Consider the following 57671-nt stretch of genomic DNA (forward strand, 5'->3'; position numbering starts at 1 on the left):
CAAACGGACGACCTTCGACAGCTACCGCAAGGAAGCCGAACGGCTGCTGCTGTGGTCGCTCGTGCAGCTGGGCAAGCCGCTCTCGTCCCTCACCCACGAGGACTGCCTGCGCTACCAGCGCTTCGTCGCCGATCCGCAGCCGGCCGCCACCTGGATCGCCAACGCCGGTGCGGGCGGCGGCCGCAAGCATCCGCGTGGCGACGCCCGCTGGCGGCCGTTTCACGGCCCGCTGTCGCCCGCCAGCGTCCGTCAGGCGATGGTGATCCTGAATGTGCTGTTTTCGTGGCTGGTGCAGGCCGGCTATCTGGCCGGCAACCCGCTCGCGCTCTCGCGCCAGCGCACCCCGAGGGCGGCCCCGCGCATCACCCGCTATCTGGAGCCGGGCCTGTGGCAGGAGGTCAAGGACTTCATTGCGTCGATGCCGCAAGAGACCACCCGGGACCGCGCGCACTATCACCGCGTGCGGTGGCTCTTCACGCTGCTGTATCTGGGCGGCCTGCGCATTGCCGAGGCCGGCGGCAACACGATGGGCCAGTTCTTCGTGCGGCGCGACGCCGACGGGGCGATGCGCTGGTGGCTCACCGTGCATGGCAAGGGGGATAAGGAACGGCTCGTCCCGGCGACGCGCGAGCTGATGACGGAACTGTCGCGCTACCGGCAGCACCTGGGGATGACGGCCCTGCCCTCACCGAACGAGACGACGCCGCTCGTCCTCCACATAGGCGGCTCGGCGGGACGAACCGCAGGCAGCACAACGGAACCGGGCCGGACGAAAACTGAAGGCCCGTCACACCGGCCGCTGACGCGGGCCGCCCTGCACACGATCGTCAAGGGCGTGTTTGCCGGCGCCGCCAGGCGGCTGCGCGAACGTGACGAGGCATTTGTGGCACGCGCCGACCTGCTCGAAAAGGCCTCGGCGCACTGGCTGCGGCATACCGCTGGTTCTCACATGGCCGACCAGCAGGTGGATCTGCGGCTCGTGCGCGACAATCTCGGTCATGCGTCACTGACGACGACGAGCCTGTATCTTCATGTCGATAATGATCGCCGGCATCATGAAACCGACGAGAAACACCGCATCGACTGGTGAACTGACCCGGAACCGGCGTAGCCCACGGGCCCGTAACACGTTGCTCCAGAAACAGTCCAATACCCAGATCGCATGACGTATGCAAGAATTCTCGTGACACGTGCAGGCGTTTTCTCTTCAACTATGGAAAACTGTTGATCTTGAACCTCAGGTACTCGCGAATCGCCGCGGTGTGGGATTCATCCTCGTGAGCCAGAACAGCACGGTCGAATGCGTGATCACGCTCGCGACACTGGAAGCGCATTTCTGGCTCGAACCCCGAGCCAGTGACACCCGGATCCTGAAAACCTTCCGGGGTGGCTACGGCCGCATCCGCGCGATCGCCGAACGCAGGCTGCTCGCCCAACCGGCCACGCGGCTCGAATTGACGCCGGATGATTTCGCGCGTCCCTGAGGCGTTGCCTCATTGATGCAGGTCCTGACTGCGTGATACGCCACAGTGTTGGCCCCAAAAAAAGCCCGCCCTCTCATCGAGACCAAGGGTATCGTCACCCGTCGCGCGAATGCATGTGAGTGGAACGGGGCGAACACGCAATCCGATGCAGTCGCCCCAGGTAGCAGCGGCATGGACGTTAACGGCCCCGCGCATCTCTGTGGCGACGACGACCGATCGCCTCCCAGAGCTTTTTCGCCTGCGCCTGTGCAAACCGCGTGTGCTCATCCCGATGAACCTGGGATTCCCCGTGGGCCGTGTCATCCGGGGCGCCCGTCACTGGACGCCGCCTGAAGATATCCGAGAACTTTCGGGTCATGGCAACCTCCGATACGGCAGTGGTGCCGTATGTATTAGCAGTGTAGGTCGTTCGTCGGGTCCTGCGAGCTCAACGCTCCACCCGCCGGTGCGGCCCCGCACCGCGCCCGATAGAACTGCAGCCGGTCAAAAGCCAACATCCCCGCATCGTCTCCTTCAACCCTCCCGCCGGTTCGCTCCCGTAGCCATCCTGCTGCTGACCACGCGATGAACGCCCAGTCCCCGGCCATCCCACTGGGGCGTGTCGCATTGCCGCCCAGTCGATGCCTGGCGGCAATGCGACCCATGACGATCGGCGCACTTTCAACATGAGGCCGTGATGCAGGGACAACCTGGCTGCTGCAACGCCAGGTTCGCGGGCACATGATCAGCACCCAGCCCTTTCAGAAACTCCCTCAATCCAGAACACGCCTAGCCGGCAGGGTTGCCTGACCGTCTGGACGGTGCGAATTAAACGGGCATTGGCGACACCCTGACGCATACTAAAAGCCCGCATCTGCCCGTATCGTTGAAATGTCAAGCGATGACTGTGGCGGGTCACGAAGCCACGAACCACGACCGGAGGATTCCATGCGCATCACGCTCCATCTCGACACGTTCGACCGCATCGACCCGAATGCCTATGCGATCCTCTGGCTCGACTACGAAACCCACAATTGGTCGCGCGAAGGTCATGCCGGTCTCCCCCTTCCCGAATGGGGAAAACTGCGGGTCGATACCCGCGGCACGCTGGTCTGTGGCCGGCACGATGCGCGACCGCTGTTCGTCCTCGAAGGGCTCGCAATGGACGCACAAACCGGCCCCTTCGAAGGGCAATCAGGTGCAGCGCTCTGGTGCTGCAGTGAACACGAAAGCGGACCACGCGCTACGGGACACTGGCGGGTGCAGTGCGTCGACGGGGACAGCGTGCTTGCCGAACACAGCGTGTTCGCGGAGGACGACGGTCTGAAGCGAACCCACAGGCCGGCAACCGGTACAAGATGCGCGATCTGGGACTCACGGTCGATCTGAACTGTTGGGACCCGCAGCGTTGACGGCGTCCTTGAACGCCTTGCCGGCCGTAAATTTCACGGTCTTTGCCGCCGGAATGGTGATGGCCGCGTCCGTCGACGGGTTACGGCCCGTGCGTTCGGCGCGGGCGCCCGTCGAAAAGGAATCGACGCCGATCATCTGAACGGTATCGCCACGCGTGACGGCCGCCGTCAAGGTCTCGAGGATTGCGTCGATAGGTTCACCGGTGCTGGCCCTGCTTTCACCCGTGCCGGCGGCCACCGCATCAATGAGTTCCTGTTTGTTCATGCAAGAGCCCCTCCGATAAAATGCCCGCGCATCGCGGGACAGCTCACTCACACGATCGCAGTTGTACCGCATCCGGCAACCCGAAAGCTCGAGAAAGACATCGCCGCATTTCCCGCGCCCTGGTATCCCTTCCTTGTACGGACGATCCAGTGTCACTCGTTGCCGGCCGGGGTTTGGCGAAGCCGGGCACGCGTAGATGAATCTCAGACAGTTAGTTGCGCACAATCGCGATGTGAAGCATTGAATATGCAGGACGGCAGCGATATGCTTCGCCCCTACTGGGGTCGTGAAGACAAAGACGTATCAAAGGGAAACGAAACAATGCGACTGCGACGCATCACCGCACGACGTTCCGCCGTGCATGGCAAGGGACTGTTTGCGCTTCGGCCCATCGCCGCAGGCGAGCGGCTCATCGAGTACAAGGGTGAAGTGACCAGCTGGCGGCGGGCAGCGGCACGCCAGCGATCGGAGGCCGGCCATACGTTCGTGTTCGGTCTGTCTGACGGTCGCGTCATCGATGGCAGTCGGGACGGGAACAGCGCCCGCTTCCTGAACCATGCGTGCACACCCAACTGCGAGGCGATCGAGACGGGCGATCGCGTCTTCATCCACGCACTCACCGGCATCAGGCCTGGCGACGAACTTTTCATCGACTACAGTCTTGAGATCGACGGCGAGATGACCGAAGACATTCGCGCTCAGTACGCTTGTCATTGTGGCGATTCCGCCTGTCGTGGATCGATGCTTGGCAGTGAAACGACAGCGAAGTAAATGCGGCGTCCCTCATGCGTACATGGCTGCGTGGCGATAGCTAGCTCGCATGTCGGCAATACCGTTAGCATCGCCCCTGCACATCTCGTAGCGGTCCTCGGTGCCCTTTGCACTTCCAGCTGGTCCCTTGTCGCAGGGCAGATACCGTCGGTTCTCGTCAATTGGCAACGGCCGGTATGGTACGTCGAGCAGCCGCTCGGAAACTTCACTCAATGACAAGACGTCGGCCATAGTAGCCCGCCGGTGCGACCATCGACCAGCGGCGGCTATAGCCAGCTTTGCAGCCGTCAGACCCAGGAACGGTTTGCACGGCAGTTTTGCTGCCGTTGGAAAGGAGCAAGCGACTCTGAGCAGCGAATTGCCGTTACCGATTGCGTGCGCTCACTGTGGGTTTGCGGATTCAATCCGTCCATGCCACATTGGTGTTTATCGACGCATCGGCACGCGGTCTCGTGCGTTCGTGGCAGTCCTTGTGGAGCTTCAGTCCCCGGCTGGGCGTACCATCACGTCGCCGACAACCACTCCTCTCAGCCCCTCCCGTAACGCCGTGACATTTTCAACGCCGTTCAGTTGCTCGAACTCCCGCTGCGCTTCCCGCCAGAGGGGCGCCGCTCTGACGTGCAGGCGCCGTCGTTTTTCGGTAAGCTCAACGAGGCGGCTTCGGCCGTCTGTGGGCGACGGCCTGATCGTGACGAAGCCGTCGCGTTCAAGGAAGCCGACCATCTTTCCCATCGCCGTCCGTTCGATATCGAGCCGTTCGGCAAGGGCGTTGACCGCGGCACTTCCCACCTCGTCCAATGCTGCCAGCGTGAGGAATTGCGTGATGCGCAGGCCCGCCGGCTCGAGATGACTATCGTAGAGGCGGGAAATCTGCCTGCTTGCCTTCCTCACTGCGAAGCAGTTGCATTGATCGATTCCAAGCGGCTGGTCGAACGGCAACATCTGGTTCCACTCCTTACTTCCTTTGATTGCCAGGACGCTACGCGCACGCGCGAAGGTACGGCGATCATTTTCGACAAAAAACTGACGCCGAAGGCGCTGGTGTCAGTGTGATCTGCGCGCCTCGTCTCCAGTTCCGGAATCCAACTCTTGTGATCTGCAGCGTTCAAAGCCCCGCCGGCGGAGTGATGTAGCCGGGTACCTCAGCCGCAAGCGTGCTCTTCAGTATCGCTGTTCCCTCGTCGGCCATAATCTCGCTCTTGCCGGCGGTGAGTGCGTCATAGGTCTGTCGCACCACGTCCTCCGGGCTGGCTTTGGGTACATCAATGCCGTTGGTCAGGTCGGTATCCACGAACCCCACGTGCAGGCCGAGAACCTGAACGCCGCGCGCTTGCAGGTGAAAGCGAAGTTGATTCGTATAACTCCACGCTGCTGCCTTTGATGCAGCATAGGGTGTCAGACAGGGCCGCGGAAGCCAGAGGATGTCGGAAAGCACGTTAATGATCGCCGCATCCGGCCTGGCCGCTAATATCGGCTCGAATGCCTTTGTGACGCGCACTACGCCGTAGTAGTTCGTATCGAACATGCGAGCCGATTGCGCTTCTACGTCATGCGCCAGAGGCCCGTCGATCAGAGCGGCGATGCCCGCGTTGTTAACCAGCAGGGTCGTGTCTGCCGCCAGTTCCGCGGCTGCGGCGATCGACGCCGTGTCCGTAACGTCGATCCTGACAGGCACGATGCCCGGCTCTTCAAAGCCGTTCGTGTTACGCATACCCGCGTATGTCTTCGCCGCCCCGCGCCGGCGTGCCTCTCGTGCAAAAGCCAGACCCAGGCCGCGATTGGCGCCGGTGATAAAGACAGTGGCGTTCTTGACATCCATGACATGTTCCTCTTTTAAAGCTGCGTGCCTCCGGTGAGGCAACATCCGCCGCGGACCGGCGGGCGCGTGGTTCAAAGAAAAAGGCTTTCCGGAAACTGCTTTGAAAGTGTCTCCCGCAGATGAGCGGCGAGAGTCAGCACGGCGCCAAGTGGACTCATCCGGACGCTCACGCGCGGCACCGACCCGTCGGCGTTGCGGTCGACTACAACGGCCGCGCTCAGGTTCTCGCCGTTGGTCAGAACGGCCTCGTACTCGAGAACGAGCCGCGAACCGTCCGTCTGGACAAACGTGGGCGTCTGCAAGGCGTAGAAGGTTCCGACTGCGTCGACGGCCGCGCGGATTTCGTCACGTCCGATGACGGGGCCGCGCAATACCGAGCTGACCAACTCCGCGTCAGCAGTCAGATCGTCCAGAAACGGATGACGCTCATCTTGAGTGGATGACATGTTCAAACCTCGACCCGTTTGAGACCGCGCTCACGCGAATACGGCCCGGTTCTGCGTGACGAACTGCTGGACCGAGAGGGGCGGCTTTCCGGTAATTTTCTCGATGACGTCGTTGGTACCCGAGAAGACGCCGTCGCGGTAGTTCTGAGCGACCTCGACCAGATGCTGCGTGAGGAACGGCGGGAATTTGTAAAGGTTTTCCATCTTGATCTGGAACTCTTCGATGGAAGTCGGCGCGTATTCGATCCGTGCTCCGAGAACCTCGCTCATCGCTTCGGCGATCTCGGTATGGTTCATCTCGACGGGGCCATGGAGTGCGTAGGTCTTGCCCTCGTGGCCTTCGGGGTTAGCCAGGACATGAGCGGTAACCCGCCCCTGATCATCAGCGGCGATGTGTGCGTGACGACCGTCGCCGAAGGGAAATTCAATCTTCCTTCGTGGCCCAGATTTCCTTCGCAAAATGCGGATAGACGAGCCAGTCGGCAAAGAAGGTTGGACGGAGATGTGTAGTGGGAACGCCTGACCAATCAAAGACCCGCTCCGAAATCCAATGATCCTGGGCCGCGTGGCTCTTCGACTCCCGGCGCGCGGAAATCTGCGACATGAGAACCGGGCCGAAATACTTGTGAGCGGTGCAACCGGACGGACCGTAGGTATTGCTATCGACGAATTGCTCAAGATGGGCAGACGCGTGCGGGCATATGTGCGTACAGACGACGATCGGGCAGCCGCCCTGAGGCAGCGCGGAGTCGATATCGCCGTCGGGGACTTCACCGACATCAATGACATCCGCGCAGCCATGGAAGGAATCCGATCGGCCTATTTTCTTCATCCGATCGCGCCGGGAATCATCGGAGCTGCCGCCTATTTCGCGCAGGCCGCGAAGGGAAGCGGGCGTCACGGCGATCGTCACTTCGCTCCGTTTGAATGTAAGAGCATATGCTCTCTTGCGACCAACGCATCTGCTCTTACTGTCAAGATATTTTTGTCCGCGCAGGAGCCGGTACCGCGCACCTGGGAACGTGCTTCCGCCCAGTGTCCGGCGGCTTCCGAATGTGAATCGGCCGTTGGAAAATGATGGCTTTGTGTGCCTTGCGACCGTCAGCTAGTGGCCGGGTCCTGTCCGATACACATCGCATATCCCGAGATTCGCGTGTCGACGGCGGTGTCCGGCAGCACGCGACCCTATGCGGTCCTTCAGAGAGCTTGTCCGAATGTCACAACCTGCGGGAAAAGCGGCCGTTCACCGCTCCCGACTACGCATACGCTTAGGGGCGCATGAGCGACCCATCGTCTAACGTTTGGCGCTATCCCAACGAACGTGTTATGTCCAAAGCGGGGCCGTGGGGAGCCAGCGGCAAAAAATTGTCCCAGGGAATCCAGGCCAGCCAATCACCCGACGCGGGGAGGAATCCAGAAGGCAGGGATCATCTCTTTCCCGCTCCGCCGTGCTCCATCGCCGCAGCCTGGCGATCATGCCCAGTGGCGCTGCGCCAACCTGTATCACATGCCGGAAGCAAGTTGTTTGCAAATTCCATAAAGCACTGTTCCAGAACGGGACCTTAATCGCGATCGGTGTTGTGTCGTTATTTGTAGGTATTCAGCCGATGCGCGCTCAGACCAGTGCGTTTCACGCCGTCTCCTACCCGTCGATCAAGCCTGAAAGGTTCGTAATCCTATGAAACTGTCTTTCGCCCAGAAGCTCTGGCTGCCGCTGATCCTTGGAGTGCTGTGTCTCGCCGGGATATCGATCTATGACGCTTACCACACACGAGAAATGCGGCTGGCTGAGCGCAAGGCCGACCTCAAACACGCGTCGGAGATTGCCCTGAGTGTCGTCAAGACCTTTGGCGATCAAGTCACCGCCGGCTCCATGCCGCTCGCGGAAGCACAGAAGCGGGCCATGGACAGTATCCGGAACATGCGGTACGGCGAAGACGGCTATTTCACGATCCTCAATTCACAGCCGACGGTCCTGATGCACCCCACGAAACCGGAGCTGAATGGCAAGGACGTTGGCAGCTACAGGGATCCGGACGGTGCTTACTTGTTCAGGGACATGGTCGCCGTCACCAAGCGCGACAGCGCCGGCTTTACCGCGTATGCGTTTCCGAAACCGGGAGCGACCGCAGCCTCGCCGAAAATCGCCTATAACGTGACCTATCAGCCGTGGGACTGGATTATCAACACGGCGATCTATGTCGACGACGTCGATGCGGCATTCCGCTCGTCGCTGTACCAGAGCCTCGGGATTCTGGTGGTACTGGCGGCAGCCCTGTCGACCGTCGTCGTGTTGCTCAACCGCGGCATCCTCCGCTCACTGGGCGGCGAGCCGTCCTATGCCGCCGAAATCGCCAACCAGATCGCCAGTAACGATCTGACTGCCGTGGTGAGGACGGCACCGGATGACCGCTCAAGCCTGCTGTTTTCGATGAAGCGCATGCAGGAGCAGCTCACGCAGACGATCGGCACGATCAAGGTTTCGGCCGACTCGATTGCCATCGCCACTCGATCGCGTCCAGCATGGAGCAACTGACTTCGACCGTCACCCAGAATGCCGACAACGCCAGTCAGGCCAACCAGCTCGCCGCGCAGGCCGCCCAGGTGGCGGAACAGGGCGGCACCGTGGTGTCGCGCGTGGTGGAAACCATGGAGGGCATCAACGCCAGTTCGGACAAGATTGCCGACATTGTCGGCATCATCGAGGGCATCGCCTTCCAGACCAATATCTTGGCGCTGAATGCGGCTGTCGAAGCGGCGCGGGCGGGTGAGCAGGGGCGGGGTTTTGCGGTGGTGGCCTCGGAAGTGCGGTCGCTCGCGCAGCGCTCCTCGGCGGCAGCCAAGGAAATCAAGGAGCTGATCCACGATTCCGTGGAGCGGGTCCGGGCAGGCGCCGGCCATGTGCAGGAAGCCGGAACAAAGATGCGCGAGATCACCCACGAAATCAGACGGGTGACCGACATCATGGGTGAAATCACCGCCGCCTCGCAGGAACAGAGCAAGGGCATCGGTCAGATCAACCAGGCCGTCACCCAGATGGACGAAGTCACTCAGCAGAACGCGGCCCTGGTCGAAGAGGCTGCGGCAGCGGCCAGCTCGCTTGAGTTACAGGCAAGCGACCTGAAAGCCGCCGTTTCGATGTTCAGGCTGGACGTATCGCGCGACGCCGGCGCCACGAGGGCTGTCGCGCAGGTGCACACGGCGGCACCGGTCACGCCATCCCTGAAGCGGCCTGCATCGCAGCCTGTTCGGGTGACGCAAACCGACAAGGCTGGCGAATGGGACAGCTTTTAGGCTGCCAGCCATATCACGGTGACTGGCCGGCAGGGCAAACCGCGTCCTTCGGTGCCGACAACGAAGGTTCGCACGCCCCTTTGCCCAACGTTGAAACCAGAGACGACTCCAGTCATGAACGCGAGGAACGCCATGTTGCGACGGATACTTGCGCTGCAAACTGGCAGCTCATTCTGAGCGAATCGGAAAATTGAGCGATATTGAAAATCTGCTGGGTCTGGTAGTCGAGCTGATGGCGGCCAACACAAGGAGAATGAGCGCTCTTGGCGCGCAGGCGATGGTTTGGGGCAAGTTCCATGAGGCAGTCCTGCCGCACCTCACGACGTTGCAGCGCATTGAGGTGACTCGCTCATTCCGGCAGTGCATTGAAGATGCGCTGTCGATGATGGACGATCTGCCCTTGCCCGCCGAATATCACGCCGCACTGCTTGAACTCACCAATGCCATTCTCGCCGCACTGGCTCAGGAACCGGCCAGGCGCCCATAGCCGAATAGGACGACGCGCAAGGTTGATATCCCGCCTTCAGGATGCCCAATCCGCCGTCCCGCAGTCCCTGGAATCCTTGTCTGGAAAGGGCTTGAGGGGATTTTCAGATTTCGGCGGATGGGCAAAAATAGCCGAATAGAGAGATCTCAGATAAGCGTTCGTTGACGGCGAACCACCAGAACGCGTGTTTGCAGATCATGCGTCGAGTTTGCGATGTATCTGAGGTATACGCCCCCGACTGTTCACGCTCCAACGATTTCGAGGACCAGTGCGTCCCGACGCGCAAGGCAGTTCCCTGCCAGCGCTGTAGCGCAGGCGGATAGAGGTCAAATTTTGTAAGAGCTCGTTGCGACCGGTTTGATGGAACCGGTCGGACGGTAGCATGCGTTTTCCTTGTCCTTACGATACGTCACATTTCTTCACGCGGGCGGTTGGCTCGGCGGGTTATTGTGATCTGGGGCGTCGACGCTGCTCTACTTTTGGCTTCGCTACCCCCGGACATATTCATTTGCTTTATGCAACAAGGCCGCGGGACCCGAGCACAGTCGGCGTCGCCACGGCCAGACGACATCATGAAGAAGATCACTTTGAGTTATTTCGTTTTGCTGAGTGCGTTGACATTGCTTTGGCTGCTCGCAGATACGGTGTTTGCCGGCAGACACGGATTCCCAGATTATCGGAATTCAATTGTCTACTTGACCGGCGTTCTCGCGATTGGATGCATGAGTGACGGCATGTTCCTTTCGATCCGCCCCGTGAGCGTGGAGCCGTTTCTCGGCGGACTTGACAAGACGTACCGCTTGCATAAGTGGCTCGGCGTCAGCGCTTTGGTGCTCTCCATGCTCCACTGGCTGTGCGTCAAAGTACCGAAATGGCTCGCCCAAATAGTCTTATTGCGGCGGCCCGTGCATGCGCAAGTAGTGCCAGTCGGCGGAACGATACCCGAGATCTTTAACTTTCTGCACAGCCAGCACCGCTTGGCTGACAATGTGGGGACGTGGGCATTCTACGCATCGGTGGTACTGATCGTGATTGCATTGCTCAAGCGCTTTCCTTATCGACATTTCTTCAAGACCCATCGATTTATGGCCATCGCGTAGCTGGCCTTGGTCTTTCATGGCCTTGTGCTGACGAGTCCGACGTACTGGAGTTCGCCACTCGGCCCGGTAATGGGGTTCTTGCTTTTCGTGGCAACGCTGGCCGCGGCCGTCTCGCTGATGCGCTGCGTCGGACGCAAGCGACGGGCTGTGGGTACAATCGTGGATCTGACCCGCTACCGCGACAATCGGGTATTGGGCGTCACTATCGAGCTTCGAGACCGCTGGTTCGGTCATGATGCAGGGCATTTTGCTTTTGTCACCTTCGATTCCGCGGAGGGACCCCATCCGTTCACGATCTCTTCCTCCTGGCACGGCGATGGCAGGCTGAGCTTTCACATCAAGGGCATCGGCGATTACACGAGCAATTTGTCGCAAGCCCTAAAGGTTGGCGACCTTGTCACTGTTGGGGGGCCCTACGGCCGATTCGATTTCGGGGGTAACAAGCCGCGACAGATTTGGATCGCCGGTGGCATTGGCATAACCCCTTTTGTGGCGCGGATGCAAGCACGGGTGCGCCATCCCGATAAACGCAGTGTCGACTTGTTCTACAGTACCAACGCGCCGGATGGCGAATTCATCGCGAAGGTGAGACAACTCGCCGCAGCCGCAAACGTACATCTACACGTTCTGGTAAGCGGCAGGGATCCCAGGCTGACAACCGGGCGGCTTCGTGAAGCGGTGCCCGAATGGATGTCTGCCGATATATGATTCTGCGGGCCTGATGGTTTCGGTCGGGCGCTGCGGCAAGATCTGGTCGCAAACGGGATGGCAGCTGAGGACTTTCATCGGGAACTGTTCGACATGCGGTGACGGGGTTACTCTTAGATGCCGACTGATCCGCCGAGTCGTTGTCAATCCGTCAGTTTCGAACCGAAAGCTGTCGGATGTCTTCTTCGACATGCTACGGCGGTGATGGTCTCGTGGTGCCGCTCGTAGCATTTCGAAGCACGCGCCGCATATGCTCGTCGCCTGAGGCTGTGACCGGACATGGATGGACAGCCGTAAGCCGAAGTCGACGGGCCGCTACTCATCCTGCAACAGCTAATCCCGGTATTTCTGATCGCAAGGTTCACGGATCGAGCGAGATCAACTGGGCAACCGCTTGCCTCCTGAACGCCGAACGCGGAACGGTTCGATTGCCCGGTGCCCGGCAATTTCTGAATCTGGCCGCGTCTGTCATGTCATCGGCAGCGGCGGTCCAAACGTTAGAAGGGTGACAGTCCCGACCGCGACCGACGAACGTCCGACATCTTTATTACATTCCACCTCAATGTATTTTTCCGCGTGAATACGATCCAAATGCCATTTTCTATCGTTTCCATTGTAAGGATCGGAGCGCTCGCCGCGTCGCTGTGCGGCATGCTGGCCATAACGAATTGCGCGTATGCGGCTGATAGCGTGATCGTGCTCGATTCCGGTGAAGCGCAACTGACGCTGATCGACGAGGCCACGCACAAAATCATCGGCACGGAGCCGACCGGCAAGGAACCACACCATCTGATGATCACGCCTGACGGCCGCTCCCTGATCGTTGCTGATTCGGTGTCGAACAACCTGATGTTCGTCGACCCGCACACCGGTAAGGTGCAGCGCACCGTGGAGGGCATCGAAGATCCGTATCAACTGGGCTTCTCTCCGGATCACAAATGGTTCGTCACGGCTGCGCTGCGCATGAACCGCGTCGACATCTACCGCTATGACGGCACGAATATGGCGCTGGTCAGGCATATCGAACTGGCGAAGACTCCTAGCCACATGACGTTCGCCTCCGACAACCGCACCGTGTTCGTCACGCTGCAGGATTCCGGCGAACTCGCTGCGATCGATCTGCCGACCCAGACAGTGCTTTGGAAAATGCACGTGGGCAATGAACCCGCAGGCCTGTGGATGACTCCCGACGACCACTACCTGCTGGTTGGCATGACCGGCGAAGACGACGTGACCGTGGTGGACTGGCACAAACGGCAGATCGCCAAGAAGATCCACACAGGCCGTGGCGCGCACAACTTCCGCAACCTCGATGATGGCAAGCATGTAGTAGTCTCCAATCGCGTCGACAGCACCATCAGCATCATCGACTACACCACGCTCACCAATGCCGGCGATATCACCGGCCTGATGCCCGGGCCTGACGATATGGAACTAACACCCGACAAGCGCTATCTATGGGTGGGATTCCGCTTCGCGAAGCATGTGGGCATCATCGATCTGACCACCCGCAAGCTGATCGAAACCATTGCGGTGGGCCGCTCGCCGCACGGCATCTTTTTCGACAACCGTGCGCCGGTGGTGTCGCCTAATCCAGACTAGGCGAGGCAGGTCCTCTCAACCTTGCCGTCACATGAGCAAGCACTGGCAGAACTGGTAAAACACGAGGCTTTTGATGTTTCACGAAATCGTCGCACAACTCGACAACATGGTGTCCGCGCTGCAGACGCTGTTATATGTCGACGTCGTGCAGCCGTTCTTCTATCGCTTCGGCCTGATGGGTTACGATGAAGACACCTATGACGCACTGTACTGGGTAATCATCGGCGTGCTGGAAATCGTCGTGATGTATCTCGCGTTACGGCCGCTTGAAGCGCTGCGCCCCATTGAACTGTGGCAGGATCGCAAGGCGCTGCGCGCCGACGTGATCTACACATGGATCATCAAGCTCGGTATCATCAACATTGCGTTCTTTTTCATGCTGCAGCCGCTCTTCGATCACTGGCAGAGTCTGATCTCGATCTACAACATTCCGAACGTCGATATCGACAGCCTCTGGCCGGGCGTGACGGATCAGCCAGTCGTGTCGTTCCTGATCTACCTGGTCGTGCTCGATTTTGCCGGCTACTGGTATCACCGCTGGCAGCATCGTTTCGGCGTGTGGTGGGAACTGCATGCGGTGCATCACAGCCAGCAGCAGATGTCCCTGTGGAACGATGACCGCAACCACTTTCTCGACGACATCATCCAGGCCGCGTTCTTCGCGGCGATCTCGCTGTTTATCGGCGTGCAGCCGAACCAGTTCGTGGTACTGGTGGCGGTCAGCAACTTCATGCAGAGCATTCAGCACGTCAATGCGCGTCTGCCCTACGGCTGGCTGCTCGAGCGCATCATCGTCAGTCCGATTTTTCACCGCCGCCATCACGCGGTGGGCTACGGCCACGAAGGCACGGCTTACGGTTGTAATTTTGGCGTGCTGTTTCCATGGTGGGACATGATGTTCCGCACCGCTTCATGGAACCGCGCCGTCGAGCCGACCGGCATCCGCGACCAGTTGCCCGTGCCGCATGGCTCAGGGCGTTCGTATGGCGACGGATTGATCGCGCAGCAGTGGCTCGCGTTTGGCCGGATTGTGAAGCGTCTGCGCGGGCAAGGAAATTACGCGGGTGGTGCCGTGGAGTGAGTGCTGCTTACGCCGGGGCGAGTGCGCATCGCAGAATGATCTTCGCCATTCTTCTCAACCACAATGAAAATGCAGGCCATTCGACCGAACCAAGGGTGCCGGCGATAGAGAACCACTCGTGAATCGGTAATGTGGGTGTTGTGTTTGCGGCTTGTCTAACCGCAGTCGTCCTCGTTCGTCGCTCGGCTTCGTATTGCCGGTTCAGTTTCTGCAAGACTGGATCAAAAGCTCAGCAGACCAAGGATGCCGGGGCATAACTCGGGACCTGTGGAAGGCGCAAAACCGAGGGAAGGCGGCGGGCATCGGCTCGGCCGCGGCCAAGCGCTTCGCGCAGTTCGGGCTGAGTAATTGCGTTGCGGATCTTGACGCCGATCGCGTCGCGCGCACGGTGGACAAATCGCCGCGGCAAGCCCGAACGGCGCACGCGAGGTCTTTGCGGTTCAAGCCGACGTCAGCGTGGCCGACAACGTTCGCCGCCTGCACGTAGCCGTGCTCGAACGCTTCGGCCGTGCGGGTGTGCTGATGATCAACGCAGGCATTCGGCTAAGGAGCGGGATGTTCGATCCAGCGGCAAACTGGGAACTCGTGCTCGGCGTCAATCTGTGGGGCGTGATCCACGGCACGCAGATTTTCCTGCCGGACATGATCTGGCGCGGCCGCCCAGGGCTCGTCATCAATACGGGCTCGAAGCAAGGTATCACGACGCCGCCGGGCGACCCCGCCTACGACGTTGCCCGTCAAAGCGTAGTCGGTCGATCGAAATTCAGCCCCCGCGACCCGGTGCAACTGCAACGGCAGCTTCCACGTGTAATGGTCGTTCGTGTACGGGCGCCGGATGGCTTGTGCCAGGGCTCATGGATAGCTCGCCTGTCCTCTTGTGCCAGTCATCAATCTCGGTTCGAGCCCGATGCTCAAGCGCACTCACTGCCATCAGGGGGTCGAGCTTGGCCCTTGGGATGACCATCTCGATCTGCATGGGAGGGCCTATGCCCTTATCTACGTCGGTACGTTCAATTGCGGCATGGCATATCCACTGGACGCCAGACTCATCCAGCACAGCATCTGCGGTTACTCGGAAACCACGATGTTCGAAAGACATGGACCCTCCAGACATATAACGAAATGCACTTCCCCGACAAACAGCAGCGAGAATTGCGCGTAAACCTGACATGGAGCGCCGCCCATAAGATTGAAGCGCATAATCCGATTACGCGCCTGACTCTTTGCTCGAACGCATGTCCTCAGGCGACGTGCTTCCGCCCTCGGATTCCAGCGCCAGCCAAACGCGCCGACTCCCTGAAAACCGATTTTTTCTCCCGGGTTTCTCGAGAGCATCTAGGTGGATTTGGGCATCACGGGTGGTTATACATCGCGTTCCAGTCGGCAGTTGAAACGCGGCTGCCGCCAGCCTGCGACGCCCCATTCGATGTACCGCCGTAACTTGTGGCGGCTGGCTGTTCTTGCGCATCTACCTTGGCTTCGGCGGCCTGCAGTTTCGCCGGATAAGTCGCGGCGTCGCCGCCGTCCAGGTGGTAACCAGCGTTTTCAAGCTGGACCAGTTCGGCTTGCACCTGCGCGCGAGTCTTGGGAGCATCGGTCTGCGCATACGAAACGACCGGGACGACGAGCGCGGCGGCCAACAGGCTAGCGATAGCGGCACGGTGAGAAGTTTTCACGCTGGATTCTCCGTCGAGGAAATTGATGAATGCAGCCTACGCGGACCACGCTGTCGTATTGATAGCACGCAGATGAAAGTTAATTTAGTAATTTATGCATGCACTGGGTGCCACGTCTTCCCACAAAGTTTTGACCTGCAGCTACGGAACGAAGCTCAGCAGTTTCTGCTGGTTGCAAGGATGACACTGTCGCCACACGGCAGCGCTGAACTAACATGCTGTCTGGAGACAAATCGGGTCGCCCAGGGGCGAGTTCGTTGGGGGCCTTGAAGACCGTGTACATCATCAGGCAGCACACGAGCACTGCGATGACAGCCAAGGCGGCGGTTCCGAAGAAAAGGCGCTGGTGTGCGTCCTGCACGCGGTCGAAGAAGCCTCCATGCTCGTCAAACACGATAACGAACATGCTGCCAAGCCGGCTAATACAACGACGACTAGTTTACGCTGCGCCGAGGTCCGCGGCTGTCACGAGAATACGAGTAGCCCGCAACGCCCGACCTTTTCTGTCCGCTGCCTCAAGTATCCGCTTCACTCCGCGCTCGAACGCTGAGACAAGCGTTGCGTCGTCGGATTCTCGTCGAAACAGGAAATGTCGCTCCAGCGCGTCGCGAGTCACCGCGCACGCGATGTCGCGACCTTGTGAGATCAGGGTGAACGTCAGCAGCCGTCCCCCGGCAAAAAACCTGGGGCGTCCTTTCATTGCAAGCATCTCATCCTCATCTTTGCATCAGATTGCCGCAGCCCCTGAAAACGGGGGCCGCAGCGCCGCACTCACCGGTTAAGTTCCAGAGCTTGGATCTCGTCACCGTGACCAGCGCTTATCAAGAACAAAAATGCAGCGTGGCGTGTGTAGGAGTTCAAGCAGCGACGTTTCTGTTCTCCAGCCGGGTACTCGGCAACGCAGGAGGGTTCTCGTCGCGCGAAATCACCCGTGAACAGGGTCAAGCGGTTGCCGAGGCGGCGGAGCAGTTCTTGATTCTTTCTGTCGTCTCCTTTCGATGGTGAATGTCCTGAGTTCGGACGGGATGTCCTTCCAACGTATCGCCGCGACCCAAGCTTGCAAAAAGGGAAAGTCCTTCGCTGGTATTTCCGGTTCAACCTGAGCCGGCGCGATATTGAGGAGTTGTTGCTTAAGCGTGGCGTCGTGGTTACGTACGAGACGATCCGCTGCTGGTGCGACAAATTCGGCGCGGGATTCGCCCGGTGCGTGAAGTCGGTGCGGCGGAAGCCGGGCAGCACCTGGCACCTCGACGAGATGTTCGTGACACTGCGCAGCGAGCCGTATCTGTTGTGGCGTGCGGTCGACGAGCATGGCGCCGAGCTCGACGTGCTGGTACAAAAGCGCCGTGCAAGGCCGCCGCCAAGCGCTTCTTCCGGCGGGAGCTGCGATCAGACCCGGTGCCGCGCAAGATCGTTACCCATCAGCTGCGCAGTTATCCGGCGGCGAAGGCAGATATTCCTGAACTCGCTCAGGAAAGCACGTCTTCGTCAAAGCGGCTGCTCGCGTGAACAACCGCGCCGAGAATAGCCACCAGCCAACCCGCAGGCGCGAACGCCAGATGTGCGGCTTTTCGCGACGCGCGCCGCACGCAGGCGTTTCTCTCATGCTTCGGCCCGATATAGATAGTCGGTCCCGCTTTCCATGATACTGGTCACAGCTGGCAGGTAGCTGCCAGCGAAGGCGGGACATGCATCCGTGGGCTACGAATACAACAAGACGAAGTCGGTGGTCTTCACCGAGGAAGGATGACCGGGTCGCAAATGAAGCCCTTTTCGTAGAGGCGATTCAGTACATCCCAGTCGAAGCCCTTCCACGCGCGGTACTTCGTGCAGGGTCAGGTAGAGAAGTGCGAGGGCGACTTCGTCGATTGCGTCGGTATTGATATTCATGACATTCATCCCACGGCCCTCTGAACCCGCACACAAAACCGTTCGAGACTGGCCAGGATCTCGTCGGCCGACTTGCTCCAGATGAACGGCTGGGGATTGGCGTTGTAGACGTCAAGGTGGTGCCGGATTGCATCTTCGAACTGGCGCGTCGAAGCGCCGTCTTCAGCGCGGCCAGCGACGCACGATAGTCGCCCTGCCGGTACAGCACGCTCGCCGTGCGCAGCGCCGCATTCGCGTCGTTCGGATGACGCGCCTCCACCGCGCGGTACGTTGCGAGCGCCTGATCGTCGTGACCCGCGCGCTCGGCAAGCTGGCCGATGCGTTGATCGATCGCATCCGCGTTCGTCGCGCGCGGCAGCGAGCGCAGAAACGCGAGGCCATCGTCGGGACGGCCGAGACGTTCGTACGTTGCCGTCACGTTGTCGATCAGCTTCAGGTCGTTCGGCTTCGCGCGCGCTTCGATGTCTGCCGCGTCGGAGGTACTTTTCGGTAAGCGTGGCGAACCAGCGTTCGACCTGATTGAGCCATGAGCTTCCCCCGAAATTTCGACTTCCAGCGGGTCGTGTGTAAACTCGATCTGAAGGAAGGAAAGAATAATGTTCAAGGTACCAAACCAGGCATATACGGCGGAGTTCAGGGCGGCCGCCGTACAACGGGTCACTCACCGAAGACCCTGGCATCGTCGTACCGTGCCAGTTGCGCGTGCTGGCACTTGTGGCGCAGCTGCGCACCGTGCTGGCTGCGATCGACCTGTTCGACAGGGAAATCGCTGCGGTAGCCTGTACGCTACCTGACTACGCCTTGTTCCAAGGTCTACCGGGCGCCGGCCTTCAGCTGGCGCCGCGCCTGCTCGCTGCCTTCGGCGAGTTGCGTGACCGCTCCCACGGGGCTGGTGAACTGCAGAAGTACTCCGGCATTGCCCCGGTAACCGAGCGCAGCGGCAAGAAGAGCTGGGTGCACTGGCGCTGGCAGTGTCCGAAGTTCCGGCGCCAGACGTTCGTGGAGTGGGCGAGCCAGACGATCGACAGGTCCTTCTGGCCGGCGCCTACTACCCGCAGCAGCGTGCGAGGGGCAGTTCTCATCAGGCAGGCGTGCGGGCCCCGGCGTTCAAGTGGATCCGCATCCTGTACCGCTGCTGGCAGACCAGCACTCCGTACGACGAGACCACCTACCTCAACGCCTTGAGGAAGCGCGGTTCGCCACTGTTGAGGAACCTCGAGCTTCCGGGGTAACCGGTTCCGGTCAGCGGTTATGCAGTTGAATTCCGGGGATCGGTGGGTTGCCTCCCTTCTCCCTTTGCAGTGATGTCGCGAGTTGCCCACGGCGGGGCCGGCGGGTCGCCTGTTACGACCACGACGCTGGCCCGCGATGGGCAATTCGCCAGACGGGCGCATGACGTCGTGTTTGACATACGCCGCTTCTTGAATCAGCGGCGAGCGATACCCCGAGACTACAAGGGCGGCGGTGTGGGCTGAACGACCCTTCGATAACGGAGGAGATCGTTCGGCCGGGCCCTGCTCGCGTGCGTCGAACCGACTGGAGGAGAAGAAACAACTTTCCACTCGAAAACCTTGACGGACCGCCTCCGGGCGTGATCCGGCAGCACTCCGCGATGCCCAGACATCAGATGAACGCGGCACGTCATCGCGCCATACTAAAAGAACGCCTCGCCACACGGCATGACTGGGTTGTCTTAACCGCAGCCGAATGAGTTATCTACTATGGATAACTACTCTTTGGCTAAACACGTAGCCTACGCTCGTCAACTTGACAGTGCCCACCGAATCAAGGCGCGCGGCTAATCGCGCGTCCGGCAATACGCGGGTGGTGACGGTGGAGACGTTGGCGGGAAACTGCGCCCCGCCAGCCCCATCATGAATCCGACGTCACAGGCTCTTCGCGCTATCGCCGCCCGTCACCTCGATTTCAGAGCCCGTGATCATCGCGGCGGCATCCGAGGCGAGATAAACGGCCGCTGGAGAGATGTCTTCGGGCTGCACCCATCCAACGCCAAGCGGCATGGTTGCCGCACGGCGGTCCCACGCTTCCTGCGGCGTCAGCGGGCCGTTCGGCTTGTGATAGCCAGTCTCGGCGATGCTTTCGGTCAATCGCGTGTCGTACAGCGTCAAAGCCGTCGCGACGAGGCCCGGCACGACTGCGTTGACTGTGATGTTGTAGCGGCCAAGTTCGAGTGCCGCCGACTTCATCAACCCAAAGATGCCCCACTTCGACGCAGCATAAGCCGCCGCGTTCCTGGTTCCGTGCCGCCCTTGCATCGACGATACGACGATGATGCGCCCGTAATTACGCGTCACCATCTTGGGCGCGAACGCGCGAATGGTTTTCGCCGTTCCGTTGAGATTGTTATCGATGACGTCGGACCATTCAGCGTCCTGGAGGTCCAGCAGCGGCTTCCAATACTGGATGCCGGCGTTCGCCACGACAATATCGATCTTCCCGTAACGCTGCTCGATGCGATCCGCGGCGGCGCGTAGTGCGTGGATATCGCGAATGTCCGCGCGAATGCCTTCGCTGCGACGGCCATATGCCTTGACCAGGCTAACCGTTTCCTCAAGCTCCTGCGGCGTCGCAGGGACGGCGTTCGAGGCCGTGCTGACAGGGCCGGCGATATCGATAGCGATCACGTCCGCGCCGTTCGCAGCGAATTCCACCGCGATGGCCCGGCCGATGCCGCGCGCCGCGCCTGTGACGACCGCGACGCGGCCTTGCAGCTTCGAGTCGCGGCCGGCGACGATCGGCCCCGCCGTTTTGTTGGCCGGCGGCATGGGCACGGGCAGGCCGTCCATCGTCTGCGGGGCTTCTGATAATTGCTGAGCTTGTGCGATTCCGGCAAACAGGATGCCCGCCGCTGCCGCGCTGCCGCTAACGATCATTCTGCGTCGCGACGTATCAGGAACGCTGCGCTCGTCGTCGGGCTTCTTTTCATCAGTTGTCAATTCAATGCTCCTGGCGGATTGGACGTTTCATCGAGGCGCCTTTTTCAGGGCGGCGCCGCCGGAAGCATGATGCCGTCGCAGAAGGAACGATGGAATGCCTAACTCTAAAAGTATCAATTTCAGAGAAAACGCGAGCTGGGCGAGAACTAATGTTGCGAAGGCAAGTCAGTTCGCGACGGCTGATGACAGCCGTGAGATTGGCAGGTTGACCAAGGGCTCTTGCGGGATACACCCTAGCATGAACTCTCGCTGGCTGATGGGCACATGCAACGTATCTACGATCACTACCGGGACTCGGATGAGAACTTTTTTATAAATTTAAACTTTATCTGCGTGCTCTCACTCTGATAAGGGGTCTTCCGTAAGCTCGTTCATCAACCTGCTCGACAGAGAATACTGCCATGAAGACGTATGCCACCAGGCCTGTCTTCAAAGCGATCGCGCCATTCATCACTGTTCGATCCGAGTCGTCGCTTTTGGCGCACGGCACTTCATGGCCCGCTCATCGAATTGGTCAACGCGCCTTCGTCTTTCACTAGACGAGCGCGGACAGTAAGCGGTCGATCGCCAGATAGGCCGCCGCCGCCCTTTTTGCAACGGGGCCGGGGCGTCCGCCAACTGACTACAGCGCCCGCGAGTGGTCATAGAGCCACCGATCCGTGCACTGAAGCGGTACTGCCTGCCCGACGGCGGCGATCTGTTAGGCTCGGCGCAGGCTGCAGACTGTTTTAACGCCCGCTGCGCGTTCAACGGGCGTGCCCACAGAAAAAGATGAGGCCTCGCGCCATCACATGTATCGGTCTGTTCAGTGGCTGATCATCCACGGGCGCCCACCGCCGCTCGCGCTTTTCAGCCCGTTCGACTTTGTTCCACCGCCCGCGCCTGCGAGTGACAGCTTCGCACCGGAACAGCACCTGCACCCCGGCCGGTGCTGCGCCGGCACCTCACTGGAATGTCGCGGCGCATGCGCTGCTCGCTCGTTGCCCGCGTGTGCCGAACGCTGGGTGCCGGACATCAGCGCGAGCGCCGGCGCGCTGACCATCCGAGACGCGACCGCGCCGCATTCAGGACACTTCCCCGGACGATCGCGCTCGGCGATACTGCGCATGACGGCAAAAGGTCCGCAGCCCTCGCATTGAAAGTCGTAGATTGGCATGACTTGACCCTCGCTTGATGAACGGTTTTCAGGACCCGATGATGTCTGGCGAGATCGGTAGATCGACGCCGCCCTGCACGTGCCTGACCGGGCCGTCCGCGTTAGGACGGATGTCGAAATCGAAGATTTGCGTCGGCAACCACAAGGTCGCGCAGGCGTTCGGAATATCGACGACTCCGCTAATATGCCCCTGCACAGGCGCACACCCGAGGAGCGAATACGCCTGCGCACCGGAATAGCCGAACTTCTTCAGATATTCAATCGCGTTCAGGCAAGCCTGCCTGTACGCAACCTGCACGTCAAGGTAGTGCTGCTTGCCGCTTTCATCGACCGAGATGCCCTCGAAGATCAGATAGTCGTTGTAGGCCGGTGTAATCGGGCTCGGCTTGAACACAGGATTGCGAATGCCGTATTTCTCGACACCGCCCTTGATCAGGTTGACGCGCATGTGCACCCAGCCCGCCATCTCGATCGCACCGCAGAACGTGATTTCGCCGTCGCCCTGGCTGAAATGCAGGTCGCCCACAGACAACCCTGCGCCATCGACGTACACCGGAAAATAGACCTTCGAGCCGCGCGACAGGTCCTTGATGTCGCAATTGCCGCCATGCTCGCGCGGTGGCACCGTCCGCGCGCCGTGGGCGGCCGCCTTCCCCTTCGCGTCACCCGTCAGTTTGCCCATATGTGCGGTCGCCGCAAGCGGCGGATTCGCGAGCGGCGGCACGCGGTCCGGCTCCGTCGCGATCAGTGCAGTTTCGCGCGCGTTCCACGTTTCGAGCATGTTCGGATCGGGCAGACAGCCAATCAGCCCCGGATGAATCAGCCCGGCGAAGTTCACGCCGGGAATGTGGCGCGAACTCGTGTAAAGGCCGTGAAAATCCCAGATCGACTTTTGCGCGTCCGGGAAATGATCGGTGAGGAAGCCGCCACCATTTGACTTAGCGAAGAAGCCGTTGAAGCCCCATTGACTCTCCGGCCGCGCGCCGATGTCGAGCAGATCCACAACGAGCAGATCGCCCGGCTCGGCACCGTGAACGCCCACCGGACCTGACAGGAAGTGTACGATCGACAGGTCGATGTCGCGCACGTCGTCGGCGTTGTCGTTGTTCTTGATGAACCCGCCTGTCCAGTCGTACGTTTCCAGAATGAAGTCGTCACCAGGATTCACCCAGCATGCCATCGGGATATCGGGGTGCCAACGGTTGTGCACATTCTCATTCTCGTAGGCGGACTGATTCAGGTCGACCTTAATGAGGGTATCAGGCATCGCAAATTCTCCTTGGTTCAACAGCAAGTAATCGCGCAGCAGTCTGTCCCGCCACGCCGAACGGAATGATTCCCTGGATGGCGTTCAGACGGACAGGTATTCGCGAATCCGGTCCGTGTCGCCGGCATCGCGCGAGCTCTGGTGCACGAAGCGCCCGCCCTCGATCACGAACAGCCTGTCTGCGACGTCGAGCGCGAAGGTCAACGCCTGCTCCGACACGAGGATAGCGATGTCGCGCGTCCTGCGAATCTCGTTCAGCGCCTTCGCGATGTCTTTGATGACCGACGGCTGAATGCCTTCAGTCGGCTCGTCGAGCAGCAGCACCTTCGGGTTCGTGACCAATGCCCGCGCGATCGCCAGCTGCTGCTGCTGGCCCCCCGAAAGGTTCCCGCCCTTGCGCTTGCGCATGTCATAAAGGACCGGAAAGAGCGCGAAGATTTCGTCGGGCACGCGCGAGCTTTCCGCGTTCTCAAGTCCCGTTTGAATGTTCTCTTCGACGGTTAGTGTCGAAAAAATCTGCCGCCCTTGCGGCACGTAACCGATCCCCTTCGCGACGCGCCGAAAGCTCTCGTCGTTCGATACGTCCACCCCACCCACGCGCACCGTGCCGCGGCCGGACGGCAGCATGCCGATGAGCGCCTTGAACAGCGTGGTTTTGCCCATTCCGTTCCGGCCCATCACAGCGACAGTTTCCTTGCTCGCGACATTAAATCCAATGCCATGCAGCACCTCGCTCTGCCCATAGCTCACCACCAGATCGTCGACTTCCAGCATGTTCCCTCCCCTCAGTGTCCGAGATAGACGTCGATTACGCGGGGATCAGCCTGCACCTGCGCCATCGGTCCCTCGGCCAGAATCTTTCCCTGATGCATTACCGTGACGGTGTGCGCAATGCGCTCGACAAACGCCATGTCGTGTTCAATGACGATCATCGAACGGTTGCGGCAGATGCGGTCGAGCAGTTCAGCCGTGATCTCGCGCTCGCGTGCGCTCATGCCCGCGATCGGCTCATCGAGCATCAGCAGTTCCGGGTCCTGCATCAGCAGCATGCCGATCTCGAGCCACTGCTTCTGCCCGTGCGACAGCAGGCCGGCCTCGAGATCGAGCGTCTGAGCCAGACCGATGTCCTGCGCGACCGCCTGGACGCGATCAGCTACCTCCGAACCCTGTTTGTACGCCAACGCGCCAAACACACTGCGCCCTCGCGGGAACGACACTTCGAGGTTTTGCGCGACCGTGAGGTTTTCATAGATGGAAGGCGTCTGGAACTTGCGCCCGATGCCTTTTCGCACGCGCCGGTACTCGGCCAGCCTGGTGATTTCCTCGTTGCGGAACTTGATGCTTCCGCCGGTTTCCCTGGTTCTGCCGCAGATGAGATCGAGCAAGGTCGTCTTGCCTGCGCCGTTCGGGCCAATCACGACGCGCAGTTCGCCGCGCTCGAGATAAAGGTTCAAGGAATCGATCGCCTTGAAGCCGTCGAACGATACGGTGAGATCTTCGATCGCCAGCAGAAAGTCCGTGTTGCTCATTGTTCATCTCCCTTCTGCGCGGTGTCGCACAGCAGACGCTGAAAACGCGGGCGCACATACTGATCGTAGAGTCCGGCGAGCCCATTCGGGAACGCCATCACGACACCGATGAACATGGCCGCCATGATAAACAGCCATAGATTCGGAAAGCTCTCGGAGGCCCAGGATTTTCCGAGGTTTACCAGCACCGCGCCATACACCGCGCCCACGAGCGACATCCGTCCACCGATTGCCGCATAGATCACCATCTCGATCGACGGTACGATCCCTACGAATGACGGCGACATGAAACCCACCTGGAGGGTGAACATTGCGCCACCGATTGCGGCGAGCACCGCCGCCACGCAGAACGCGAAGATCTTGAACATCGCGACGTCGTAGCCAGAGAAGCGCACGCGGTCTTCCTTGTCGCGCATCGCAAGCAATAGCGTACCGAGCTTGCTGCGCTGGATCCAACGGCAGACGAGCAGTGCAACCAGCAACAGCACCGAGTTGATGAAGTACAGAATGAGCTTCGCCTCGTTCGAGCGGATGTCCCAGCCGAGCAGCGTGCGCAGATCGGTGATGCCGTTGACGCCACCAGTAAAGCCCTGCTGGCCGATGATCAACACCGAGAGGATCAGCGCAACCGCCTGGGTGATAATCGCAAAATACACGCCCCCCACGCGCCGCCTGAACATCGCGTAGCTGATGACGAACGCGAGCGCGGTCGGCACGGCGAGGATCGCGAGGATTGAAAACGGCAGCGAATGAAACGGCTTCCACCAGAACGGCAACGCCGTCACCTGATTCCAGTCCATGAAGTCTGGAATGCCTGGCGTCGTCTGTGTCTTCGTCGAGATCGGGTCGGACGCCTCGAGTTTCAGGAACATCGCCATCGCGTAACCACCGAGCCCGAAGAACACGCCCTGACCGAGACTGAGGACGCCGCCGTATCCCCAGGCGATGACCAGCCCGACGGCGACGAATGCATACGTCAGATACTTGCCCATCATATTCAGACGGAACGCATCGAGGGCGAGTGGAAAGATCACGAGGATCAGCACGGCCAGTATTGCGATGCCGCCATAACCGGATGCATCGATCCAGCGCGCCAGCGTGCGCCAACCTCTCGTCGGCGCCGGGGGACTGGCCTGCGCGGATGCGCGGGCCGCCAAAGGATTCATGTCCATGTCCGTCTCTCCGAACAGGTTGATCATTAAAGGATATCGGTCGGCCGCCGGGAACCGGCGCCCACTGATACCGGGGAAGGAGTCACGCTCGCCGTACTTTCGACGCGAAGAGGCCCTGCGGACGCAGCATCAGGATGATCACGACAGTGAGCAGCGTGAGCACGCGTGCCGTAGATCCCGACAGGAAAAACTCGCTGATCGACTGCATTTGCGCGATACCGAACGCTGACGCCACCGTACCCAGCAGGCTCGCCGCGCCTCCGAACGTCACCACCAGAAACGAGTCGACAATATAAAGCGAACCGCTCGTCGGGCCGGTCGAGCCGATGGCCGTGAAGGCCGCGCCCGCCACACCCGCGACGCCGCAGCCGATCGCGAACGTCATCCGGTCCGTGAGCTTCGTATTGATGCCCGCCGCGTTGGCCATAGGACGGTTTGCGACTGTCGCCCGCACGCGCAGCCCCCAGCGCGAGCGATAAAGCGCGAGCAGCAATCCACCCGTCATCAGCAGCGCCAGCCCCATCACGAACAGTCCGCTCACCGGAATGTCGAGTCCCTGGGCCGGCTCCCACGAGCCCATGAGCCAGTCCGGCAGCGCGGGACTTACCTCCTTCGGCCCAAAGGTCGAGCGAAACACCTGCTGCATGCCCAGGCTCAAGCCCCACGTGGCCAGCAGCGTATCTAGCGGACGTCGGTACAGATGTCGTATCAGCGCCCATTCGGCAAGCCAGCCGGCGGCAAACGCGAGTAAGAACGCGGCCACGATCGCAAAGAAAAAATAGACCGGGGTGAACGCGTGCCACACGTTCTGAGCGAACCACGAAAACATGTACACCGTGTATGCGCCGATCGTCATGAACTCGCCGTGGGCCATGTTGATCACACCCATCTGGCCGAAGATCACGGCAAGGCCGAGCCCCATCAGCAGCAGGACGCTGAAGAGGCTCAGTCCTGCGAAGCCCTGCATCAGCGTAACGTTGAAAATATCTGAAGCGGCCATCGAAGTACTCCTGGAGCGGGGCTGCGCGTGCGCGACCCACCGTGCTGACATTGCAGGCAGTTACATGTAACCCTTTGGGAACGGGTTCGGCTGGATCGGCTCGGCGGACTGCGCGACCACCTTGAACTGGCCGTCCGGCATCCCCTCACCGATCAGCGAGCGGCTCCACAGGTGGTGATTGGGGTCGACCTTCGCGTAGCCCTGCGGTGGATTCTTGAGCTCTATACCCGCGGATGCGGCGACTACCTTGTCGATATCGAAGCTGCCTGCGCGCTCACATGCGGCCTTCCAGATCCAGGGACCGAGGTAAGCCGCCTGCGTCACGTCACCGATCACTGCGTGCGGGCCGTACTTCGCCTTGAAGGCCGCGACAAACTTCTTGTTGATATCGTTTTCGAGCGACTCGAAATATTTCATCGACGAATAGAAGCCGGCGAAATTGTCGCCGCCGATGCCAAGCACTTCGTCCTCGGTGACCGACAGCGTCATCAGGAACTGCTTTTGCGGTGTGATGCCAGCGCCTTTGAGCTGCTTGTAGAACGCCACATTCGAACCACCGACCACGGTCGCGAGAATACAGTCCGGCCGCGCGAGCTTGATCTTGTTCATCAGCGAGTAGAAATCGGTCGTGCCGAGGGGGTAGTATTCCTCGCCAACCACCTTCGCATGCAAATGCTGCTCGATATGACGACGCGCGATCTTGTTCGAGGTGCGCGGCCAGATGTAGTCTGAACCAACGAGGAAATACGTCTTCGCCTTTTTCGTCTGCGACGCCCAGTCGAGCGCCCAGAGAATCTGCTGGGTCGCCTCCTGGCCCGTGTAGAACACGTTCTTCGACTGTTCGAGTCCTTCGTAGAACGTCGGGTAATAGAGCAGCCCGTTGTCCCTTTCGAAAATCGGCAGCACTGCCTTACGCGAAGCCGACGTCCAGCAGCCGAACACTGCGGCCACGTGATCGTTCTCGAGCAGCTTCTTCGATTTTTCGGCGAATGTGGGCCAATCGGATGCACCGTCTTCCTGAATGATCTGGATCTTGCGGCCAAGTACGCCGCCCATCGCATTGATCTGGTCGATCGCGAGCCGCTCCGCCTGGATCGACCCAGTCTCGGAGATGGCCATCGTGCCCGTCGCCGAGTGTAGCTGGCCGACCGTCACGGTGCTGTCAGTCACGGCCAGACCGGTCGTGTTCACCTTCGCCGTCGGCGGCACCTGCGCGAACGCCATGCGCGGCATGCCAAGTGCAACCAGCGGCGCTGCGGCCATGCCGCCCAACAGACGTCTGCGCAATAGCGAAGGGGCGTCGGGTGCATCGTCGTCGAGTCGATCGTCTACGGCCATTACATTCTCCTTGTCTGATCCGCGTTGCGGGGAGTAGTCGCCGGCAGGTCCCGCCGGTGTGTGGGCCAGAATGTATGGAGCCAAAATGCGAAGCGAAATACGTTGATTGACGTATATCCAACGAAATTCATGGAACGTCACTTGCTTCTATGATCCCCCGCCATGGTCGGCGCACTCTTCTGGATCATTGAACATGACACGGATGCACCAGTCTGCATCGCCGCAACCCACAACACAGCGCATCGTGAAGATCAGGCGCGACTACAACGCATGGGTCGGCGACGAAACACTCGAAGATTACGCGCTGCGCTTCACGCCGCGCTCGTTTCGGCGATGGTCTGAATTCCGGGTCGCGAATACGGCGATGGGCGCGGTATCGTTCCTCGTGCTCGAGGCGATCGGCGGCTCGCTGATGATCAATTACGGCTTCACCAATGCCGTCTGGGCGATAGTCGCTGTCTCGATCCTCATCTACCTGACCAGCCTGCCGATCAGCTATTACGCGGCGCGCTACGGCGTCGACATGGACCTGCTGACTCGTGGTGCCGGCTTTGGCTACATCGGCTCAACGCTGACCTCGCTCCTTTACGCAAGCTTCACATTCATCTTCTTTGCGCTCGAAGCGGCAATCATGTCGCTCGCACTGCAGCTCTGCTTCCATATATCGATCGACGTCGCCTATGGGATCAGCGCGCTCGTCGTGATACCCATCGTGATGTTTGGCATCACGATGATCAACCGCCTGCAGAGCGGGACCCAGCCGCTGTGGCTCGTGCTGTTCGTGCTTCCGTATGCCGCCGTGCTGTGGAGACAGCCCAGCCTGCTCACCGAGTGGACGACGTTCTCCGGGCTTGCACCGCACGGGCGCGAATTCAGTTTTATCGCGTTCGGCCACGCCTGTACCGTCGTGTTCGCGCTGATCGTTCAGGTGGGCGAACAGGTGGACTATCTGCGCTTCCTGCCGCCGCTCGGCGCGCACAACCGCAAGCGCTGGTGGGCCGCACTCCTTATCGCCGGCCCCGGCTGGATCGTTCCGGGCGCACTCAAGATGCTGGGTGGCGCATTGCTGGCTTTCGTTGCCGTTCAATACGAAATCGACGTTTCGCATGCGGTGGAACCGACGCAAATGTATCTGGTCGCCTACCACCAGCTGCTCGATCCGCTCGGGCTCGCCAGCTGGGCGCTGCCGGCGATGACGCTATTCGTCATCGTCTCGCAGCTCAAGATCAACGTGACGAATGCCTACGCCGGCTCACTCGCATGGTCGAACTTCTTCGCCCGGCTCACGCACAGCCACCCTGGGCGCGTCGTTTGGCTCGTCTTCAACGTGCTGATCGCGCTGATGCTCGTCGAAATGGGCGTATTCGACGCCATCAGTAAAGTGCTGTCGATGTATGCGAACATCGCTATCGCGTGGATTGGCGCGGTCGTCGCCGATCTCGTCATCAACAAGCCGCTCGGCTACAGCCCCCGCCACGTCGAGTTCAAACGGGCTCATCTGTACGACATCAATCCCGTCGGTGTGGGCGCGATGCTAATCGCCACGGTGGTCGCGGCGCTTGCCGATACCGGAATGCTCGGCGAACCCGCTCAGGCGATGTCCTCGTTCATTGCTTTCGGCGTTGCGTTCGCGTGCGCGCCGGTCATTGCGATCGCAACGCGCGGACGATACTATCTGGCACGCAAAGCCGAACCGCCCGGGAACGGACAAACGCGGTGCTGCGTCATTTGCGAAAACGAATTCGAGTACGACGATACAGCCCACTGCCCCGCATACGGTGGCACCATCTGCTCACTGTGCTGTTCACTTGACTCGCGCTGCAACGATCGCTGCAAGCCCCACGCGCGGTTCGGATCGCAGCTGAACGCGACTATTCGGCGGATATTTCCGCGCATCGCGCCCGGGCCAGCTTCGCTACGCATTGTTCACTATCTCAGTCTCGTGGCCGCGATGCTTGCGCTGCTCGCGATCGTGCTGTACCTCGTCGGATCGCAAAGCGTGAGCGCGCTTGCCGCGCCCCATTCACATCAATGGGCAATGCTGGCACAGAGCTACGTGAAGATCTTCTTCGCCCTGTCGCTGATCGGCTGCATCGCCGCCTGGTGGCTCGTGCTCGAACGCGAAAACCGGCGGGTCACGCAGGAAGAGTCACAGCGTCAAACCGAACTGCTGATGCACGAAATTGACGCTCACCAGAAGACGGATGCGGCGCTCAAACGCGCGACGGCGGCGGCAGAGTCGGCAAACCGGGCCAAGAGCCGTTACGTCACCGGCTTGAGCCACGAGCTGCGCACGCCGCTCAACAGCATCCTCGGCTATGCCCAATTACTGTTGCAGGCAAAACATGAACTTCCGCAGGGCCGGTTCCATGCAATCGAAACCATTCATCGAAGCGGCGAACATCTGCTCGCGCTCGTTGACGGACTGCTCGATGTCGCGCGCATCGAAGCGGGCAAGCTGCAACTGAACGTCACGAAAGTGTCGCTGCTGGATTTCATCGCGTACCTCACCTCCATGCTGCGGCCACAGGCTACCGAAAAGGCGCTGAACCTCGACGTGCAAACCGTCGGCCGCCTGCCGCGCACCGTGAGGACGGATGGAAAGTGCATGCGCCAGATCCTCACGAACCTCATCGGCAATGCGATCCGTTTTACGCCCGCCGGTACCGTGACCCTGCGGGTCAGCCATGCATGGGATACATTGACGTGCGAGGTGATCGACACTGGGCCGGGCATTCCGGCCGCCGAAATCGAGCGGCTTTTCATGCCGTTCGAACGCGGTCATGCGGCGCGCGAGAGCGATCATGGCGCCGGCCTCGGGTTGACGATCTGCCGCCTGTTGACGCATGCGCTCGGCGGCAGCCTGGAAGTGGACAGCGAAGTCGGCAAAGGCACGCGCTTCATCGTGAAGCTTTTCGCGCCCGAGGCCCACGCTGTGGAAGCCGTGCGCAGAGACCTCGCGGACATCCGCGGATACCATGGGCAGCGGCGCACCGTTCTGCTCGTCGACGACTTGCCCGAACAACGCGCGATCGTGGCTCAGCTCCTCGCGCCGCTCGGTTTCCATGTCGCGGAGGCTGGAAGCGGGCCGGAAGCGTTGCAATGGCTCGGCACGCGTACCACCGACGCAATCATCATGGATATCTCGATGCCCGAGATGGACGGCTACGAAACGAGCCGGCTGATTCGCGAGCGCCAGCTCAGTGCGGCACCCATCGTGCTGCTGTCCGCGCATGCATTCGCCGACGACCGCGAGCGCGCGGCGACAATAGGCTGCGGTGACTATCTGTTGAAGCCTCTCGAAGTTTCGCTGCTGCTCGACAAGCTGGCAAGCCTGATGAAGCTTGAATGGATTGTCTCGCGTCAGCCAGCCGACGATCCGATGCCGCCCCTTTCCGGTCCGCAGGCGAACAACCGCTGCCTGCCACAAGCTTTGCGCACGAGGCTCAGGTCGCTGCTGGACTTGGGCTACATGCGGGGCGTGATCGAACAGCTTGACGCCTCGGCAGCAGAACTGCCGGAACTGTATGGCCAACTGATGTCGCTACGCTCGCTGGCCCAGCGCTTCCAGCTGACCGAGTTCGCGCATCAACTTGAACTTTTCTCAAGCGACTCGCATGGTTGAAGAATCCGTTGACCGTATTGACTCCATCCCGGTCGGTGTTCCGGCGGACCGCACCGTCGTGCTGATTGTCGACGACACGCCGGACAATCTCGCGCTACTCTCCGATGCGCTGCATTCGACCGGCTACACCGTGCTCGTGGCCCTGAACGGCGAAGCTGCGCTTAAATGTCTTGCACGCATCACGCCCGATATTGTCCTGATGGATGCAATGATGCCCGGAATGGATGGCTTCGAAACGTGCAGACTTCTGAAGCTCGACAGGAATCGCACGCATCTACCCGTGATCTTCATGACGGCGCTCACCGAAAGCGAACACGTTGTGCAAGGTTTCCGGGTCGGTGGCATCGACTATGTGACGAAGCCGGTCAAACCCGCGGAAGTGTGCGCACGCATCGCGGCGCACGTGCGACGCGCGCGCACGCAACAGTACACGGACGCGGTGGCGGGTCTGGAAACGCGTGCAGCCCTTATCGCGACAGTGGACGGCGCCATCCGGTGGCAAAACACGCAAGCGACGACGCAACTTGCACGGTACGACGACGCGCAGACGGGAGGCGGTGACGGGGAAGATGCGTCGCCCTGCCGCTTGCCCGACCCGTTGCGCCGGTGGTTCAGATCGTGGGTGGAGAATGGCTGTGACGTCCACGCTGTTTACGAGACCAACGCGAACGGCGTGCGCCGCACGGTCCGCGTCACCGGTAGCCCGATACGCGGCGAATGGGTGATGATTCTGGAAGAGTTCGACGACGTGGCGAGGACGGCTTCACTGGCGGCTCAATTCGGCATCACGAGCCGCGAAGCGGAAGTGCTGTTGTGGCTTTCCCGTGGAAAAACCAATCGCGATATCGGCGACATCCTCGATATGGCACCGCGCACCGTCAACAAACATCTCGAGCATTTATTCCGCAAACTCCACGTGGAAACACGTTTGGCTGCGGCAGCACTAGCAATCAAGGCTGAGCAGCGGCAATGACCGTAGGGTGCAAGCGCTTCGTGCGCAGCCCTGCTGGCCGGCAGGCGCGAGTCTCGCCGGTTCATCACGTCTGTCCGTCTCGCCATCATTACGACAGCGGCCATATCGGGCCAACTGCTCGCCAGCGCGCTGCTACCCGCCGATCGTGCCGATCGCGGCGGATCATATCGGGTTTCGCAGCACCACATTGCAGTATCAAGGCAAGCGCTACAGGATCGGCGCTGCCAGGGCCTGACGCGAACACGAATCACGTACTGGGTTGCGCGAGTTCAACTCACTCGTACCGCCTGCTGACAATGCGTGCAGCGCCGCGCGCGATGCCGCGCCAGGCTTGAATCCGGGCGCGACTTCGTTCACTCAAAAGGTTTGGCGAATACCCGCAGCGACTTGCGCCTGGTTGTTCGTCGCCGACGATCCGGCAGTGACGATGTTCGCGTACGCAAGACTCAAGCCACTGCCCCCCGAAATGTGCTGGTAAGCCGCTTCCACGTAAAGTGTTGTCCGCCTGCTCAGATGATAGTCGGCGTCCACCGTGACCTGTTGATTGTGCAACGTGGCGCCCGTCGAACCTGACAGATGCTCGTTCGTCAGTGTGTACCCTGCCCCGAAACTGAGTGCGCCACTGAGCGGATAGTGACCATACAGGCTGTAATTGTCGAAACGCAAGTCGTCACCGTTGATATCGGAAAACGCATTGTCGCTGGTAGCAAGAGCGAGATAGGTCGAGTGCGTATACAGGACGCCGACCGCGCCTTTGCCGATATCGACGTTCGCACCAGCGCCCCACACACGATGGTTTCCGGCAGGCAGGAAGGCGTACATGTTCGAGCCGACGGCACCGCCGTTCGCATTCGTTCCGCTCGCCGGATTGGTCGCGTCCATGTAGGCCGCTGCAAGGTGGAGCGGGCCATTGTCATAGCCGGCGCCGACGCTCAGCAGATTGTTGTTCGTGAACTGCCCCGCGTCGTTTGAAAAGGCATACATCGCGCCGAAATGGAACCCTGCGATTACGGGGCTCTGGTACTTGACAGAGTTGTTGATCGTGTAGCTGCCCCCGACGTTGTCGTTGTCGTAGACATGCGCCGACATGTTACCTCCGAACGCGCAATAGGCAGAGACCGGACACAGATAATCGGTTACCGGCGAATATTGCTTGCCTACCGTCACCGTGCCCCAGCGGTCATCGGAGAGGCCCACCCATGACTGGCGTCCGAACAGATCGTTACTGAACGGCAGCGCACCGTTGCTGAGCCCAAACTGGCTTTCGAGCGTAAAGATGGCATGCAGGCCACCACCGAGGTCTTCCTTGCCCTTGATCCCCCACACCATGGTGTTGTTGGCGCCATCGGCAAGTCCCAGGACCGAACCCGCATGCCCGTTGCTCTTTACGCTGTTGGTGTACTGCAGGCTTTCATCGAGTACTCCGTAAAGCGTCACGCTGCTTTGTGCATGGGCGATTGAAGCGAACATACCCGCGAGTGCGAGTACTGCTAATTTTGCTTTCATGGTAGACATCAACAGACCTTTCCTTATACTTACTTCAATTAGGTATCCTATACATGTACCGAAACAACGCACGGCAGCCGATTCTGCGATCGGCTGTCGTCAGCGCCGCGGTTGATCCAAGCTAACGTTCAGCTCGCGAGAAGCTCTCGCAATGCTTTGTCGAGCACTTCAATATCCACCGGGCTGGTTCCCGGACCGCCGGCAAAGTGGCCCCAGATGGAGTCGACAACGCGCAGTTCGGCGTTTGGCATATGCTTGACTTCGAACTCGCTGTCTTCAGGCGGGAAGTAGAGATCGGTCCTGCACGGCATGACGATCGCCTTCGCCTTGATGGACGAGAGCGCCTTGACGAAATCGCCTCCGTAAATCGGGTTATTGCTGATGTCCCCGTTTTGCCAGGTCCACAGCATGCCGAGCAGGTTGTTCGCATCTTTGGACAGCAGCCATCCCTCCCAGAAGCCGACGAGAAAATCTTCAATCGACGCATAGCCAAGAGTTTCCAGGTCGAGCTTTTCGCGATAGAACGACTGCGACAGCCCCCAACCCGCGTAGACGCGCGACGCCGCGCGCAAGCCCTTTTCGGGCTGCACGTCGTACCAGCCGTCGCGGAACGCGGCATCCGCGGTCAGCGCCGCCTTGACACCTTCGAGAAACACGAAATTGTGCCGCGAGCATTTCGCGGCCCCCTGGAACGGCAGGATGCGCTCGACCATCTCCGGATACATCGCACCCCAGTGAAATGTCTGCAATGCGCCCATCGACCAGCCAGTCACGAGAGCGATCCTTTCGATACCGAACACCTCCGTGACGAGCCGCCACTGCATACGCACGTTGTCGTACGCCGTCACGTTCGGAAAACGTGCTTTGCCGTATGGAGCGGGCGTGTTGCTGGGCGACGACGAAAGGCCGTTACAGAACATGTTCGGCACGACGATAAAGTACTTGCGCGGATCGAGCGCCTTGTCTTCGCCGATCAGCCATTCATTTTCGTAATGCTGCCCTGAGTACCACGTCGGGTAGACGATGACGTTGTCTTTCGCGGCATTAAGCGTGCCGTAGGTTTTGTACGCCAGCTTGGCGTCGGGAATGCGCATGCCGCTTTGCAGTACGACGTCGCCAAGAGAAAAAACTTTGTAATCGGACATCTTGAAACACCCTTAGTGATACACGTTGATGTAGAACCTGGGGCGGCAGCCCTCGTCGTTGAGCGCCGCCTTATAATCAAATGCGTTCCGCAGTCGTCGCCGCTTTCTTCGACACCTGAGCGATCAAGCCGTAAGCCACCGCGCTGACCACGAATGCCGATACCGCCGTCGAGAACTCCGGAAACTGTTTTTCGACGACATACGCTGCTACCGATCCGATAATCCAGGCTGCAAAGGCCTGGGCACGCCATTGCCTGTCGATCTCTGCCCCAGGCCGCGCGATATACAGGTCGACGATTACGATCGCGCCGATCGGCGGCACGATGATGCCGAGCACGGAAAGCCATGGAATGAAGAGCGCCCATACATTGGTCGCGGCAACCGCGATACCCGCGACGGCAAGGATAACGGCGGCGGTGCGCATCTTGACTCCGATGATCCGCGACCAGCCGACCGAGGCGTTATAAAGACAGTGTGCGCAGACAGAGCCGAGGCTGCTGAAAAGGAAGACCACCGCGATCGCACTCAGCCACGTCTCGTGTTGGTGGAGCATGTAGCCGAACATATTGTCCATTCCGAACGGCTGCGGATTGGGCAGCGCGATGGCCGCGGTCATGATGCCGCCCATCAGCATCGCGTAGCAGTTCGCAAAAGGAAATGCCGAGAATGTCGCGATCCACGAGTCGCTGCCATTTTTCGCCCAGCGGTTGAAGTCCGCTGAGACGGTGCCCGCATCGACGAAAAGGCTGATGACGATCGTCAATCCGACGCCGAATGCCATCGACGAAGCCGGGTTTGTGCCGCTATACGTGAACACGCTGCTCCATCCCGTATGGCCGGCTGCATCGACCGCCACCCAGGTGCCCAGAACGAGAAATAGCGGCACCGAGACCATGCCTAGCCAATGCAGGCCCCGTATGCCGACGAACGTTACGGCCAGATACAGGACGCCGGCAACGAACGTCATTAAGAAGTAGCTGGCACCCGACGACGAATGGATGAGATTGCCCGTGATGCCGGTCTGGACGGCATACCATCCGAGGAGCAGGCTCGACAGCAGGCCCGACGCCAGCGCATATCCCTTGCGCCCGAACACGCGGCTTGCAAGCAGCGCGAAGTTGAGCCCGTGCTTCGCTCCAAGGCCGCCTAGCAGACCGACATACATGAACATCAGCAGGTTACCGAGGAGCATCGCCCCGAGTCCGTGGAGAAAGCCCATGCCCGCGACGAGAATGGAACCTGTCATCGCGCTTGTAATGATCATCGGGAAGCTGATCCATACCGTCGCTACCGAGAGCACACTACGTCGTGCCGCGTGAGGAACAGGTGTGTGTTCGTACTCTTCCCCGAGCACATGATCGAGCGCGGCTTCGCCGCCAGCGCTTATGGATTGTGGAGATGACATGGTTTTCTTTCTCAATGAGACAAAGGCCGTTGAAAGGTGCCTCGATCTGATTTAACCAAAAAAAAAGAGCCCACCCCGCACCTTCACAGGTGCGGGGTGGGCTCTATTGCCCTTGCTTTCGTCGCTGTTGACGAATCGTTCGTGATGGCCAAGAGAATTAGATAGAGAAAAAACACTGTCAAGTCATTTTTTCGCGCAGGCATCTCGATGCACGTGCAAATGGCAGCGCGTTGGCGCTCGCAGTTTTTTGGTGGCTTGACAACTGGCCGCCTCTTCCGTAGCCTGCGTTCAATCGAACTTTCGCATTACCGCCAACACTGCCGGCAATGCGAAAAAGGCAACAGAGCCCGACCAGACCTATGAGTCTGCTCGGGCTTTTTTGTTTTCCATCATCAATACCGGAGAAAAGCATGCGTCATGGTGATATTTCCAGCAGCAACGACTGCGTCGGTGTAGCCGTCGTCAACTACAAGATGCCGCGCCTTCACACGAAGGCCGAGGTTCTCGAGAACGCGCGCAAGATAGCGGACATGGTCGTGGGCATGAAGCAGGGGCTGCCGGGGATGGACCTCGTCGTCTTTCCCGAATACTCGACGCACGGCATCATGTACGACCCCAAGGAGATGTACGAAACGGCGTCGACAGTACCAGGCGCCGAAACTGAAATCTTCAGTGCGGCTTGCCGGAAAGCAAACGTCTGGGGCGTCTTCTCGCTGACGGGCGAGCAACACGAGGAACATCCGCACAAAGCGCCCTATAACACGCTCGTGCTCATAAACAATAAAGGTGAGATCGTCCAGAAGTATCGGAAGATCATGCCGTGGACGCCTGTCGAAGGCTGGTACCCCGGCGATTGCACTTACGTGTCGGAAGGACCGAAAGGCCTCAAAATCAGCCTCATCATTTGCGACGACGGCAACTATCCCGAGATCTGGCGTGACTGTGCAATGCGCGGCGCCGAACTCATCGTGCGCTGCCAGGGCTACATGTATCCGGCGAAAGAGCAGCAGGTCATGGTCGCGAAGACGATGGCGTGGATGAACAACGTCTATGTGGCAGTCGCAAATGCCACTGGATTCGACGGAGTCTATTCGTATTTCGGCCATTCCGCGATTGTCGGTTTCGACGGACGCTCACTAGGCGAATGCGGTACGGAAGAAATGGGCATCCAGTACGCTGAACTTTCGACGAGCCTGTTGCGCGATGCTCGCAAAAATATGCAGTCGCAGAACCATCTCTACAAGCTGCTGCACCGCGGCTACACCGGCAAGATCAACTCGGGCGAGGACATCCATGGCGTAGCGACATGCCCGTTCGAGTTCTACGGCAAGTGGGTGAATGATCCCGAAGGCACGCGCCGCGAAGTCGAAGCGCTGACGCGCACGACGCCCGGCACGCCCGAATGCCCGATCGACGGCATTCCGCACGTTGAACCGACGCACCGCTAACGATCCGGGTGCGCCGCAAACGCGGCGCACCAATTTCTCAAGGACGATGCCGATGCAGGATATGCTCGCACAATATCGAATCAGGAAAACGCCCTACTACCGGCCGGTCGGTCAGGAGGCGGAGCTGTTCGCCGCAGCCCATGCGCTGCGCATGCCGCTCGTCCTCAAGGGCCCGACGGGGTGCGGCAAAACGCGCTTTGTCGAGTACATGGCAGCACAATTGAACAAGCCGCTCGTGACCGTTGCATGCAACGAGGACACGACGGCGTCGGACCTTACCGGCCGGTTTTTGCTGCGCGGCGACAGCACCGAATGGCAAGACGGACCCCTGACGCTCGCCGCCCGCTACGGTGCGATCTGCTATCTCGACGAGGTCGTCGAGGCGCGCCCGGATACGCTCGTCGTCATCCATCCGCTGACCGACGACCGGCGGATTCTGCCGCTGGAAAAGCGGGGGGAACTGATTCACGCACATCCAGACTTTCAGCTGATCGTGTCGTACAACCCCGGCTATCAGGCATTTGGCAAAGACCTCAAGCCATCAACGCGGCAGCGCTTTGGCGCCATGGAGTTCCATTATCCCGACGAAGCGGCCGAAGTCGATATCGTCGCGCACGAAGGCGAAGTGGAGCGCGATATCGCACTCAGGCTGGTGCGCGTCGCGGCTCAATCGCGCAAGCTTCGCGGCAGGGAAGTCGCCGAGGGCATGTCGACGCGTATGCTCGTGCACGCGTGCGCACTGATTCGCGGAGGAATCGATCCACACGCGGCCTGTGCACTCGCAATGACGCGCCCGCTTACCGATGACGACGAGGTACGCGCCGCGCTCGACGGTTTCGTGCGCGCGCAATTTGGAGCTTGATTCCAATGCCGGAGGACAACGCTAGCGACATGCGACAGCCGACAGCTCGAAGCGACAGGCGCTCACCGTCTGTTGCGACGACGCGGATGCTCGAATGCTATGCGGCTGGATTCGCGCCCCTGAGTGTCGATGCAATCGACGGGCTGAAAGACCCTGCACCGATACAAGTCATGATTACGGCCGACATACCCGACGAAAGCGACGCCGTTTCATTGCGGACGTCGATTGGCACAGACCTGATCCGCGTCGCCTGGATTCCAGACTGCGACGGCCGGATTGCCGTGAGCCATTATCAGGCGTGCGTGGCTCACGCTCTCGCCCATCTGCGCTTCTCGCGCCCATCGACGCCGATCGGCTCGCGCGGCGCACTGAGAATCGCACTCGCATCGCTCATTGAGGACGCGCGAGTAGAACGCTTGATGATGCGCGAGTACCCTGGCCTGCGCGGTTTGTGGGGCGCATTTCACACGGCATCGGCGGAGTATGGTCCGCAGACCTTCGGCTCGCTCGCGGCGCGCCTTGCCCGCGCGCTGCACGATCCCGGTTACGACGACCCGAACGATTGGGTCTGCAAAGGCCGTCGGCTCGTCGACGAAATCGCCGACCTTCACGAGGACATTGCGGCCTATCAGGAAGTTGCTGACGTATTGGCCGTCGACCTCGCGCAAATGCGCGTGCAATTCGATGCAGCGTCATACAGCGTGGAGCCGCATTACCGGGACGACAATACATATCTGTGGGCCATCGAAAGCGAGCCAGCGCATGCGCGGCTGGAACGCGCGCCCAACGCGGCCGATCGGGCCGCGGCACAATCGAACACGGCGGACACTCGGATCACGCACGACAATCCGCCGACCGACGGCGCGCTGCGTTCTCACCATTATCCGGAGTGGCATGCCCGGGTGGGACTCCTGTTCGAGGACTGGGCTTGCGTGTACGACCATGAGCAGATAAGCGCGCATGACAGTGTCCAGTTCCGGAAGGCGACAGACCCGTGGCAACTGTTGCGCTGTCGACGGCGGCCGACCACGCCCTTTCGCGGCCGGCTGGAAGGCGACGAACTCGATCTGGCCGCCGTACTCGACCATGGCATCGCGCGACGCACAGGCGTAAGCGGCGACGGGAGAATCTTCGAGCAAAGGCGACGGACGCCACCGAGCGTGTCTCTCCTGCTCTTGCTGGACTTTTCGGCTTCCACGAATGACAAGACCGCTGAAGGCACTACGACGGTGCTCGACATCGAGAAGGCGGCTGCGGCAAAGTTGGCGTCATTTCTAGAACCGACCCGAACGCGTATCGCCGTGCACGGCTTTTGTTCGAACGGACGCCATGATGTGCGGTATACACGTATCAAGGATTTCGATGAACCGTTTGGCGAAGCGCAGCACAGCAGGCTGCAGGCCCAGCGGGGCGCCTTTTCGACGCGCGTAGGCCCAGCTTTGCGGCATGCGGCGAAGCAGTTTGACAATGAACAGAGCGACGCAAGGCTGTTGATGCTCGTCACGGACGGCCAACCGCGCGACGTCGACGTCCACGACTCCACTCATCTTATCGAAGACGCACGCCACGCAGTGTCCGCGCTGACTTCGCGCGGTATCCTGCCATTCTGCTGCGCTTTGGACAGAGACGCGGGCAAATATGTTCGCACGATTTTTGGTGCGGACCGCTATCTGATACTCGATGGTCGGCGTGACCTTGCATGGCAAATCGGCGAGGTGCTCGAAAGCTTGCGGTAACTTTATGCGAGTCCTCCGGACCCGGCAGCGAAAAGCCTGCTATAGGCAAACTATTTTTGGTCAGCGACAATCCGTAGCCGCTACGCGGCTGCTGATTATTTCAGGTACGAATCAAGGAACAGGCGTGCACCACAGTGGCATATACCGAGACTGTCAAAGTAGGCGTGCTTTTTTCCGAAACGGGCGTTACGTCGGCGATTGAATCGTCGCAACTCTATGGAACACTCTTCGCAATAAGCGAAATCAACGATGCGGGCGGCATCGGCGGACGCGAACTCGTGCCAGTCCGATACGATCCGGCTTCGGATCCCGCGAAATATCGCGCGTTCGCGGAGCGGCTTATCCTGACCGACGATGTTCAGATAATTTTCGGCTGTTATATGTCGAGTGCGCGCAAGGCGGTAGTGCCGATCGTCGAACGCTGGAACCGGCTGCTTTTCTATCCAACGTTGTATGAAGGTTTCGAATACTCGGAAAACGTCATCTACACCGGTGCAGCGCCCAATCAGAATAGCGTTCAACTCGCCGATTTCATGACGTCGAACTTCGGTGCCCGTGTCTATCAGGTCGGCTCGAACTACATTTACCCGTATGAATCGAACCGGATCATGTCGGACCTTGTTTCGCAGTACAGAGGCGGTGCGAAGGTTGGCGAACGATACGTGCGGCTCGACGCCACCGAATGTGACTTCACCGAAATAGTCGAAGACATTCGCGCGACGAGCCCCGATTTCATATTTTCGACCGTAGTTGGAAACGCGACGCAGCACTTCTATCGCGCGTACGCGCGAGCCGGCCTCGATCCCGCGTCGATGCCTATCGCAAGCCTGACAACGTCGGAAAGCGCCGTCAAGCAGATGGGCACCGACATTGCCGAAGGCCATTTCACAGCGGCGCCCTATTTTTGTTCAATCGCGTCAGCGACCAATCGTGCCTGTCTGGAGAAGTTCGGCCGAATGTTCGGGTGTGAAACCGTGCCGAATGCAAGCTGGGAGGCAGCTTACTTTCAGGTCCATCTCTTTGCACGGGCAATGTGCGCCGCTGGTTCTGCGGACATCGAGACGCTAATGCCGGAGTTGCTTCGCAGCAAATTTGACGCACCGCAGGGCCCGGTCAGTATTGATCCGTCGACTCACCATACACATTTGAATCCGCGCATCGGTCGCGTGAACCGCGAAGGACAATTCGACATCGTATGGGAGTCGCCGGCACCCATACGGCCCGATCCTTATCTCGTCGCCCACGCGCTCGGTGACTGGATGGTTCGATGACGCGTGGGAGCTGTAAATGAACGACGATGACCGGGCCGGTCACGGAAGGCCGGCGCAGGCCCCGCCGATCTCGCATCTGCTAAGCGATTTGCGGTCACTGCGTGTCTGCGTGTTTCATCCGCACGACAGCGACGGTGCGCAGCTTGCGCAACAACTCGAGCGCATCGGGTGTAGCGTTCAGGCTTTCTGGCCGCCATTGCAATCGCCGCCGCACAGAACCGACGTCGTTTTCTTTGCGCTTCTTCCCGACAAGTTGAACGCCATTGACGACTGGTGTACAGACGATGACTCGCCGCCGACAATCGCGGTTCTCAACTACGAGAACCCCACTATCATGGAGGCAATGCTGCGAATCGACGCAAAGGCTGTCGTCACCTCCCCCATCCGGTCATTCGGCCTGCTGAGCGCACTTGTTCTCGCGCGCGAGATCGGCCGTGAGCGCAAGAAGCTACGCAAACGAATCGTGCGCCTCGAAGAAAAGGTCGGCAGCGCCCGCAAAGTCTCGGAGGCTCAGGACATTCTGTGCGGTCAGCGCCGCGTCTCTAAGGACGAAGCATACAAGATCATGCGCGAGCAAGCGATGACCAAGCGCATGACGGTCGAAGATATCGCCTCGGCCATCATCAACGCGAGCGACATACTCTCATCTGGCGGAGGACCGCGTTCAGGTTAACCGTTTCTGTTAGCTGCGATACCGCCTTTGTGCCGCTATGACACCCGGAAGCCGCTAACGCGGCTCCCGATGTAGGCGATGCCATGACGGGGCCGTCCGGAACACGCATTGCAAGCGATGACGCACGAATCGGCGAACATTTTGATAGTCTTTATTAACGGCTGCTTTGCGCACAGAAAGCGAAAGTATGCAGAGTTGAAATGCGCGACTGGTTTTTTTAAGCGCGCGGGTCGATGCGCGAGACCGGGCTTTCACCGTCGCTACCACTGTCGGTCCCTGCGATGCGCACGCCGCAATCATTTCGGCATTCTTTTCGCTCCCGCGTCGCGCAGCCCCGGAAGGCGAACGGAAGCGGCTCTTACCAAGGAACGGGCATGTATGAAGTGCGCAGGCGTAGCAAGCAAGCATGGCATCCATCGCCCGAGGTTGCAACGGCGTTTCGACAGCTTTATATCGTCTCGAGTGCGGCGGCGCAGCTCGGCGGTTATGCGCTCGAGGTCCCCGAGCAGCAATGGCGTGCGCTCGTGGAATGCACGGAGCGGGCGAAGACAATTCTTCAGCATGAACCCGTCGACGAAACAGACCTCGGAGCGGCATTGTGGCGCCTTTTGCACACCTGTGAATACGTCGTGGAGCTTTACGTAGCGGGTCGCGTGTGTCCACCAGCAGCCTGGCGGGAAGCCGGCACCTTGGGACGCGAAGCCGACAGTTATTTAGACGAAACCGCCAGCCGTCATCGGGAAGCCAACTCATGAATGCCGCGCCGTTTGTTAGATCTTGCCGGTCGAAGGCAAAAAGCCGGCTGCTTGTTGGTCAGGTCTGCTTCCATGTACATGCGCGTAGTCGCCGGCTTCTTGTGACCCAGCCCCAACGCGATGACTGTCAGGTCAACACCAGCCTGGAGCAGATGCATGGCCTTCGCGTCGCCGAATGAGCTTTCCCCGAAATTTCGCCTTCCGGTAGGTCGTGTGCAAACTCGATCGAAAGGAAGGTAAGACGAAAATGTTCAAGGTACCAAACGCTGCCTCAACTTTAGACATCGGCATCGCTCCCTCGCAAGCCCTAACCCGGACGACGATCAAGCGATATGGATGACGAAACGGCGATGAACGTTGAACAGCGGTGGACAGATGCAGGCAACTGGTTGCTAGTTTTTCAAGGCCATCGAATTTGTCTGCGAGGCGCGCCAAGACGGGATTTCTGATCGGCGAAGCCAGATCGGTTAAAGTCCAGATTTCTGAACGTAGCGAATGACCGGAAACCGATGCTGGCAAGGTGGTTGGCAAAGCGTTCGACTACGCCTGCAACCTTGCCGGGCGTGACGAAGACCACGCCTGCCGTCCATGTCGGCGACCTGCAAGACATAGGGCGCTGTCACGTTAAATTGTTCGCGACATAGTATTGCTCGGGCCGACCTCCTTCTCAGAGGCCAGACGGATTCTGGGTGAGATCAGTGAAGCGATGCCAGGCAGCGAAGCGTTCGCCGAGTTGTTTTCGATAGAGCGAAGCGCGCAGCAAATGTCGCTCTATCGCAAAGTGCTGCCGGACTGGCCCGAAGCTTGACAAGAACGCCGCGTGCGTTCGGGATTGCGAAAGCCTCGCATGCGGCGCTCGCGTTCGCGCGTAGGTTGACGGCTGTTCTCGGCCCGGTTGTTCACTCTGGCACTGGCCCTGGCCCTGACGAAGACGTGTTTGACGTTGACCAGGCCGGGGATCTGGGCCTTTGCTGCCGAATAGCGACGGAGTTGATCGGTCACGATCTTGCGCGGTCTTCGGGACCAGAGGCCGGCACGCGTTTGAAAGATCGCCTCGCTGCCACCTTATCCCGATGCTTCTGCAACAGGATGTCGAGTTCGGACCCGTGTTGATCAAAAGCACGCCACAACAGATAGAGAACGCCGCGCAGCGTCACAAATACTTCGTCCAGATGCCATGTGGTGCCGGGCTTGCGACGCGCGGCCTTGACGCGACGCGCAAAGCCCGCGCCGAATTTGTCGCACGAGCGTCGAATCGATTCATAGCTGACGACGACCCCGCGCTCGAACAGCAACTCTTCGATGTCGCGAAGGCTTAGCTGAAACCGGAAATACCAGCGCACGGCGCAGCTGATGACGGCTGCCGGAAAGCGATGGCCGTGATAAAGCGGTTTTGCATTCTTCATCGCGCGATCATCCGCGACTATCCCGACAAAGTGACAAAGCCGCCGGCACTGCAACGTGATCGCGCCGTACGTGACGGCCCCTGGCAATCGCAATGAATCGCCTACGTTGCGAGAAGCGCTGCCGCAACTCACGCTCATCGCCCGTACCGTGGGCTTGGACCTGCGGGGCACCATCGTGAGTCTGGATGGCGTGTACGATTGCCGGCAGTAGAGCCATTTTTAACAGCGACACCCACCCAAGCGTGCGGCTCGGAACACTTCGGTGCACAACTCTCCCGAGACGGGCCGCTGCAGTGTTCAGTCAGGAGCGCACATCATGCCTAGTTAACCTTACTAAGCGTGCTCGTGTCGACGTGGGAAAACGGCTTGCCGTACACATTCAATCCTGTTGTTTGTGCGTATTTCAGCGTGTCTCCCGATATATCAAACGTGATCGTAAAGCCAGTGACGTCGTCATTTTTCACCATGTACTGGGACTCGGCCACACCCTTGGATTGCGATGTCAGCGTCATTTTACTTCCCGGTTTCCCTTCAGCTACGACGCAAACCCCTCTGGGAATACAGAATGTGTCATATACCATCTGACTCTTCTTGTCATATAAAAGGTAACCTCTTTGGTCATGGAATTTCTTGTTATCCCTTTTTCTGAACACTTCAAGTTTGTAGTACATTGCAGCGAGGTACTGATCAGATGCGTTTTTGGCATCAGCTGCCGGCTCAAAGGATAATGTTTCGTAGTACGGCTCCACAGCGGGCCCTCCCTTGCCGACCTTTGAACCCGCCTGGCCCGGCGCCACATCTGTGCCTCCTGACGCGACAGTCTTCCAGGTCCCTACAAATTTAGCCAGGGGACCGAAATCCATTCCATTGATCACAGTTTCCTGTGCGTACGATGCGGTGACCGGAGCAACAAGCGCAGCGGCAACCGTGATGGTTCTGATAATAGACTTCGCGGGATACGATTTCATAATGGTATTCTCCGTCGGATTGCTTGGTGAAAGCACCTTACCAAAGGACTATCCTCGAAACGAGTGCATGAAAATGAAATTAAATTCATGTGGTTCTCTGCGACTTCGCCCTCAAGCGCAAAGCTCGCCAGTTTTCTGGTCTATGAAATAACTTTCACATAGATACACCCGATGTTAAAGGCTAGGTCGACTACATTTTCGGCAATGGGTCGGTCTCACCGCGCGCTGATCGATCGTATCGACAAAGATATGTGTGACACACTGAGGACCGAAACCGCGCGAGAGCAGCGGCTGAGGATCGAACTTATGAAGACCATTAAGCTAACCTATCTCTCTCTGCTATTGGGGCTGAGCCTGCTGTGGGTTATGGCCGATGATTTCTCAAGCGCACTGCACGCATTCCGTGCTTTGCAGCTATCGATGATCAACTTCACCGGCCTTCTCGCGATCGGATGCATGAGTGCCGGCATGCTTCTCGCGATGCGGCCGACCCGTGTTGAACCGTTTCTCGGCGGTCTCGACAAGACCTACCGTCTGCATAGATGGCTTGGTATCAGTGCACTGGTGCTTGCCATAGTTCATTGGCTCTGGGTCAAGATGCCGAATTGGTTCGTCGGTCTGGGCTGGATGCAAAAGCCATTGCGCAAAACGGTGTCGTCGCCGGGGGAAACGCTGCCTGCCGTTGCCCATTTCCTGGCCACGCAGCACGGGCTCGCCAGAAGCACTGGCGAATGGGCGTTTTACGGGACAGTGGTGCTTGCTCTCGTTGCCTTGCTGAAAAGCTTTCCTTACCGCCATTTCTTCAAGACCCATCGACTTATGGCAGTTGTGTATCCCGCGCTGGGGTTCCACGCGATCGTGCTGATGAAGCCCAGCTACTGGAACGCAGCCATCGGCCCGGTCGTGGGACTGCTCGTGCTTGCGGCCACGCTGGCAGCCGCCGTCTCACTGCTGCGCCGGGTTGGACACACGCGGCGGGCGGTCGGAGTCATCGAGAGCCTCGTACATTATCGGGACATGCGGGTGCTCAGTGTGGCGATCAAACTGAGAGACCGCTGGCTCGGTCATGCCGCCGGTCAGTTTGCGTTTGTCACCTTCGATGCCGCAGAGGGCGCGCATCCGTTTACCATTTCATCTTCATGGTATGAGGACGGGATGCTGCGCTTTCATATCAAAGGCATTGGCGACTACACCGAGAAATTGCCTGAAACCCTGAAGACCGGCGGTCTCGTGACCGTCGAAGGGCCCTATGGCGCCTTCGACTTTTGCGGCAACAAGCCGAGGCAAATCTGGATCGCCGGTGGCATCGGCATCACGCCGTTTCTTGCCCGGATGCAGGCGCGAGCGCGCCACGCCGATGAGCCGGATGCGCGCGCCGTGGACCTGTTCTACAGCACTAATGCACACGACGAAGAGTTCATCGGCGCAATGCGGCAACTGGCAACCGGCGCAAACGTACGCCTTCATGTGCTGGTTAGCGGCAAGGACGACCGCCTGACAGCGACGCGCCTCTGCGAGATCGTCCCGGCATGGACGTCCGCGGATGTCTGGTTTTGCGGACCCGCGGCGTTCGGTCGGGCGCTACGGGAGGATTTGGTGCGGCTCGGATTGGCACAAGCGGATTTCCATCAAGAACTGTTCGACATGCGCTGAGTAGCCCCAGCGAGGCGGTTGCGATGTCCGGCGAGGCCGGCGTTACCACGCGCCGGCATTACCCGGAACCGCTTGGGCCGGCACCGACCAACTCCTTTATCAGGAAGGCGCCCACAAGTTGAAGGTGTGCGGCATACAGCGGCACCCTGAAGATTGCACCGATCACGACGAATACCCCGGCCGACAGGATTTCTGGCGCAAACACTGAGCTATGCCGGACTGAGCAAGCCTGACAACGTCGGAAATCGCTGTCGAGCAGATGGGCGCCGACATTGCCGAAGGCCATTTCACAGCGGCACCCTATTTTCGTTCAATCGCGTCAGCGACCAATCGTGCCTGCCTGGAGAAGTTCGGCCGAATGTACAGATGTAAAACCGTACCGAATGCAAGCTGGGAGGCAGCTTACTTTCAGGTCCATCTCTTTGCACGGGCAATGTGCGCCGCTGGTTCTGCGGACATCGAGACGCTAATGCCGGAGTTGCTTCGCAGCAAATTTGACGCACCGCAGGGCCCGGTCAGTATTGATCCGTCGACTCACCATACACATTTGAATCCGCGCATCGGTCGCGTGAACCGCGAAGGACAATTCGACATCGTATGGGAGTCGCCGGCACCCATACGGCCCGATCCTTATCTCGTCGCCCACGCGCTCGGTGACTGGATGGTTCGATGACGCGTGGGAGCTGTAAATGAACGACGATGACCGGGCCGGTCACGGAAGGCCGGCGCAGGCCCCGCCGATCTCGCATCTGCTAAGCGATTTGCGGTCACTGCGTGTCTGCGTGTTTCATCCGCACGACAGCGACGGTGCGCAGCTTGCGCAACAACTCGAGCGCATCGGGTGTAGCGTTCAGGCTTTCTGGCCGCCATTGCAATCGCCGCCGCACAGAACCGACGTCGTTTTCTTTGCGCTTCTTCCCGACAAGTTGAACGCCATTGACGACTGGTGTACAGACGATGACTCGCCGCCGACAATCGCGGTTCTCAACTACGAGAACCCCACTATCATGGAGGCAATGCTGCGAATCGACGCAAAGGCTGTCGTCACCTCCCCCATCCGGTCATTCGGCCTGCTGAGCGCACTTGTTCTCGCGCGCGAGATCGGCCGTGAGCGCAAGAAGCTACGCAAACGAATCGTGCGCCTCGAAGAAAAGGTCGGCAGCGCCCGCAAAGTCTCGGAGGCTCAGGACATTCTGTGCGGTCAGCGCCGCGTCTCTAAGGACGAAGCATACAAGATCATGCGCGAGCAAGCGATGACCAAGCGCATGACGGTCGAAGATATCGCCTCGGCCATCATCAACGCGAGCGACATACTCTCATCTGGCGGAGGACCGCGTTCAGGTTAACCGTTTCTGTTAGCTGCGATACCGCCTTTGTGCCGCTATGACACCCGGAAGCCGCTAACGCGGCTCCCGATGTAGGCGATGCCATGACGGGGCCGTCCGGAACACGCATTGCAAGCGATGACATGGCTGTTGCATGTCAGCAAGCAGGTTTTGTGTCAAAAGCAGGGACGCCCCATGTCGATATCGGCGAGTCAGAAACATCAATCTAATAAGATCACAAATCATTCTCGTTGACATTAAATTTGGCAATTAAAACAATAACTTAGCGACATTACCTTGTAATAGCGTGCCATAATCTGGCCCGATGATTTTCTGCCAGACGCAACACAGATGAAACTAGGGTAAAAGACAAATGAACGATGATGAACAAGGCCGCCATCAGGCGGCACGCCGCAGCACTCTGGTAAGTGTTGTAGTTAATCTCCTGCTCGCACTCACGCAGATTGTGATCGGTGTAATGGCAAGGTCCCAAGCGTTGCTGTCAGATGGAGTTCACTCTTCATCCGACCTCTTGTCAGACTTTGCCGTACTGTTTGCCGGTCAACATAGCAAGAAAGGTCCGGACGAGGATCATCAATACGGCCATCAACGGTTTGAAACGGCGGCGTCGCTTGCTTTGGGCTTACTTCTGCTAGCCGTCGGCATGGGAATGCTCCGGAGTGCTGCGCTCAAGTTTGAACATCCGTTCGCGATTCCCGCCGTGCATATCGAAGCACTGTGGGTGGCACTGGGTGCCCTCGTATCCAAAGAGCTACTGTTCCGTTACATGTTGACCGTTGCCAAACGGGTGCGCTCCAGCATGCTGATTGCAAACGCATGGCATGCCCGTTCGGATGCGGCATCGTCGTTCGTCGTCGCCTTGGGTATTGCAGGCAACCTGCTGGGATACCCGCTGCTGGACCCGATCGCCGCCCTGATCGTCGGCTTCATGGTAAGCAAAATGGGCTGGGGATTTGCCTGGGATGCGATGCATGACCTCATGGATCGCGCGGCTGACGCGGAAGCAGTGGCCGCTATCCGTAGTACCTTGCGCGGGACACCTGGCGTGATTGGTCTTCACGACCTGCGCACCCGGAAAATGGGCGACCTGATTGTGGTCGACGTTCATCTGGAGGTCAGTGATCAGCTCTCTATCGTAGAAGGTCACGACATTGCGGCCGCGGCTCGTCAAAGCGTGATTAGCAGGCATGCGGTTCTCGATGTGATGACGCACATCGATCCGGTACCGGCTGGGCACTGTGGACAAACACCAACCGTAGCACAAGCTTGGTAAGTTTCAGATTGTTCGGCACCGGCGGCGGCCATAACCGTCAGGTCGGCTGGCCGATGCCGCGCGTCAAACAAGATCGGAGGTCTCTCATCCAGATTGTCGCGCCACAATCTGCTGCCGCACCTCCACCGGCAGATGCGCCCACTCGGGCGTCTCTGGGCAAGGCTGAAACAGATCGGGTTGATCGCCCGGAGGGGGGCTCGGAACGCGTCGCATCGGCTCCTCGTGTAAAGGACAAAGGACGGTGCTCGGCTTGTACCGCATCGAGTTGTGCGGCGAGACACTTATCGGTCAACAGGCGCTTCAGTTCAAGTAGTGCCTCGCAGTCTGCAATTTGCAATACTGAATATATGATGTGACGGCGGATAACTGGGTCAACCTAAAAACCGCAGTTGAGGCTGCCGGAACGGTCGGAGAAGCAATAGGGATGCGGCGCGCTACAAAATTGGCATACTCACCAAATGGGTGAAACAGGAGACGGGCAGATAGCCGCGCTGGGGCAGGCTGTTGAGCCGATGGTGGTCGATACGCTGGGCGGTCGGATGCAGGTGGTGTGCTGGGACGGGTCGTCACAAGCCACGCCCAATGGCCAGTTAGTGTTCTTTGCAGAGTTCCTGCGCGCTGCAGGCGTGTTTGACGAATGGGTGCGAGCCTGCCCGCTCGAATACCGCAGCGGCAATGCGCCGGGCAAGCGGGATGTACTGGGCACCTTGTTGCTTGCGATTCTGGCAGGCCACCGGCGGTATGCGCACATATCGTCGCTGCGCGGGGATGGAGTGGCGGCACAGGCGCTGGGCATGGATCGGGTTGTCAGTGAAGATGCGCTGCGACGGGCGTTGTCGCGCATCGATGAGACGGCGAGCGCGGCGTGGCTGTGCCCGGCGCTGATGGGCAGCGTGCAGGATGCGCTGGAGCAGCCGTGGATCCTTGACATCGACGCGAGCATCAAGCCGCTGCACGGGCGACAGGAAGGCGCGGAGATCGGCTACAACCCGCACAAGCCGGGGCGGCCAGGTCACGTCCTGCACACGTATCGGCTTGGCAACCTTCGGCTGGTGCTCGATGTGCAGGTCAGTCCGGGCAAACAGCACACCTCGGCACATGCGAAGGCCGGGCTTGGCCGGGTGCTTGACGAACTGGGTAGCCGGCGTCCGGCGATAGTGCGTGGCGATTGCGGCTATGGCAACGAAGGCATTCTGGTAGAACTCGAACAACGACAGCAACCGTACCTGCTGAGGCTGCGCCAGACGAAGAACGTTCAGCGGCTGATTGTGCGACAGTTCGGTCGCAGTGACTGGAGCCGGCCCGATGCACAGGGCTGCCAGGTAGTCGAAGATCATCTGCAGCTCACCGGCTGGTCGGCGAAGCGGCGCGTCGTGATTGTGCGCCGGCGCATTCACGGCGCACTGGCTCGCGAGAGCCGCGATACCAACGGGCAACTTCGGCTGACGCTGGCCGAAGATGCGGTGCTCGATGCCGACCCGATGTGGGAATATACGGTGCTGGTAACCGACATCTGTTATCCGCTGGAGGCGATCGCCCAGCTGTACCGGGATCGCTGCGACTGCGAAAACGGTTTCGACGAACTGAAGAACCAGTGGGGGCTGGGCGGCTTCACCACGCAGGACATCGCCCGCTGCCAGACGACGGCACGGGCCGGCGCGCTGGTCTACAACTGGTGGAGCTGGTACTGTCGGGCCGCCCATCCAGGCGCACGTCTCGAAGCGTTGACAAGCCGGCCCCTGCTGCTGGCGGCGGTCGGCACGATGGCCAGCCACGCCGGACAGACGCAGCTATATCTCACGCCGTTGCATGCGAAGGTCGACACGATCAAATCGCTGGTCGCCAATGTTCGTGCGGCTCTGGGCCACGTCGCACGCTTTGCGGAGCAGTTCCCGAAGCTCGACCGATGGCGCGAGCTGCTGCGCTACATCTGCGCACGCATCACCGCATCTACACCGCTGCAACGGACTCCGATCGCTGCGATTGCAGGTAACTGCGGTTTTTAGGGTCAAACATCCACTGCGGCATCTCCGATACGCGTGCTGTTGCCTCGAGAGGGTCGAGTGCACATCGGAAGAATGATCTCGCCATTCTTCTCGACTACGTTGAAGATCCAGGCCACTCGACCGAACCACGAGTGCCAGCGATAGAGAGCTTCTCGTGACTCGGTAATGTGGGTGTTGTGTTTGCGGCTTGTATAACCGCAGTCGTCGTCATTCGTCGCTCAGCTTCGTATCGCCAGTTCAGTTTCTGCGAGACTGGATCAAAGCTCAGCAGATCAAGGATGTCGCTGCATAACTCGGGATCTGTGGAAGGCAAAAAACCGAGGGAAGGTTAGACATTGCTGATCCACGGGGCGCGCAGCGTGCTCTTCCACAGCAAGCACGCTGCATCGTGGGCGGAGCGGTTGCAGAAGCGCAGACCCTCCAATGTGGTAACCGTTGCACTTGCTAACAAGATGGCCCGAACGGCGGTTCTCGCGCATGGCACGCCGGACAACCCGGCGCCCCCCAGTGCACAACCAGCCATACGCTGAACTACAAGGATACGCATCTCTTCGAGCGTGTTGTCAGCTAGGCTCCGGCCATTTCGTTTCATGGGCGATGCTCTCAATAACAACAGATAGCGTAACACCACGCTACGGCGGCGCCAGATCAGTTTGATCGACTGATCGATCTGTGTGGACTGACCGACGAGCGCGGCCAGTTTGCCGCCGGTCGCACGGTTGAGGATGCGGGTGAAGCGTTCAAAAGGGCTTGCGTGCTGTACCAACACAAGCAGCGGTGTGGGCGCGACGACGCCCCATGCCAAGTCGGCGGCTAGGTGCAGCGTGCCGGACGTCGCATGGGCGAACAGGAAGCCGATGCCGATCATCGTGAACATCAACTGGCTGATCAACGTAAGCTGCTTATCGACGATGAGACTCGCCGCCGCGGATCTACTCAACGGTTACATCCTGCGTCGGCAGACATTCAACGTCTAGCAACGCGCGTATTGAGCGATAGTCGTCGGCGTGCGCTGGACGGATGACAAAGGCGTTCATATGGTGATCCAGTCAGTTTCCGTGTTTTCTGTCCGATCGAAGCGTTGCGCAAAGTGCATAGGGCGCAATCACCGAAGATATTCGGACCCAGTGTCACTGCGGCGCTTCGAAATGTCGGCGGTCAATGTTGATGCCCCACGCACACAAAAGGCGATACATGAAAGCCAGTTACCGGCGCCCGCCTTTGCGGGCAGCAAAAAGGACAGACCGGACTCCTCCACGACTGAAGTGCAGCATGTCACGACGGCGGGCACGGCGCACGTATACACGAGCAGCGAATTTATCTTGCGCCATTACTGTCGGTCCTGCCGTCGCTTTACGGCTGGAAAACTGCCATTCGACGCCGCAACCGACGCTGCGATGGATCCTTAATCATTTTTCACCATCGGTTCAGGTTCTATTCAGCGCGCGCTGGTACTGTCATGACCAGTCCTCGGGGCGCGTCGCCACGGCGCGATATGGGGTGCGCAGACCAGCACCAACTGGCCAACCGAGGTATCACCTGGAGGCCGGCGAATTGCAAAGCAAGTATCTGCATGCGGCATATCGTCTGCTCGTGAATACCGCTCCTGCGGTCGTCGACCCACGCATCGATAGGCGCTCAGCCACATATGGCAGAATGCGACGTACTCTCACGATAGCCGCATTAATTGCGGCGCTGCTTGACCCGGTCGATGCCGCTCAAGCGACGCCTGTCGTCGATGCTGAATTGCCGGCTTATCGGCCGGAAACGCGGGTCGATGGGTCGATCAACAGCGTCGGCGATCAGGCGATGAAGCCACTGATGAATGACTGGCTTGAAGCGTTCAAAAAGCATCAACCTGGCATGCGCCGTGGCTCGAACTGGCAGCATATAAGCGACGTACAAGCATTCGGCGCCTTGATGTACGGCAATGCGGATATTGCGCCACTCACTCGCGCCCCGTACCCAAGCGAACTTCAACCCTATGCACATCAGTTCTCCGGTGACATGATGAAATCGCCGCTGTTGGTGCATGTCGGAAATTGGACGGGACGTGCCGCGTACATCGCGGTCAACCAACGCCCCGGCGCGCCATTGCCGCAAAAACTCAAGGAATTCCTCGTCTTCATGATCAGCCACGACGGACAGGAAATCCTAGCGAGACACACTGGCTTTCAACCACTGAGCGCGAGTGAGGCGGCGCAGGAAAGTACGAAACTGCAAGCTTTCCTCCCGCCGCTCGATCCTGCTTTGCCGGTCTACGCAAAGGTCGAAGGCTTGCACGGCAGGATCGACAGCATCGGCAGCGATGGCATGAAATCGTTGATGGATACGTGGATTCAGGACTTTCATCGTGTCCAGCCGCGCGTACGCAAAGGCGAACGATGGGAACATCTGGGCACTCTGAACGGCTTCCACGCCTTGCTCCTCAACGATACCGACATCGCGCCGATGGGCCGCGAGTTATGGCCGCAGGAAAGTCTCGCATACGAATCCACGCATCACCAGAAGGTGCCGTTCGAAATCCGCGTCGCGCGCGGTGGATTCAATACCCCGCAACGCACAACCGCACAGGCCATCTTCGTGCCTGAGAACAACCCATTGACAAAGATCACCGTGCCGCAACTCGCCGATATCCTCGGCGAGCACGCGACTATTGTGCGCTGGGGGCAACTCGGATTGAAGGGAGAATGGGCAAACCGCCCTATTACGATTTACATGCCACCTCGCGCCGCACCCAATGCGATGTCAATGCAGATCATGGTGCTCAAGGGAGGCCAATGGAACCACGCGGTGCATGAAGGTTCCATCCCTCAGACCGCGGACTCAATTGCTGGCGACCCAGGCGCGATTGGCTTCGGCGGTCTGGAGGAAGGCGGTAGCGGGCTAAAGGCCTTAGCGGTGGCCAGCAAAGCGGACGGACCGTTCTTTACCCTCGATGCCGGGAACGCCGCCAGCGGCCGATATCCGCTCACGCGCTACATGTATATCCGCATGAACCGGCCGATATCGAAACCCGTAAAAGCGTTCCTGCGCTATGTCCTCAGCCGCGCCGGCCAAGAGCGCGTGCGATATTCCGCCTACTTCCCACTGAACGCAGTTGAGGTGCAGCAGGAACTTGCGAAACTCAGGTAGGCACCACGACGTTGCGCCTTCTGGCCGCGCTAAGTCGCGCCTCCTCTTGCCAACCCGGCCGTCCTCTGCCCGGTTGGCCGGAGCCGCGATGCTACTGGCATAGGTGCCTCCTCGCTTTGCAGCTGTCAAGTCGAGTCCCGCCGTTTGTTGCCCAATATCGGCAAGCTAGTCCCTGAACAGACTTTCACTTTCGATTCAGACAGCTTTTAGGCTGCTTCTCTATAAATGAGAGTGTTCAATAGGCGACCCACGAAAAAACCCGGTGGCCTGTGTTCGACCAGGCCTTGCCGAGCGCGACTCGTGCGAAGCCAAGAAACTGACATTCAGGAGATCGCACGATGAAACGAGTGGCTTTGCGCATTGCCGTTGCCGGTTTGATCATGGGCACCATGTCTCATTCGGCCTTCGCGGGCAACGAAAAAATTACGCTGATGGTCGGTGGTATGGAGAAGCAGATTTATCTGCCGGCCAAGCTCGCAGAACAACTGGGTTACTTCAAGGAGCAAGGGCTCGAGGTCGAGCTACTGAATGAAGCGGCTGGCGTCGACGCGGAAAACGAACTGCTCGCCGGACAGGTGCAAGGCGTTGTCGGCTTTTACGATCACACCATAGACCTGCAATCGAAAGGCAAATTTATCGAATCGGTCGTGCAGTTTAGCCACACGCCCGGAGAGGTAGAACTGATCTCCGCGAAATTGGCCGATAAGGTTAAGTCGCCTGCCGATTTCCGTGGCAAGACACTCGGCGTGACAGGACTCGGTTCCTCGACCAATTTTCTCACGCAGTACCTCGCGGTATCGCATGGTGTGCCCATTAGCGAAGTCACCTCGCTCGCGGTCGGTGCTGGCAACACGTTCATCGCGGCGCTCAAGCAGGGCAAGATCGACGGCGGCATGACGACGGAGCCGACCATCTCGCGCCTGCTGAAGACAGGCGACGCCAAGGTGTTGGTCGATCTGCGCTCGCCCGAAAGCACCCAGAAGTGGCTGGGTGGCTTGTATCCGGCAGCTTCCCTCTACATGCAAACGTCTTGGGTCGAAACTCACCAGGCTACCACGCAGAAACTGGCGAACGCCTTCGTCAAAACGCTTCGTTATATCTCGAGTCATAGCGCTGAGGAGCTCGCCGCGAAGATGCCCGCCGACTACTACGCGGGCGACAAAGACAGTTACGTCAAAGCGCTGGCCGCTGGCAAGGTTTCGTTCATTCCTGACGGCCGCATGCCGCAATCGGGTCCGCCGACGGTCCTGAAGGTGCTGTCAGCCTTCGACCAGAGCGTCAAGGGCCGCCCCATCGACCTCGCCAAGACGTACACCACGAAGTTTGTTGCTGCCGTTCCGGAAAGTTGACTTCGAAGTGCGTGTCCCCGACCTCCTGGCATCGTGGCTGCGGCCGTTTCTTCCTAAACGGCGCGGAACTCATTGCCCTGCCCCTATATGCGGACGCCGCGACTGCTCTGGGCGCGCAAACTCAACAACGAAATCTGCACTCGAGGTGATTGATATGAAAGTCCAACCTGCAAACAAGCTTGCGGCCGCACACATCCCCGACGACGCGCCCGCAATTGAACTCGACCGTGTCAGCCGCCGGTTTATTAGCCCCGAGGGCAAGGCCATTATGGCGCTACAGAACTTCACAATGAGCGTGAAGAAAGGTCAGTTCTGTGCCGTGGTCGGCCCGACCGGCTGTGGCAAATCCACCACGCTTAGCCTGATCACCGGGCTTGCGCGCCCCAGTGCCGGCACGGTGCGCATCTGGGGCCATCCGGTGACGGGCATCGACCGCCGCATTGGCTTCGTGTTCCAGACCGACGCGGTCTTCCCGTGGAAGAACGTGCTGGATAACGTCGCCGCCGGCCCGCTCTATCGCGGCATGCGCAGGGACGAGGCCAACGACAAAGCCATGGACTGGATTCGCCGCGTCGGCCTCGCGCGCTTCGAACGTCATTACCCGCACCAGCTGTCGGGGGGTATGCGCAAGCGTGTCGCGCTCGCGCAAACCTTCATCAATGAGCCTGAAATCCTCCTGATGGATGAACCATTTTCGGCGCTC

Annotated in this window: 47 protein-coding genes and 9 pseudogenes (2 of these 56 cut by a window edge); 32 read left to right on the top strand and 24 right to left on the bottom strand. The window is 59.7% G+C overall.

The genetic code is table 11. The features are described from left to right. From SB822_RS30720 to SB822_RS30730, 3 genes are all read left to right on the top strand, one after another. A protein-coding gene (locus SB822_RS30720) for a tyrosine-type recombinase/integrase (protein ID WP_410856292.1) crosses the window boundary here: on the top strand, window positions 1-1090 show its 3' portion. 179 nt of this gene lie to the left of the window's left edge; only the last 1090 of its 1269 coding nucleotides appear in the window; its start codon lies beyond the left edge, outside the window; the stop codon is at window positions 1088-1090. A gap of 100 nt (window positions 1091-1190) precedes the next feature. Beyond that, window positions 1191-1484: a DUF1488 family protein gene (locus SB822_RS30725; protein WP_410856293.1), complete on the top strand. Its 294-nt coding sequence runs from the start codon at window positions 1191-1193 to the stop codon at window positions 1482-1484. A gap of 927 nt (window positions 1485-2411) precedes the next feature. After that, a complete protein-coding gene (locus tag SB822_RS30730; RefSeq protein WP_410856294.1) occupies window positions 2412-2852 on the top strand; it encodes a DUF3564 family protein in 441 nt (146 codons plus the stop codon). On the opposite strand, the gene SB822_RS30735 is transcribed toward SB822_RS30730, so the two are convergent. Then, entirely contained in the window at window positions 2838-3140 is a 303-nt protein-coding gene (locus tag SB822_RS30735) for an HU family DNA-binding protein (RefSeq protein WP_410856295.1), read from the bottom strand. The genes SB822_RS30730 and SB822_RS30735 overlap by 15 nt on opposite strands. Window positions 3141-3461: 321 nt before the next feature. On the opposite strand from SB822_RS30735, the gene SB822_RS30740 reads away from it, so the two are divergent. Then, window positions 3462-3911: an SET domain-containing protein gene (locus SB822_RS30740; RefSeq protein WP_410856349.1), complete on the top strand. Its 450-nt coding sequence runs from the start codon at window positions 3462-3464 to the stop codon at window positions 3909-3911. A 480-nt stretch (window positions 3912-4391) separates the two neighbouring features. Here SB822_RS30740 and SB822_RS30745 read toward each other — a convergent pair whose 3' ends face one another. The 4 genes and pseudogenes from SB822_RS30745 to SB822_RS30760 form a co-directional block, all read right to left on the bottom strand. Beyond that, window positions 4392-4853 carry a MarR family winged helix-turn-helix transcriptional regulator gene (locus SB822_RS30745; RefSeq protein WP_410856296.1) on the bottom strand — a complete coding sequence of 154 codons (462 nt, stop codon included), beginning with the start codon at window positions 4851-4853 and terminating at the stop codon, window positions 4392-4394. A gap of 163 nt (window positions 4854-5016) precedes the next feature. Then, on the bottom strand, window positions 5017-5730 hold the full coding sequence (locus SB822_RS30750; RefSeq protein WP_410856297.1) for an SDR family oxidoreductase: 714 nt from the start codon (window positions 5728-5730) through the stop codon (window positions 5017-5019). 71 nt (window positions 5731-5801) lie between these two features. Then, window positions 5802-6176 (bottom strand): hypothetical protein, encoded by a 375-nt coding sequence (locus SB822_RS30755; RefSeq protein WP_410856298.1) that lies wholly within the window; start codon window positions 6174-6176, stop codon window positions 5802-5804. A 30-nt stretch (window positions 6177-6206) separates the two neighbouring features. After that, window positions 6207-6786 (bottom strand): annotated as a pseudogene (locus SB822_RS30760) (NmrA family transcriptional regulator); the annotation flags it as partial. Here SB822_RS30760 and SB822_RS30765 point away from each other — a divergent pair. From SB822_RS30765 to SB822_RS30800, 8 genes and pseudogenes are all read left to right on the top strand, one after another. Then, window positions 6727-7111, top strand: a pseudogene (locus tag SB822_RS30765) (NAD(P)H-binding protein); the annotation flags it as partial. The pseudogenes SB822_RS30760 and SB822_RS30765 sit on opposite strands and share 60 nt — an antisense overlap. 743 nt (window positions 7112-7854) lie before the next feature. Then, window positions 7855-9470, top strand: a pseudogene (locus SB822_RS30770) (methyl-accepting chemotaxis protein). Window positions 9471-9660: 190 nt separating this feature from the next. After that, on the top strand, window positions 9661-9957 hold the full coding sequence (locus SB822_RS30775; protein WP_410856299.1) for a hypothetical protein: 297 nt from the start codon (window positions 9661-9663) through the stop codon (window positions 9955-9957). 572 nt (window positions 9958-10529) lie between these two features. Continuing rightward, the gene (locus tag SB822_RS30780; protein ID WP_410856300.1) at window positions 10530-11057 is read left to right on the top strand and encodes a ferric reductase-like transmembrane domain-containing protein; all 528 of its coding nucleotides are present in this window, start codon (window positions 10530-10532) and stop codon (window positions 11055-11057) included. Between the two features lie 87 nt (window positions 11058-11144). After that, entirely contained in the window at window positions 11145-11765 is a 621-nt protein-coding gene (locus tag SB822_RS30785) for an FAD-binding oxidoreductase (protein WP_410856301.1), read from the top strand. A 651-nt stretch (window positions 11766-12416) separates the two neighbouring features. Next, entirely contained in the window at window positions 12417-13367 is a 951-nt protein-coding gene (locus tag SB822_RS30790) for a beta-propeller fold lactonase family protein (RefSeq protein WP_410856350.1), read from the top strand. 73 nt (window positions 13368-13440) lie between these two features. After that, window positions 13441-14448, top strand: a complete 1008-nt coding sequence (locus tag SB822_RS30795; protein WP_410856302.1) for a sterol desaturase family protein — start codon at window positions 13441-13443, stop codon at window positions 14446-14448. A gap of 456 nt (window positions 14449-14904) precedes the next feature. Then, window positions 14905-15408: an SDR family NAD(P)-dependent oxidoreductase gene (locus SB822_RS30800; RefSeq protein ID WP_410856303.1), complete on the top strand. Its 504-nt coding sequence runs from the start codon at window positions 14905-14907 to the stop codon at window positions 15406-15408. 392 nt (window positions 15409-15800) lie between these two features. Here the strand turns inward: SB822_RS30800 and SB822_RS30805 are convergent, their stop codons facing one another. The 3 genes from SB822_RS30805 to SB822_RS30815 form a co-directional block, all read right to left on the bottom strand. Then, entirely contained in the window at window positions 15801-16124 is a 324-nt protein-coding gene (locus SB822_RS30805; protein WP_410856304.1) for a DUF4148 domain-containing protein, read from the bottom strand. A gap of 79 nt (window positions 16125-16203) precedes the next feature. After that, window positions 16204-16530 carry a hypothetical protein gene (locus tag SB822_RS30810; RefSeq protein WP_410856305.1) on the bottom strand — a complete coding sequence of 109 codons (327 nt, stop codon included), beginning with the start codon at window positions 16528-16530 and terminating at the stop codon, window positions 16204-16206. A gap of 33 nt (window positions 16531-16563) precedes the next feature. Beyond that, on the bottom strand, window positions 16564-16833 hold the full coding sequence (locus SB822_RS30815; RefSeq protein WP_410856306.1) for a DUF1488 family protein: 270 nt from the start codon (window positions 16831-16833) through the stop codon (window positions 16564-16566). Window positions 16834-16916: 83 nt separating this feature from the next. Here SB822_RS30815 and SB822_RS30820 point away from each other — a divergent pair, with 83 nt between their 5' ends. Together SB822_RS30820 and SB822_RS30825 are read left to right on the top strand one after the other, a co-directional pair. After that, the gene (locus SB822_RS30820; RefSeq protein ID WP_410856307.1) at window positions 16917-17129 is read left to right on the top strand and encodes a hypothetical protein; all 213 of its coding nucleotides are present in this window, start codon (window positions 16917-16919) and stop codon (window positions 17127-17129) included. 52 nt (window positions 17130-17181) lie between these two features. Further along, a pseudogene (locus SB822_RS30825) lies at window positions 17182-17744 on the top strand (IS6 family transposase); the annotation flags it as partial. Window positions 17745-17872: 128 nt separating this feature from the next. Here the strand turns inward: SB822_RS30825 and SB822_RS30830 are convergent. Both SB822_RS30830 and SB822_RS30835 read right to left on the bottom strand, forming a co-directional pair. Then, window positions 17873-18014 (bottom strand): annotated as a pseudogene (locus tag SB822_RS30830) (DUF6429 family protein); the annotation flags it as partial. 5 nt (window positions 18015-18019) lie between these two features. Further along, a pseudogene (locus SB822_RS30835) lies at window positions 18020-18166 on the bottom strand (IS630 family transposase); the annotation flags it as partial. Between the two features lie 580 nt (window positions 18167-18746). Here SB822_RS30835 and SB822_RS30840 point away from each other — a divergent pair. Beyond that, complete coding sequence (locus SB822_RS30840; protein ID WP_410856351.1) at window positions 18747-19199, top strand: transposase; 453 nt, start codon at window positions 18747-18749, stop codon at window positions 19197-19199. A gap of 701 nt (window positions 19200-19900) precedes the next feature. Here SB822_RS30840 and SB822_RS30845 read toward each other — a convergent pair. The 8 genes from SB822_RS30845 to urtA form a co-directional block, all read right to left on the bottom strand. Beyond that, on the bottom strand, window positions 19901-20971 hold the full coding sequence (locus SB822_RS30845; RefSeq protein WP_410856308.1) for an SDR family NAD(P)-dependent oxidoreductase: 1071 nt from the start codon (window positions 20969-20971) through the stop codon (window positions 19901-19903). 805 nt (window positions 20972-21776) lie between these two features. Continuing rightward, a complete protein-coding gene (locus SB822_RS30850; RefSeq protein WP_410856309.1) occupies window positions 21777-22127 on the bottom strand; it encodes an FmdB family zinc ribbon protein in 351 nt (116 codons plus the stop codon). 28 nt (window positions 22128-22155) lie between these two features. Continuing rightward, window positions 22156-23394, bottom strand: a complete 1239-nt coding sequence (gene fmdA / locus SB822_RS30855; RefSeq protein WP_410856310.1) for a formamidase — start codon at window positions 23392-23394, stop codon at window positions 22156-22158. 84 nt (window positions 23395-23478) lie between these two features. Then, window positions 23479-24168, bottom strand: a complete 690-nt coding sequence (gene urtE / locus SB822_RS30860) for an urea ABC transporter ATP-binding subunit UrtE (protein WP_410856311.1) — start codon at window positions 24166-24168, stop codon at window positions 23479-23481. Between the two features lie 11 nt (window positions 24169-24179). Continuing rightward, the gene (urtD, locus tag SB822_RS30865; RefSeq protein ID WP_410856312.1) at window positions 24180-24923 is read right to left on the bottom strand and encodes an urea ABC transporter ATP-binding protein UrtD; all 744 of its coding nucleotides are present in this window, start codon (window positions 24921-24923) and stop codon (window positions 24180-24182) included. After that, window positions 24920-26095 (bottom strand): urea ABC transporter permease subunit UrtC, encoded by a 1176-nt coding sequence (gene urtC / locus SB822_RS30870; protein WP_410856313.1) that lies wholly within the window; start codon window positions 26093-26095, stop codon window positions 24920-24922. The genes urtD and urtC overlap by 4 nt, the downstream gene beginning before the upstream one ends. A gap of 82 nt (window positions 26096-26177) precedes the next feature. Beyond that, on the bottom strand, window positions 26178-27095 hold the full coding sequence (gene urtB, locus SB822_RS30875) for an urea ABC transporter permease subunit UrtB (protein ID WP_410856314.1): 918 nt from the start codon (window positions 27093-27095) through the stop codon (window positions 26178-26180). Window positions 27096-27155: 60 nt separating this feature from the next. Then, window positions 27156-28433: an urea ABC transporter substrate-binding protein gene (urtA, locus tag SB822_RS30880; protein ID WP_410856315.1), complete on the bottom strand. Its 1278-nt coding sequence runs from the start codon at window positions 28431-28433 to the stop codon at window positions 27156-27158. A 193-nt stretch (window positions 28434-28626) separates the two neighbouring features. Between urtA and SB822_RS30885 the strand changes: the two genes are divergently transcribed. Both SB822_RS30885 and SB822_RS30890 read left to right on the top strand, forming a co-directional pair. Next, window positions 28627-32058, top strand: coding sequence for an ATP-binding protein (locus tag SB822_RS30885; RefSeq protein WP_410856316.1), 3432 nt, complete (start codon window positions 28627-28629; stop codon window positions 32056-32058). Next, window positions 32051-33031 carry a response regulator gene (locus tag SB822_RS30890; protein ID WP_410856317.1) on the top strand — a complete coding sequence of 327 codons (981 nt, stop codon included), beginning with the start codon at window positions 32051-32053 and terminating at the stop codon, window positions 33029-33031. The genes SB822_RS30885 and SB822_RS30890 overlap by 8 nt, the downstream gene beginning before the upstream one ends. 357 nt (window positions 33032-33388) lie before the next feature. On the opposite strand, the gene SB822_RS30895 is transcribed toward SB822_RS30890, so the two are convergent. The 3 genes from SB822_RS30895 to SB822_RS30905 form a co-directional block, all read right to left on the bottom strand. Beyond that, window positions 33389-34537: a porin gene (locus tag SB822_RS30895; protein ID WP_410856318.1), complete on the bottom strand. Its 1149-nt coding sequence runs from the start codon at window positions 34535-34537 to the stop codon at window positions 33389-33391. A 128-nt stretch (window positions 34538-34665) separates the two neighbouring features. Further along, window positions 34666-35682, bottom strand: coding sequence for an alpha/beta fold hydrolase (locus SB822_RS30900; protein ID WP_410856319.1), 1017 nt, complete (start codon window positions 35680-35682; stop codon window positions 34666-34668). A 76-nt stretch (window positions 35683-35758) separates the two neighbouring features. Continuing rightward, window positions 35759-37087, bottom strand: coding sequence for a purine-cytosine permease family protein (locus tag SB822_RS30905; RefSeq protein ID WP_410856320.1), 1329 nt, complete (start codon window positions 37085-37087; stop codon window positions 35759-35761). Window positions 37088-37497: 410 nt separating this feature from the next. On the opposite strand from SB822_RS30905, the gene SB822_RS30910 reads away from it, so the two are divergent. The 6 genes from SB822_RS30910 to SB822_RS30935 all read left to right on the top strand — a co-directional run bounded on the left by SB822_RS30910 (window position 37498) and on the right by SB822_RS30935 (window position 43832). Then, on the top strand, window positions 37498-38535 hold the full coding sequence (locus SB822_RS30910) for an aliphatic amidase (RefSeq protein WP_410856321.1): 1038 nt from the start codon (window positions 37498-37500) through the stop codon (window positions 38533-38535). Window positions 38536-38587: 52 nt separating this feature from the next. After that, window positions 38588-39397 carry a CbbQ/NirQ/NorQ/GpvN family protein gene (locus SB822_RS30915; protein ID WP_410856322.1) on the top strand — a complete coding sequence of 270 codons (810 nt, stop codon included), beginning with the start codon at window positions 38588-38590 and terminating at the stop codon, window positions 39395-39397. Window positions 39398-39567: 170 nt separating this feature from the next. Then, the gene (locus tag SB822_RS30920) at window positions 39568-41133 is read left to right on the top strand and encodes a nitric oxide reductase activation protein NorD (RefSeq protein WP_410856323.1); all 1566 of its coding nucleotides are present in this window, start codon (window positions 39568-39570) and stop codon (window positions 41131-41133) included. Window positions 41134-41267: 134 nt separating this feature from the next. Continuing rightward, a complete protein-coding gene (locus SB822_RS30925; RefSeq protein ID WP_410856324.1) occupies window positions 41268-42404 on the top strand; it encodes a transporter substrate-binding domain-containing protein in 1137 nt (378 codons plus the stop codon). A 16-nt stretch (window positions 42405-42420) separates the two neighbouring features. Next, window positions 42421-43077, top strand: a complete 657-nt coding sequence (locus SB822_RS30930) for an ANTAR domain-containing response regulator (RefSeq protein ID WP_410856325.1) — start codon at window positions 42421-42423, stop codon at window positions 43075-43077. A 374-nt stretch (window positions 43078-43451) separates the two neighbouring features. After that, window positions 43452-43832 (top strand): hypothetical protein, encoded by a 381-nt coding sequence (locus SB822_RS30935; RefSeq protein ID WP_410856326.1) that lies wholly within the window; start codon window positions 43452-43454, stop codon window positions 43830-43832. 667 nt (window positions 43833-44499) lie between these two features. Here the strand turns inward: SB822_RS30935 and SB822_RS30940 are convergent. Both SB822_RS30940 and SB822_RS30945 read right to left on the bottom strand, forming a co-directional pair. Continuing rightward, a pseudogene (locus SB822_RS30940) lies at window positions 44500-45238 on the bottom strand (IS6 family transposase). A gap of 320 nt (window positions 45239-45558) precedes the next feature. Beyond that, window positions 45559-46206: a heme-binding beta-barrel domain-containing protein gene (locus SB822_RS30945; protein ID WP_410856327.1), complete on the bottom strand. Its 648-nt coding sequence runs from the start codon at window positions 46204-46206 to the stop codon at window positions 45559-45561. A 306-nt stretch (window positions 46207-46512) separates the two neighbouring features. On the opposite strand from SB822_RS30945, the gene SB822_RS30950 reads away from it, so the two are divergent. The 6 genes and pseudogenes from SB822_RS30950 to SB822_RS30975 form a co-directional block, all read left to right on the top strand. Next, the gene (locus SB822_RS30950; protein WP_410856328.1) at window positions 46513-47859 is read left to right on the top strand and encodes a ferric reductase-like transmembrane domain-containing protein; all 1347 of its coding nucleotides are present in this window, start codon (window positions 46513-46515) and stop codon (window positions 47857-47859) included. A gap of 229 nt (window positions 47860-48088) precedes the next feature. Beyond that, window positions 48089-48532: a transporter substrate-binding protein gene (locus tag SB822_RS30955; RefSeq protein WP_410856352.1), complete on the top strand. Its 444-nt coding sequence runs from the start codon at window positions 48089-48091 to the stop codon at window positions 48530-48532. A gap of 16 nt (window positions 48533-48548) precedes the next feature. Beyond that, window positions 48549-49205 (top strand): ANTAR domain-containing response regulator, encoded by a 657-nt coding sequence (locus tag SB822_RS30960; RefSeq protein WP_410856325.1) that lies wholly within the window; start codon window positions 48549-48551, stop codon window positions 49203-49205. Window positions 49206-49557: 352 nt separating this feature from the next. Further along, a complete protein-coding gene (locus SB822_RS30965; protein ID WP_410856329.1) occupies window positions 49558-50478 on the top strand; it encodes a cation diffusion facilitator family transporter in 921 nt (306 codons plus the stop codon). 458 nt (window positions 50479-50936) lie between these two features. Further along, on the top strand, window positions 50937-52484 hold the full coding sequence (locus tag SB822_RS30970; protein WP_410856330.1) for a transposase: 1548 nt from the start codon (window positions 50937-50939) through the stop codon (window positions 52482-52484). Window positions 52485-52816: 332 nt separating this feature from the next. Continuing rightward, a pseudogene (locus SB822_RS30975) lies at window positions 52817-53014 on the top strand (IS110 family transposase); the annotation flags it as partial. An 83-nt stretch (window positions 53015-53097) separates the two neighbouring features. On the opposite strand, the pseudogene SB822_RS30980 reads toward SB822_RS30975, so the two are convergent. Continuing rightward, window positions 53098-53415, bottom strand: a pseudogene (locus tag SB822_RS30980) (hypothetical protein); the annotation flags it as partial. A gap of 623 nt (window positions 53416-54038) precedes the next feature. On the opposite strand from SB822_RS30980, the gene SB822_RS30985 reads away from it, so the two are divergent. The 3 genes from SB822_RS30985 to SB822_RS30995 form a co-directional block, all read left to right on the top strand. Continuing rightward, window positions 54039-55619: a substrate-binding domain-containing protein gene (locus tag SB822_RS30985; RefSeq protein WP_410856331.1), complete on the top strand. Its 1581-nt coding sequence runs from the start codon at window positions 54039-54041 to the stop codon at window positions 55617-55619. A 338-nt stretch (window positions 55620-55957) separates the two neighbouring features. Further along, window positions 55958-56968 carry an ABC transporter substrate-binding protein gene (locus SB822_RS30990; protein ID WP_410856332.1) on the top strand — a complete coding sequence of 337 codons (1011 nt, stop codon included), beginning with the start codon at window positions 55958-55960 and terminating at the stop codon, window positions 56966-56968. A 154-nt stretch (window positions 56969-57122) separates the two neighbouring features. After that, a protein-coding gene (locus SB822_RS30995) for an ABC transporter ATP-binding protein (protein ID WP_410856333.1) crosses the window boundary here: on the top strand, window positions 57123-57671 show its 5' portion. The gene runs 273 nt beyond the window's last position; only the first 549 of its 822 coding nucleotides appear in the window; it begins with the start codon at window positions 57123-57125; its stop codon lies beyond the right edge, outside the window.

The sequence above is a fragment of the Paraburkholderia sp. SIMBA_054 genome (assembly GCF_046534875.1).
Classification (GTDB): Bacteria; Pseudomonadota; Gammaproteobacteria; order Burkholderiales; family Burkholderiaceae; genus Paraburkholderia; species Paraburkholderia hospita.

Coding starts and splice junctions, on each gene's coding strand:
- SB822_RS30740 (WP_410856349.1), top strand. CDS start 3,462: ATGCGACTGCGACGCATCACCGCACGACGTTCCGCCGTGCATGGCAAG.
- SB822_RS30905 (WP_410856320.1), bottom strand. CDS start 37,087: ATGTCATCTCCACAATCCATAAGCGCTGGCGGCGAAGCCGCGCTCGAT.
- fmdA (WP_410856310.1), bottom strand. CDS start 23,394: ATGCCTGATACCCTCATTAAGGTCGACCTGAATCAGTCCGCCTACGAG.
- SB822_RS30895 (WP_410856318.1), bottom strand. CDS start 34,537: ATGAAAGCAAAATTAGCAGTACTCGCACTCGCGGGTATGTTCGCTTCA.
- SB822_RS30885 (WP_410856316.1), top strand. CDS start 28,627: ATGACACGGATGCACCAGTCTGCATCGCCGCAACCCACAACACAGCGC.
- SB822_RS30915 (WP_410856322.1), top strand. CDS start 38,588: ATGCAGGATATGCTCGCACAATATCGAATCAGGAAAACGCCCTACTAC.
- SB822_RS30990 (WP_410856332.1), top strand. CDS start 55,958: ATGAAACGAGTGGCTTTGCGCATTGCCGTTGCCGGTTTGATCATGGGC.
- SB822_RS30745 (WP_410856296.1), bottom strand. CDS start 4,853: ATGTTGCCGTTCGACCAGCCGCTTGGAATCGATCAATGCAACTGCTTC.
- urtC (WP_410856313.1), bottom strand. CDS start 26,095: ATGGACATGAATCCTTTGGCGGCCCGCGCATCCGCGCAGGCCAGTCCC.
- SB822_RS30935 (WP_410856326.1), top strand. CDS start 43,452: ATGTATGAAGTGCGCAGGCGTAGCAAGCAAGCATGGCATCCATCGCCC.
- urtE (WP_410856311.1), bottom strand. CDS start 24,168: ATGCTGGAAGTCGACGATCTGGTGGTGAGCTATGGGCAGAGCGAGGTG.
- SB822_RS30735 (WP_410856295.1), bottom strand. CDS start 3,140: ATGAACAAACAGGAACTCATTGATGCGGTGGCCGCCGGCACGGGTGAA.
- SB822_RS30970 (WP_410856330.1), top strand. CDS start 50,937: ATGGGTGAAACAGGAGACGGGCAGATAGCCGCGCTGGGGCAGGCTGTT.
- SB822_RS30950 (WP_410856328.1), top strand. CDS start 46,513: ATGAAGACCATTAAGCTAACCTATCTCTCTCTGCTATTGGGGCTGAGC.
- SB822_RS30790 (WP_410856350.1), top strand. CDS start 12,417: ATGCTGGCCATAACGAATTGCGCGTATGCGGCTGATAGCGTGATCGTG.
- SB822_RS30890 (WP_410856317.1), top strand. CDS start 32,051: ATGGTTGAAGAATCCGTTGACCGTATTGACTCCATCCCGGTCGGTGTT.
- SB822_RS30780 (WP_410856300.1), top strand. CDS start 10,530: ATGAAGAAGATCACTTTGAGTTATTTCGTTTTGCTGAGTGCGTTGACA.
- urtA (WP_410856315.1), bottom strand. CDS start 28,433: ATGGCCGTAGACGATCGACTCGACGACGATGCACCCGACGCCCCTTCG.
- SB822_RS30755 (WP_410856298.1), bottom strand. CDS start 6,176: ATGTCATCCACTCAAGATGAGCGTCATCCGTTTCTGGACGATCTGACT.
- urtB (WP_410856314.1), bottom strand. CDS start 27,095: ATGGCCGCTTCAGATATTTTCAACGTTACGCTGATGCAGGGCTTCGCA.
- SB822_RS30930 (WP_410856325.1), top strand. CDS start 42,421: ATGAACGACGATGACCGGGCCGGTCACGGAAGGCCGGCGCAGGCCCCG.
- SB822_RS30850 (WP_410856309.1), bottom strand. CDS start 22,127: ATGCCAATCTACGACTTTCAATGCGAGGGCTGCGGACCTTTTGCCGTC.
- SB822_RS30815 (WP_410856306.1), bottom strand. CDS start 16,833: ATGCTTGCAATGAAAGGACGCCCCAGGTTTTTTGCCGGGGGACGGCTG.
- urtD (WP_410856312.1), bottom strand. CDS start 24,923: ATGAGCAACACGGACTTTCTGCTGGCGATCGAAGATCTCACCGTATCG.
- SB822_RS30795 (WP_410856302.1), top strand. CDS start 13,441: ATGTTTCACGAAATCGTCGCACAACTCGACAACATGGTGTCCGCGCTG.
- SB822_RS30960 (WP_410856325.1), top strand. CDS start 48,549: ATGAACGACGATGACCGGGCCGGTCACGGAAGGCCGGCGCAGGCCCCG.
- SB822_RS30920 (WP_410856323.1), top strand. CDS start 39,568: ATGATTACGGCCGACATACCCGACGAAAGCGACGCCGTTTCATTGCGG.
- SB822_RS30810 (WP_410856305.1), bottom strand. CDS start 16,530: ATGTTCGTTATCGTGTTTGACGAGCATGGAGGCTTCTTCGACCGCGTG.
- SB822_RS30730 (WP_410856294.1), top strand. CDS start 2,412: ATGCGCATCACGCTCCATCTCGACACGTTCGACCGCATCGACCCGAAT.
- SB822_RS30910 (WP_410856321.1), top strand. CDS start 37,498: ATGCGTCATGGTGATATTTCCAGCAGCAACGACTGCGTCGGTGTAGCC.
- SB822_RS30945 (WP_410856327.1), bottom strand. CDS start 46,206: ATGAAATCGTATCCCGCGAAGTCTATTATCAGAACCATCACGGTTGCC.
- SB822_RS30965 (WP_410856329.1), top strand. CDS start 49,558: ATGAACGATGATGAACAAGGCCGCCATCAGGCGGCACGCCGCAGCACT.
- SB822_RS30900 (WP_410856319.1), bottom strand. CDS start 35,682: ATGTCCGATTACAAAGTTTTTTCTCTTGGCGACGTCGTACTGCAAAGC.
- SB822_RS30750 (WP_410856297.1), bottom strand. CDS start 5,730: ATGGATGTCAAGAACGCCACTGTCTTTATCACCGGCGCCAATCGCGGC.